This window comes from Wenxinia saemankumensis (genome assembly GCF_900141735.1).
Lineage (GTDB): Bacteria > Pseudomonadota > Alphaproteobacteria > Rhodobacterales > Rhodobacteraceae > Wenxinia > Wenxinia saemankumensis.
Genome location: NZ_FQYO01000008.1, coordinates 1 through 56,279, shown reverse-complemented (window position 1 = coordinate 56,279; position 56,279 = coordinate 1). Strand labels below are relative to the sequence as shown.

Sequence of the window (56,279 nt, the reverse complement as noted above, 5' to 3'; positions counted from 1 at the left end):
TGGCCGCGACGGGTTTCCTCCTGATCCCCTTCGTCACGCCGCAGGTCGCCCTCCTTCAGCGCGAGATGCGGTTCCGCCGGCTGGCGGTCCTGAATGTCGGCGCCGCCGCCTGCAACTTCGCGGTCACGATCGCCCTCGGCGCCCAGGGGTACGGGCCGGCGAGCTACGTCTGGGGGTCCCTGGCCTCCAGCGCCATGCTGACGATCCTCGTCCTGGCGATGCGGCCGCAGCCCGGGCTCTTCCGACCGTGCTTCCGGCAGGCGCGGCCGATCCTGTCCTTCGGCACGGTCACGACCGGCGTGACCCTCGTGAATCTGGTCTACGAGCTGCTGCCCCGGCTGGCCTTCGCCCGCCTCCTCTCGTTCGAGGCGGTCGGGCTCTACGCCCGGGCCGTCACCCTCTGCCAGCTGCCCGAGCGGACCGTGACCTCGGCCCTCCAGCCCGTCGTGCTGCCCGCGCTCGCCGCCCGTGCCCGGGCCGGCGGCGACCTGAAGGAAGGCTACCTGCGGGGCCACGCCCTGATGTCGGGGGTCCAGTGGCCGATGCTCGCGATGCTCGCCCTTCTCGCCGAGCCGGCCGTCCGCATCCTTCTGGGGCCGCAATGGGTCGAGGCGGCGCCGCTGGTGCGCCTGATGGCACTGGGGCTGATGACGCTCGCGCCGGCCTTCATGACCTTTCCCGTCCTCATCGCCGCGGGCCGGGTGCGGGACGGACTCTGGGCCAGCCTGATCAGCCTGCCCCCGTCGATGCTGTTGATGATCGGGGCGGGAACCATCGGCCTGGAGGCGGTCGCGGCGAGCACTCTCGTCGTGGCGCCGCTGCAGATGGGCGTGGCCCTCGTCTTCGTCCGCCGCGCGATCGGCCTGACCTGGCGGGACATGGCGAGGGCCTCGCGCGACAGCCTAGCGCTTGCCCTCGGGACCGCGCTCATCCCGGGCCTGATCCTCGCGGCATCGCCGGAGGGATCCTCGCTCGGCTGGGTCCGGACGGCCGCGGCGGTGGCCGGCGGCGCTGCCGGGTGGGCCGTGATGCTGGCGATCCTGCGCCACCCGATCGGGACGGAGGGGGCCGCAATCCTGCGGATGATGCTTCCGGCGCGCGGCGTCCGCCGCGCCTGAGCTCGGGCTGCGGCCGGCGATTGCCGGAACTTCACGTCAGGATCACCAGAGCAGCGCGCCACGCGCCGGTGCCCGCGTCTGCCCTCGCCCTGCCGCTCGACGAGATCACGGGGCGGCGCCGGATCGCAGGCCCGCGGGACTGGCCCGCTGCGACAGGGGTCACATCCGCCGCGCCCTCGCCGGGGGCCCCGGGGGAAAGGGTCGGCCCCGGGCGCTGCGCCATTCGGACGGGGAGACTGGCCGAAAGGGGTAGGCGCCGGCCCCCTGCCCCATCGGCGTACCGCCGATTGCGACCGACGGACGAACGGAGGCGGGACCCCGGCAGCTGTATTGGTGACATCCGCGCGGGCCGAAGACCGCTTACGCAGGAGAGACGAGACCAAGACATCGCCGGTGCCCGCGCCGCAGGAGGTTTGCCGATGCCGATCAAGGACTGCACCCTGGGGAGCGGGGTGATCTTCTTCTACCCGGACCTCGTCAACGCCTATGGCTGCACCATCGGCGACGGCACCCGGATCGGGCCGTTCGTCGAGATCCAGCGCGGCGCCCGGATCGGCGCGCGGTGCAAGATCTCCTCCCACGCCTTCATCTGCGACGCTGTGGAGATCGGGGCGGGCGTCTTCGTGGGCCACGGGGTGATGTTCACCAACGGCCTGATGCCCCGCGCGACGCGCGCGGACGGAGCGCTGCAGACCGAGGACGACTGGGACTGCACGCCCACGATCGTGGCGGACGGCGCGTCGCTCGGGTCCAACGCGACGATCGTCTGCGGCGTCACGATCGGCCGCGAGGCGATGGTGGGGGCCGGGGCGGTGGTGACGCGCGACGTTCCGGACTACGCCATCGTCGCCGGCAACCCCGCCCGGGTGATCGGCGACGTGCGGCGGCGGACCGAGGGGGCCCGTCCCGACGACCTGCGCCGGCGGACGGCCCCCGGCGCGCGGGGGGCGGCATGATCGGCATCGGCATCATCGGCTACGGTTACTGGGGACCGAACCTCGCCCGCGCGGTATCCGAGACGGAGGGTCTGGCGCTGCGCATGGTCGCGGACCTGTCGCCCGCGGCCCGCGCGCGGGTGGAGCAACGGCATCCGGCGACGCGCACCACCGGCGACTGGCGCAGCCTCGTCACCGATCCGCGGGTCGACGCGGTGATCGTGGCGACGCCGGTCTCCACCCATTTCGAGTTCGCCCGCGCCGCGCTCGAAGCGGGCAAGCACGTGCTGGTCGAGAAGCCGATGACGGACTCGCCCGCCTCTTCGGCCATCCTGATCGACGAGGCGGCGCGGCGGTCGTTGACGCTGATGGTCGACCACACCTTCGTCTATACCCCGGCCGTCCGGACCATCGCGGATCTGGTCGGCTCGGGCGAATTGGGGGACGTCTACTACTACGACGCGACCCGCGTGAACCTCGGCCTGTTCCAGCGCGACGTCAGCGTGCTGTGGGATCTCGCGGTCCACGACTTCGCCATCATGGATCACATCCTGCCGTCTCGCCCGGTGGCGATCTCGGCCAGCGGGGCGAGCTTCGTCCCGAACAGCCCGGTCAACATGGCCCACCTGTCGGTGTTCTTCGACGACGGCGCGATGGCGCATCTCAACGTGAACTGGCTCGCGCCGGTGAAGCTGCGCCAGACGCTGATCGGGGGCAGCCGGCGGATGATCATCTACGACGACCTGCAGCCGAGCGAGAAGGTGAAGATCTACGACCGCGGCGTATCGCTGAGGGCCGGCCAGATCGCCAGCCACGAGCACCGGGTCTCGTACCGGATCGGCGACATGTCGGCCCCCGCGCTGCCCACGCGCGAGGCGCTGCTGACGGAGCTGGAGGAATTCGCCCGCTGCATCGAGAGCGGCGCCCGCCCGGTCACCGACGGCGCCTGCGGATTGCGGGTGGTGGACATGCTGGCGACGGCGACGCGATCGATGACGCTGCGCGGCCAGCCGGTGGAACTCGGACCGGAGAGGCTTGCATCATGATCCCCTTTCTCGACCTGCGTGCCCAGTACCGGGAAATCGGCCCCGAGATCGAGGCCGCGGCCCTGGCGACGCTGCGCAGCGGGTCCTACGTTCTCGGCGAGACCGTCGAACGGTTCGAGGCGCGGTTCGCCGATTACTGCGGCACGAGGCATGCGGTCGCGGTGAATACCGGGACCTCGGCGCTGCATCTGGCGCTGCTGGCCGCCGGCATCGGGCCGGGTGACGAGGTGATCACCGTGCCGGCGACCTTCGTCGCGACGGTCGCGGCGATCGTCTATACCGGGGCGCGGCCGGTCTTCGTCGACATCGATCCCGCCACCTGGACGATGGACCCCGCCGCGGTGGCTGCCGCCGTGACGCCGCGGACGCGGGCCATCCTGCCGGTCCACCTGCACGGCCGGCTCGCCGACATGGAGCGGCTCGCCGCGCTGGCGAACCGCCACGGCCTCGCCCTGATCGAGGACGCCGCGCAGGCCCACGGCGCCGAACGGGCGGGGCGCCGTGCCGGCGCCTGGGGCGACATGGGATGCTTCAGCTTCTACCCGGGTAAGAACCTCGGCGCCTGCGGCGAGGGCGGGGCGGTGACCACCGACGATCCCGCCCTGGCTGAAACGATCCGCTCGCTGCGCGACTGGGGCCAGGCCGGCAAGTACCACCACGTCCGGCACGGCTTCAACTTCCGGATGGAGGCCGTGCAGGCCGCGGTCCTGAACGTCAAGCTGCGCTATCTCGAGGACTGGAACGCCGCCCGGCGCCGGATCGCCCGCACCTACCAGGAGGGCCTGACCGGACCGCTGACCCGGCCGGCCGCGATCGGCGGCGACCATGCCTGCCACGTCTACGCGGTCCTCGCGGAAGAGCGCGACAGGCTGCGCGAGGAACTGGGCCGCGCGGGGATCGCCACCAACATGCACTATCCGCGGCCCGTCCACCTGCAACCGGCCTATGCCGGACTCGGCTATGTTAGGGGCCGGTTCCCGGTCTCGGAGGCGTTCTCGGCGACGACCCTTTCGCTGCCCCTCTACCCCGAGATGCCGGCGGCTCATGTCGCGTCCGTCATCGCCTCGGTCAACCACGTCACCCTCGGCGTCGCCGACGCCCCCGCCTGAAGGAGCGGTCATGCACGATCTGAACGGACAACGATGCCTGGTGACGGGCGGTGCGGGCTTCGTCGGCTCGCACATCGTCGACGCGCTGCTCGAGGCGGGCTGCGAGCGGGTCGTGGTCGTCGACAACATGGTGCGCGGGAGCGTCGCCAACCTCGCCGGCGCGCTGCAGAGCGGGCGCGTCGATCTCGTCCACGGGGACATCCGCGACACGGAGCTGATGCGCCGGCTCGTGCCCGGCAGCGACACCGTCTTTCATCAGGCGGCACTGCGGATCACCCATTGCGCCGCCGAGCCGGTCGAGGCGATGCAGGTGATGGTCGACGCGACCTTCGACCTGTTCCGGCTCTGCGTCGAGCACCGCACCGGCAAGATCGTGTTCGCCTCGTCGGCCTCGGTCTACGGCATGGCCGACGCCTTCCCGACCACCGAGGCGGTCGCCCCCTATGCCAACCGCACCCTCTACGGAGCGGCCAAGTCGTTCGGCGAGGGGCTGCTGCGATCGTTCAACGACATGCACGGCCTCGACTACGTCGCGCTGCGCTACTTCAATGTCTACGGGCCACGGATGGACGTCCACGGACGCTACACCGAGGTGATGGTCCGCTGGATGGAGCGGCTGGAGGCGGGGGAGCCGCCGATCGTCTTCGGCGACGGGCTGCAGACCATGGACATGATCCACGTCACCGACGTCGCCCGCGCCAACGTGCTGGCCGCCGTCTCGGAGGCGAGCGACGTGGTGCTGAACGTCGCCAGCGAAACCGAGACCTCCTTGCTGGATCTCGCCGCGACGCTGGCCCGGGCGATGGGCCGGGACGGGCTGTCGCCGGTGCATCACCCCGCGCGGGCCGTGAACCCCGTGCCGCGGCGGCTGGGATCGGCCGAGCTGGCGCGCGATCTCCTCGGATACGAGGCGCGCGTTCCTCTGGACGAGGGCATCCGCGACCTCGTGGGGTGGTGGCGCGGCCAGCGGGCCGGAGCCGACCTGAAGGAGAGCGCACTTTGATCCCGATCACCCTTCCCTTCGTGGCGCGGGAAGAAGCCGACGCCGCGCACGCCGTCGTCCTGTCCGGCTGGCTCTCGCAGGGGCCGCAGGTCGCCGCCTTCGAGACGGAGTTCGCGGCCGAGGTCGGCGCCCCCCATGCCTGCGCCGTCTCCAATTGCACGACCGCGCTCCACCTCGCGTTGCTCGCCGTCGGGGTGAAACCGGGAGGCGAGGTGATTACCGTCAGCCATTCCTTCATCGCCGGGCCGAACGTCGTCCGGCAGGTCGGCGCCGAGCCGGTCTTCGTCGACATCGAACCGGGCGGCTACAACATCGACCCGTCGCGCATCGCCGCCGCCCTGACCGACCGGACGCAGGCGATCCTGTGCGTGCACCAGATGGGCATGCCGTGCGACCTGAGCGCGATCATCGATGTCGCCATGGCCGCCGGCGTGCCGGTGGTCGAGGACGCGGCCTGCGCGATCGGCTCGACGATCCTGCTCGACGGCCAATGGTCCCGGATCGGTCGTCCCCAAGGCGCGGTCGTGTGCTTCTCGTTCCATCCCCGCAAGGTGCTGACCACCGGCGAGGGCGGCATGCTGACGACGGCGAACCCCGACTTCGACGCCTTCTTCCGGCTCGCCCGCCAGCACGGCATGTCGGTGCCCGACGCCGTCAGGCACAAGAGCGCGACGGTCGTGTTCGAGGAATATCCGATCTCCGGCTACAATTACCGGATGACCGACATCCAGGCCGCCATCGGCCGGGAACAGCTGAGGCGGCTGCCCGAGATCGTCGCCCGGCGGCGAAGCCTCTCCCTGCGCTACGAAGTGCTCCTGAATTCGATACCCGATCTGGAGGCCCCGACCGAGCCCGGCTGGGCGCGCAGCAACTGGCAGAGCTATCCCGTGCGCCTGCCCCCGTATGTCGACCAGAGGGCCGTGATGCAGACCATGCTCGACGACGGCATCGCGACGCGGCGCGGCATCATGTGCGCGCATCTCGAGCCGTGCTACGCGGCCTCGGCCTTGCGCCATCCGCTCCCCCTGTCGGAAGAGGCCCAGCGGAGATCGATCCTGCTGCCGCTCTATCCGCAGATGACGGCGGAGGATCAGCAATTCGTCGTCAGCCGGCTGCAGGCGGCGATCACCTCCGCGGCGACGCGCGGGACGGATTCGGTCGGCACATGACACGCCCAGCCATCCGCCCTACCCCGGACCCCAGGGACATGATCGAGAGCATGGGGCGCCGCATCGACGCGCTGCGCCTAGATCTGCGCGGCCTGAACGTCGTGACCGAGGCCGCCACCGGGTCCTACGCCTGCACCGCGGTCCTGGCGGCCCTGGCGGGGGCGCGGGTCGACGCGACGGCGCGCGCGACCCGGCATGGCACGTTCGAGGACGCCGCTCGGGCGACGCTGGACCTGGCGCGGGCCGCGGGGGTGGCCGACCGCATCACGATCGGCCGCCGGATCGCGCCGGAGACCCTGGCCGCCTGCGACATTCTGACGAATTCGGGCCATCTGCGCCCGATCACCGCCGCGACGATCTCGCTCCTGCCGGCGCGCGCGGTGATCGCCCTCATGTTCGAGGCCTGGGAGTTCCGGGCCACCGATCTCGATCTCGAAGCATGCCGCGCCCGGGCGATTCCGGTCGCCGCGGTGAACGAGCGGCACCCCGATGTCGGGGTCTTCCCGTTCCTCGGCCCCCTCCTGGCGGCGATGCTGAGGGATGCCGGCCTCGCGCTGTCCGGCGCGCGGGTCGCGCTCGTCTGCGACAATCCGTTCCGGCCGTTCCTCGAGCGCGGCCTGATCGAGGCCGGGGCGCGCCCCCGCACGGTCGATCGCATCGACCGGGTCGCCGGTCCCCCGGATGCCGAGGCGCCCGACGCCGTGGTGGTCGCGCTCGACCCGGCGCGAAGCCCCCCGCTGGACGAGACGGCGCTGCGGCGGCTGGCCGCCCCCGCCCCCGGGGCGCTGCTCGCGCAGTTCTGGGGCGATATCGACAGGGAGGCGGCCCGCCGCGCCTGGCCCGGGCCGGTCTGGCCGCCGGCGGCGCCGGCACCGGGGCACATGGCCGTGCTGCTGAGCGATCTCGGTCACGAGCCGATGGTGCGGCTCCAGGCCGGTGGACTCCGCGCCGCCGAGCTCGTACGCTGCGGCGCCGCCCTGCCCGCGGACGGAATCGCCGAGCTCCTCTGCGCACCTCCCAGATCGCCCGCAATCGCCTGACCGGCGCCCTTGCCGGTGGAATCGAGCTTGCGCGTCAATTCAACTTGAGGTTGTCAATTGGAGCAACCGAAAGAAGAATAGTCCATTTTCATATACGTAGTCTGCCTTATATCGGACGGCGCATCGAAGGAGTATCATTAACAATTGTGTGGAGAGGGTGTGCGTGACGGACCTTCGTGGTCCGGCTACGCAGGAAGCCCAACCGGGCCGGGGTGGTTACGATGGGACGACATGAGGACGTCGACGGACTCGATATTCCCGCCGATGCTGAATTCTGCAATTGGGGAAATCCGCCTACAGGGGACAGGGACTACGTGGCGCTTATCGACCCCCGGCGCCTGGAACGGGAATGTTTCGTCAGAAGCATAGAATTGCTCCATCCCCGTTTCGTGACCCTCGGGTATTCTTCTGTCGCGGAATACGGAAAGGCCAGCGAGGACAATCCTCCGTGGGCCGTCCTATTCCATGTCGGTAGTCGAAGGCTTTCCGACCCGGACGTAAACAGCGAATTCCAGGCGCTGATCCAGCTGCGTGGAAGGTCGCCTGTCGTGGTGCTGGCCCCGTACGACGACGTGCATCAGATGATCGCCGCCATGGATGCCGGCGCCGCGGGCTACATTCCGACCAGTCTCGGCATCGACGGCATTGTCGAGGCGGCCAAGCTCGCCGCTTCGGGCGGGGTGTTCCTGCGCCACGAGAGCCTGGCCCGGCTGCGCAGCTCGATCGCCGCCGAAGCGGCGCCGCAATCGGACGCGGAATGCCTGACAAGCCGTCAGGCCGCCGTGGCCGATGCCCTGCGCCGGGGCAAGGCCAACAAGACGATCGCCTACGAGCTCAACATGTGCGAGAGCACGGTTAAGGTCCACATCCGCAACATCATGCGCAAGGTGAAGGCGACGAACCGGACCGAGGCGGCCTTCAAGCTGAACGCGATCCTTCCGAACGCCGACCTCTAGACGCGGCGCCCATGGTAGCGGCGCAGCGACCGGGCGAGCATCCCCGCGTCCCGGTAGCCGTAGAGCGCGTGCCGGCGCAGATCGACCCGGGCGATCACGACGTCCACCTCCTGCCCGCCCCGCGGCGACAGCCGCTCCGCCGCTGCCTCGACCGCCGCCCGCTGGGTGCGGCCCCACCGCACGACGAGCAGCGTCCGCGAGACGAGCCCGGCCAGCATCAGCGACTCGTTGGCGACGAGGACGGGCGTGGCATCGAAGATGACGACCTGCCCGCGCGCGGCGGCCGAAGCGACGAGCGACCGGGCAAGCTCCCGGTCGAAGAGCCGTCGCCCGGTGATCGTCCCGCGCGGGATGAAGGACACGCCGGATGCCCTGTCGTGACGGATGACCTGATCGAGTTTCGCGGTGCCGGCGAGGTAGTCCGCCAGTCCCAGGGAGGCGGGCGCCGCGAACCGCTCGTGCAGCCGGCCGCCGGACAGGTCCGCGTCCACCAGGAGAACCGCGCGTCCCGAGGCCGCCAGCTCGTCGGCGAGGGAACCGGCGAGCGTCGACTTGCCTTCGCGCGGCAATGCCGACGTGACCATCAGGCTTTGCGGCACGGTCTGGTTGACCCGCTGTTCCAGCGCGAGGAGGACCGCCTCGATCCTGTCGCGGTAGAGCCGGGCCAGGCGGTTCCTGCGACGGCGCCGGAGGATGCCGCGCGGCAGCTCCGGAACCAGCCCCGCGGGGAGTGCGCCCGGGATGCGGGAGAGCTGCTGCTGGCTGCGGATCGTCGTGTCGACCATCTCGACCCCGAACGCCACCGTCAGCGCCAGCAGCGCCGCCGCGATTGCGGCGACCGCCATGTAGTAGCTCCGGCCGCGTCCCTCGGCGTTCATCGGAACCGAGGCCGGCGACAGCACCTCGATCTCGGCCGGGGGCAGCTCGGCCTCGGCACGGACCGCGCGCAGCTGTTCGCCCAGACGGTCGAGCGCGCCCTTCTCGCCATCGACGGCTTCCTGCAGTTGCACGAGCCCCATGTCGATCTGCCGGGCGCGGGCCATCGCGTCGCGGGCGGCCTCGAAATCGCCCAGGATGACGGCCTCCTGCCGGTCGAGCGCCGCAAGGTCCGATTCCATGCGCAGACGCTGCCGCTCGGTCTCGGCCTCCGCCGAGGATTCGAGCGTGGCGATCCGTGCCTCCGCGGCGACGATCTCGGCATGGGCCGCGCCGTAGCGCTGCTGCAGGCGCGCCAGACCGGCCCGCTCCGCGGCTAGGTCGCGGCCGAGCTGCGGATCGACATCGGCGGCGATCATGCGCGCCGTCAGTCCGCTGGCCTGCGCCAGCTCGGCGAGGCGCGTCGTCAGCTCCGTCAGACGGCGCTCGATCTCGGCGCGCCGCGCGGCGAGGTCGGCGCGGAGGGCGGCTGCGTCCTCGGCATCGACCAGCAGGTCGCCGGTCTCGATGCGCGCCTGGTCGAGCTCCGCCTCGGCCGCCTCGAGCCGGTCCTCCTGATCGTCGATCCGGCCCTGCAGCCAGGCTTCGGCCTGCATCATCCGGGCCGCCATCTGACGCTCGCGCTCGTCGAGGTAGACGCGGATCAGCGTGTTGGGCACGTCGGCTGCGAGCTCGGGGTCGCGGGAAACGAAACCGATGCTCACGACATCCGATCCCGGGGCGCGGGCGATCCTCAGATGACCGAGGTAGGATTGCAGAACCAGATCGATCGGATCGCCCTGCGGCGGTGCGACCGTCCCCGCCGACAACAGACCGCGCAACGAGTCCCGCACCCTTTCGACGAGGGAAGGCTCGGTCAGGGCCGGGTTGAATTCCGGCCGCGATGCGAGATCCAGCTCCGAGACCACGCCGAGGGAGATCGTCCGCGACAGCAGACGCTCTCCCTCGGTCGTCAGGTTGAGGACCTCGTCCGCCGTGAGCGCCGACGACGCGAAGGCGGCCGGCAGCGGCTCGTGGATCAGGATCCGCGCGACGGCGGCATAGTCCTTCTTCATGCCGAGGATGGGCGGCACCGCCGCCAGCATCACCGCGGAGGCGACGACGAAGATCAGCCAGAAGCGACGGCGCACGACCCGGAACAGCGCCTGCAGGTCGAGCCAGTCGTCGTCTCCGCCGCCGGCCGGCGGCGGCGGAGCGATGGCGAGGGGACGGGGGATGCGGTCGACCTGTGTCATTCTGGAGTTCCGGGGCGAGGAGCGGGTTGGCTGGCTGCGGCATGGATCCCGGCGAGCCGGGACATGTATCGCGTCATCTCGAAGCGGGCGAGGAACAGCGCGCGGGCATTGCGCCCCAGGGCCCGGCGGGCCGCGCCGTCGCGGACCAGATCGGCGAGCGCGGCGCCGAGGGCCGGCGCGTCGCCGACCGGAACGACGCGGCCGGTGACGCCGTCCTCGATCACCTCCCCGTGGGCTCCGACACGGGTCGCGACGACGGCGAGACCGTGCGCCAGCCCCTCGACCAGGGCCATCGACAGGCCCTCGGCATGGGACGGGAGGACGAGGATGTCGCTCGTCCGGCAGAGGGCGGCGGTGTCGTCGGCGTCGAGCCAGCCGGGCATCCGCACCCGTTCGCCCAGGCCCAGCGCACGGGCGCGCCTGCGATAATCCTCGACCGGCCCGTCCCCGGCGAGGACGGCGGTCCAGTCCAGCCCTGCCATGTCCGGCCCGGCCAGCGCCTCGAGCAGCTCGGGCACGCCCTTGCGCTCGCCCAGCCGGCCGAGGAAGAGGAGGCGGGGCCGGCGATCCGGCACGTCCTCCATCCGCCCGGGATCCGGCACAGAATCCGGCCTGGGATCCGGCACAGGATCCGGCACAGGATCCGGCACGGCGTTCGGCAGGACCGCGACCCGTCCGGGTGCGACGCCCAGCGTTGTCACGGCAAGCCGTCGGTCCCCTTCCCCCAGGACGATCACCGCGTCGGCACCGCCGAACATCGCCCTCACCCGTGCCTGATCGCGCGGCGAGCGCGCGGCGAAATCGGCGGCGTAGTCGTAGTCGTGCAGGTGCACGATATGGCGGACACCCAGCGCCCGCGCCAGCGATGCCAGCATCAGCTTGCGCCGGGTGCTGCCGCGGCCGGCGAGGTGAAGGTGGTGGATCCGGCGCGGCGCGAGAATGCGGTCGCGCGCCATCGCCGCCATCGCGAGCCCGAGCCGCGGCGGGCTGGCGAGCGGCGACCAGCGCGGGCCCCGCGTGTCGGTCACGAGGTGACGGACCCCCGCCTCCGCCGCGGCGGCCGTGACGTAGCCGACGCAGCGTCCGATACCGCCGCCATGCTCGGTCCCGCCGGCGGCGTAGTGCCGGACCGGGGGGATGCCGCCCCCAGCCCTCGCGGCGATGCTGCGATACAGCTCCAGCGCCTCCGCCCCCACCCGGGCCGGTTCCGTCTCGCCCTCGGCCCATGCCAGCGCCCGGCCGCCGCAAACGCGCCGCAGGTCCGGGTCGGAAGCGAAGCGCGCGATGGCCCGGGCAAAGGCCGGCGCGTCGCCCGGCGCCACGACCGAACCGAGCCCGGCGGCCCGGACCGTCTGTCCCAACTCGCCCACATCGGTCGCGATCACCGGGATGCCGAAGGTCGCGGCAACGTGCAGCACCCCGCTCTGCGACGCCTCGGCATAGGGCAGCGCCACGACATCGGCGTCGAGGAAGAGCCGTGCCACCTCGGCGTCGGGGATGTAGCGCCGGCGGATGTCGTAGCGACCGGGATCGCCCATCAGGTCGCGGAACTGCCAGGGATCGTCGCCGCGGCCGGCGATCACGACCCGCAGGTCCGGAACGCCGCGCGCCAGCGCCTCGGCCCGCATCAGCAGGTCGAGGCCCTTGTAGGCGTAGATCCGTCCGAAGAAGAGGACGGTGAAACCGGCGGGCCGGCGCCGGAGCCCCGCCCGGCGCGCGAGCTCGGCATAGCGCGGCAAGGCCGGGTGAGGCAGGACGTGCACCCGCCCCTCTCGCTTGCCGAAGCGCGCGGCGGCATGATGGCGCAGGGCCGCGCCGTGCACGACGAGGTCGCACGCCTGCCGGGCCATCAGGCGCGTCGACCAGTCCGGCAGGCGCGCGGTCTCGACATCGCCCGGATGTACGGTGACGTCGTGCACCGTGGTCACGATCGGCGTGCCCCGCAGGACCGGCGCCAGCAGGTTCAGCCACAGCGTGTTGTTGCTGAGCAGGTGGATCACCGTTGGCCGCTCGGCCCGGATCAGTCGGCGCAGCGCCATCAGGAAGCGGAGGTTCGCGGCGCTGCGGTGGCGGGGCCAGTCCAGCAGGCGGAGATCGACACCCTCGCCGAACCAGTCGGCCAGCCCCTCGAACTGGCGCCGCGGAACGCACAGGATCACCGGCACGTGCCGGGCGAGGCCGTTGGCGAAGGCAATGGTGTAGTCCTCGAGATCGGTGCCGAGCAGCAGCGGCCGGATCGCGCCGGGGGGCCTCGCCCCCGGCCCGGTCCACGGGACCGCGACATCCTCGGCGGTCGTGATGCCGGCGCCGTCCATCATCCCTGCGGCGGCACCGCTATCGCCACGTCGAGGATGTCGCCGGGCAGGATCTCGGTGCTCATCGTGGCCTCCAGCGTCACCTCCTGCCCACCGACGCGGCGATGGATCCGCACCGAGGGATCGAGGGGGGACAGCCGGGCATCGTCGGTCAGCCGGATGCCCGCCGCCACGAGCCTTGCGGCCATCGTCTCGAGCTCGGCGGCGAGCCGCGCCCGTTCCAGCGTCGCGTCGCGCAGCGCGGCACGGACACCGATCTGCATCGTGCGATCGGCGCTCTCCAGCTCGTAACCGATCGTCTCGACGTTCTGCCGTGCCCGCGCCGTATAGGCCTGCACGTCGAGCTGGCCGCGCGTCAGCTGGAGCTGCTCTCGTTCGAGTTCGCGGACCCGTGGCTGCGAGGTGAGACCGCTCGTCAGAAGCTGGCGGGCATTCTCGAGATCCTCGCGTTGCAGCGCGGCCGCCTCGTCGAGATTCGCGCTCTGGCGGGCCAGAACGTCGAGCTCGAACTCCACGGCGGCCATCAGGTCGCGCAAATGCTCCTGATCGGCCGACCGGATCGCCAGCCGGTCCGACAGCAGCTCTGCGTCGAGCAAGGCGATGGCGCGGGCCTCGTCGCGTCCGCCCTCCGCTGCATCTGGTGCGGCCATGTCTGAGCGCAACTCGAGTTCGGCCTGCAGGCGGGCGACCCGGCTGTCGACCTCGAATAGCGCAAAGGTGGTGGCCCGCCATTCCGCGTTCATCTCGATGAATTCGGTCGGGGACAGGGCGCCCCCCCCCTCGCCGCGATCCAGCCCCCCGGCGAGCAGGAGGGCGTGACGGACGGTGAGGCCGACCTCGTAGGGCACCGCGCCCTGCTCAGCGACCGCACCGCCGACATAGAACGGACGATAGGCGGCGACTTCCACGATCACGGTCGGCGAGCGGATGATGTCGGCCGCGCGCAGCGCCGCCTCGATCGATCGCCTGGCGTCGTCGATGGTTCCCCCCGCGACGGCGACGCGGCCGATTTCCGGCAGGACGATGCGACCCTCGGCATCCACCCGCGTCTCGCGGGCGAGTTCCGGCGCCTCGAGCACCGAGACCGACAGGACGTCGCCCCGCTCCACGGCGAGCGGCGCGGCATCCTGCGCCCGGCCCGGCCCCGGCATCGCGGCCAGCAGGAGCGAAAGCGCCAGTTGCCCGCTCGGTCCGCGGCGCCGGGGAATGGGGGGGCGGTGCATGGCGGCGCCTCGCTGATCCGTTGCCCGCCGAGGCTAGCCCCGGTGCGCCGCGTCCCCGCCCTCCCGAAACCGGGCAGGTCGGGCAGCCATTCGGCCGCGTCCGTCCGAACGGCGTAAGCCGGCACCGCCATTCGGCGGAGGACCGCACGCCGAAGAGGCGAAGGCCGCGCAGGGGCCCGGACCGGCGAGACTTGCGGCACGAGAATGCGAGGAGCCATCCGTGCCAGACAGGTTTAGCGCCATCCCCGGGTCGCCGCCCCCCCTGCGGAACGGCCGCGGCCGATGACGACGCGGGCGGGGCTGCGATTCGACGGCCTGTCGATCCGCTGGCGCACGTTCGAGGTCGCGGCGGTCCTCGTCGCGCTCGCGATCCAGTCGGGCGCCGTCACCGTCCTCGCCTTCACCGGTCCGGACGGAGAGCTCACATCCGCCGGCCGGGGGATGCTGCAGCTCATCCTGCTGCCCGTCTACCTGCTGACCCTCGTCCTGCTGGTGCGGCGGCCGGGCCATCTGCTCGCGGCCCTGCGCGGCAATCTCCCCTTCGCCCTGCTGCTGGCGCTTCCCTTCCTGTCGGCCCTCTGGTCGATCACGCCGTCGGTGACGGTGCGGCGGGCCGTCGGTTTTCTGCTGTCGGTTCTGCTGGCCTACGTGCTGGCGCTGCGCTTCACGCCGCGGCAGGTCCTGATCCTGCTGGTGATGCTGCTCGGTCCGCTGATGGTCCTGAGCCTGGCCTTCGCGATCGCGTTGCCCGGCTGGGCCTACATGCCGGACGAGCCCATCCTGCGCGGCGTCTTCAACCACAAGAACGTGCTCGGCTGGAACGCCGCGCTGGCCGCGATCTGCTCGGCCACGCTGGCGCTCGACCGCGCTTCGGGCCTCGTGCTGCCGGCCCTGCTGGTCCTGGCCGCGAGCGTGGCGTGCCTGCTGCTCTCGGCCTCGGCGACAGGCCTCGTCACCGCGGGCACCGCCATCCCCATCGCGCTATTCTTCGCCGCGCTGGCGCGGCAGCGGGGGGCCGGCCGGGTGGTCCTGATCCTCGCCGGGCTACAGATCGCGGCGCTTGTCCTCGTCGCCGGCGACGCCGCTCTCGGCGTCCTGCTGGACGGGACCGACAAGGATGTCTCGCTGACCGGGCGCGTCCCGCTCTGGGAGCTGGTCGACCAGTCGATCGGGCGCCGCCCGCTGCTGGGCTACGGGTACCAGGCCTTCTGGACCGAAGGAAACGGCGAGGCCTGGGCGATCTGGGCACGGGTCAACTGGATGGCGCCGCATGCCCATAGCGGATACCGCGACACGCTGCTCAGCTTCGGCGCGGTGGGGGCGCTGCTCTGCGCCGCCGTCATCCTGCAGGCAATCAGGGCGGGTGCGATCCTGCACCGCCGCCATCCGGAGGAGCTTTGGTCATGGTTGAACGTTTGGATCTGCGTCTTTCTCGTCATGAACCTCACCGAGAGCACGTTCCTGTCGCAGAACAGCATGCTCTTCATCACCTTCGCCGCGGCGGTCCTGATGGTCACGCTCCGCGCGCGGGACGAGGCGAAGGCGCCTCCGCGCTGAGGGCGCTGGTGCCGGCGCCGATACGAGTCGCGCACCGGGCCCGGCGCGCCTGGCGGACGGGCGAGCCCGAGCTGCGCCTCGTTCCGAAGCTCTGCTCTCCTGACCTGTGGAGCGTCGACATCGGCGCCAATACCGGCGTCTACACATGGCACATGGCCCGGTGGTCGGCCGGCGTGGCGGCGTTCGAGCCGCAGCCGGCGCATGCCGCCGTCCTGCGCCGCGCGTTCGGACGGCGGGTGAGGGTCGAGGAGGTCGCGCTCTCCGACCGCCCCGGGACGGCGCTCCTGCGGGTTCCGGTCGCGCGCCACGAGGACGGGCGGGCGACGATCGAGGCGGGCAACACCCTCGCCGGCGCGGCGGCGACCGACCATGTCGTGCCCTGCCGCTGTCTGGACAGCTACGACCTGCCGCCCACGGGACTCGTCAAGATCGACGTCGAGGGGCACGAGCTGGCGGTCCTGCGCGGGGCGCGGGCGCTGCTCGAGCGCGACCGCCCGCACCTGATCGTCGAGGCCGAGGAGCGCCACCGCCCCGAAGCGCTGGCCAGCCTCTGCGACCTTCTCCGGCCCATCGGCTACCGGCCGCACACCTGCCGCGACGGAGACCTCGTGCCGCTGGAGGCCGACCCGCGGTCCGGGGCGGCCGGGAACAACTTCGTCTTCCTCGCGGGCGCATCGCCCGCCTGATCCCGGGCTCTGGCCGCAGGCTGCGTACTCCTTTCGGGCAGGTCGCCGCCGGTCTGCGCGCCGGGCCCGACCGGGAGGGTACCGGTCCCCCGGCCGAATGGCCGAGTTTCCGCGCCGCCGCCTGCCCTGCACTCTCGATCTCGGGCGCGCCACCGACGCCGCCGGGGAAAGTCAGATGAGCGAAGCGAGCGATCCGGTAACCAGACCGTCCCTTCACCCCGATCTCGTCCGACCCGTCCCGGCGCGCCGGATGGCGCGTCCACGACACGCCCTGCCCCCCCGGCGATCGGTGATCGGCGTGCCGGTCTCGATCACGGATTACGACGGGACCGTGGCGGCGGTGATCGACGCCGCCTGCCGGCGCGCGCCGTTGCTGGTCACGGCCCTCGCCGTGCACGGCGTGGTCGAGGCGCGCACCCGGCCGGATGTGGGGCGGGCCGTCGGCGCCTTCGACGTGGTCACGCCCGACGGTCAACCGGTGCGGATGGCGCTGAACCTGCTGCACCGGGCCGGCCTGACCGACCGCGTCTACGGCCCGACCCTGACCCTGCGGATCTGCGCGGCCGCGGCGGCCGCGTGCCTGCCGGTTTACTTCTACGGCTCGACCCCGGCGGTGGTCGCCGCGCTGGCGCAGAGGCTGTCGGCGGCCTTTCCCGGCCTGATCGTCGCGGGGGCGGAGCCGTCGCTGTTCCGCGAGCTGACGGACGCCGAAGGCGAGGCGCTCGGGCGCCGCATCCGCGCCAGCGGCGCCGGCCTCGTCTTCGTGGGCCTCGGTTGCCCGCGGCAGGAGCTGTTCGCCCATCGCCACCGCGATGTCATCGGCCTGCCGCAGATCTGCGTCGGCGCCGCCTTCGACTTCCACGCCGGCACCAAGCGGCAGGCGCCGCGATGGATGCAGGACCACGCGCTCGAATGGCTGTTCCGCCTCTGGCAGGAGCCGCGCCGCCTCGTCCGGCGCTACGCGGTCACCAACACGCGCTTCCTACTCTCCCTGGCCCGCCAGTGGGCCGCGCCGGAAACCTTCTCGCGGAGCGACAGATGAAACGGGTGATCGTCACCGGCAGTGCCGGCCTCATCGGATCGGAAGCGGCGCGGCACTACGACGGCCTCGGCTGGCAGGTGGTCGGCGTCGACAACAACATGCGCCGGACGTTCTTCGGCGGGGACGGCGACACGACCTGGCAGCGCGAGCTGCTGGAGCGGGATTGCCGCGCCTACCGGCATGCCGCCATCGACATCCGCGACCGGGCCGCGGTGGACGCGCTGGTGGCGGAAATCCGGCCCGAGGCGGTGATCCACTGCGCCGCACAGCCCAGCCACGATCTCGCGGCGCGGATCCCGTTCGACGATTTCGAAGTCAACGCCCTCGGCACGCTGAACCTGCTCGAGGCGACGCGCCGGAACGCGCCGGAGGCGTCGTTCGTCTTCATGAGCACCAACAAGGTCTACGGCGACGGTCCGAACCGTGTGGCCCTCACCGAGAACGACAGCCGCTACGACTTCGACGATCCGGCCTACGCGAACGGCATCGACGAGAGCTTCGGCATCGACCAGTCCAAGCACAGCCTGTTCGGCGCGAGCAAGGTCGCAGCCGACGTCATGGTGCAGGAATACGGCCGCTACTTCGGAATGCGCACCGTCTGCTTCCGTGGCGGCTGCCTCACGGGCGCGGGCCATTCGGGGGCACAGCTGCACGGCTACCTGTCCTACATCTTCAAGGCGGCGGCCGAGGACCGGCCGTACACGGTGTTCGGATACAAGGGGAAGCAGGTCCGCGACCAGATCCACAGCCGGGACGTTATCGGCGCCTTCGATGCCTTTCTCGCCGCGCCGCGGGCGGGCGCGGTCTATAACCTGGGCGGCGGCAAGGCGAACAGCGTGTCGATCCTCGAGACGATCGCCCGCATCCGCGACCTGACCGGCCACGAGCTGGCATGGACGCTGGACGAGACCAACCGCGTCGGCGACCACATCGTGTATTACACCGACCTGGCACGGTTCCGCCGCGACTACCCCGAATGGCGGCTGACGATGTCCCTCGACGCCATCTTCGAGGAATTCGCGCGGGTCGCCTTCTCGTCGCGGTCGGCGGCATGACGGCGCTGGCGGACCGGGCCCGCCCGGCACCCCGCGCCCGGTTCGCCGCGCCGCGCCCGGTCCGCATCCGCACGGGGCACAGCTACCACGTCTATTTCACGATCGCCCTCGGGCAGCGAAACGCCCGCTTCGTGGAGCGGGCGATGACGCCCCTGAACTGCTTGTTCGGCTGGGCCGATTCCGTCTCGTTCCTGCCGGAGCCGGGCTTCGATGCGATCCACGCCTGGAACGCGATCCCGCGCCTCACGCGGCGGCCCTTCGTCGTGACGTTCGAGGACTACCTGCCGCGGACCCCGCCCGACCGGCGCATCGCCTGGCTCGAGGAGCGGTTGCGCGAGGACCTTCTCTCGCCGCGCTGCCGCGGCATCGTCGCGATCTCGGACTACGCCCTGCGGCAGTTCCGCCAGCAGCATGCCGGCTTCTCCCGGCTGCCAGAGCTTCTGGCCAAGACCGAGATCGTCTACCCGGCGATCCGGCCGCGCGTCGCGGCTCCCAAGCGCCCCTCGGACAGGCTCAGGCTGCTGTTCGTCGGCCGCGACTTCATGCGCAAGGGCGGGCCCATACTGCTGCGCGCCCACGCACGGCTGCGCGCGGAGGGCGTGCCGGTCGAGACGACGGTCGTCTCCTCCCTGGCCTGGAGCGCGAAGGACTATGTCGGGCCGCCCGACGCGGCCTATGTCGCGGACTCGCTGCGAGGGATGGCGCAGGACGGGATCGTGCATCACCGCAGCCTGCCCCCGGCCGAGGTCTACCGGCTGATGGACGCGGCCGATTACCTCGTCTTCCCGACCTTCCACGACACGTTCGGCTTCGTCTCGATCGAGGCCTTCGCCTCGGCCACGCCGGTGATCGCCACCGATACCTGCGTGCTGCCGGAGATCGTCGAGCCGGGCCGGAACGGCTATCTCCTGCCGTTCGAGAACGACGGGGTCGTGGGCAAGTGGCGCTGGCTCTACCGGAATGGCGAGCCGGGCTACCTCGACGCCTACGAGCGCGCGACAGCCGCGCTCGCCACGGCCCTGACCGAGAGGCTGAGGACCCTCTGGGAGAACCGCAGCGAATACGGCGCGCTCAGCGAGGGCGCGATCGCCTCGGCGCATGGCCGCTTCCACCCCGACGCCGCCCGGCGCCGGCTGGAAGAGATCTACGAGCGGTTGCGGTGATCGCCCGCCCCCTGCCCGGCGGGCCCGACGACAGCGCCCCCGAACGGTTCGACGCGCTGCAGGCCGGGCGCGCCGTCGCGGCGATCCTGGTGGTCCTCTACCATGCCGACGGCTTCGTGCTGCCCCTCCGGCTGTATGACGGCGCGACCGCCTGGGCCGGCTTCGGCTGGGGATATGCGGGCGTCGAGTTCTTCTTCGTCCTGTCGGGGTTCATCATCGCCCATGTCCACCGCCGCGATATCGGCCGGCCGGCCCGGATCGGGCGATTCCTGCGCCGCCGGATCGTGCGGATCTACCCGATCTACTGGGCGATCCTCGCGGTCCTGCTGATCGGCTATGCACTGATGCCCGCCGGCACCCCGGAGGCGGCGCGGGCCCCGGCCTCGGTCCTGGCCTCGCTGCTGCTGGTCCCGACCGAGGCCCGCCCGATCCTGCCCATCGCCTGGACGCTCGAGCACGAGATGGCGTTCTACCTCGCCTTCGTCGCGCTGCTGGTCGGGGCGCGGATCGGAGCGGCCCTCTTCGGCCTGTGGATGGGGGCATGCGCGCTGGCGCTGTTCCATCCGGCCACATCCTTCCCGGCCTCGTTCCTGCTGTCGCCCTACAACCTGCTCTTCGCCTTCGGGGTCGCCGTGGCGATTGCCCATCCCCGCCTGCCCCGCCGGGCCGCCGCACCGCTGCTGGCGGCCGGCATCGCCGGCTTCCTCGCCGTGGGGTTCTCGGAGCAGTATCTCGCTTCCTGGCCGCTGGGACTCCGCACGCTGGCCTACGGGATCTCGGCCGCCGCGGTGATCGCCGCGCTGGCGCGGGCGCGCTACGGGGCGCCGCGGTTCGCCGTGTTCCTCGGAGATGCGTCCTACGCGATCTACCTCGTGCACCTGCCGGCGATGAATCTGGCGGCAATCGCGCTCGCACCCCTGGGGATCGCGGACCTACTGCCCCCGCTGGCGGCGATGGCGGCACTGTCGGTCTTCGCGATGCTTGCGGGCGTCGCCACGCACCTCGCGGTCGAGCGCCCGCTCCTTTCGCATTTCGGCCGCCCCCGGCGCGCGGCGCTGGCCTGATGCCGATGATCCGGCGCGTCGCCGTCGTCCTGGCCCTCGTCATCGTGGCCGCCGGGCAAGCGGAGGCGCGTATCCTCTATGTCTCGCCGCTGGGCGACGACGGGTGGAGCGGCCGGCAGCCCGAACCATCGGCCGGCCTCAACGACGGTCCGCTCGCCACCCTGGACGCCGCCCGCGACGCAGCGCGCCGGAGCCCCGGGCCGGACCGGATCGTGCTGCGCGGCGGCGGCTACCACCTGTCGGCGCCGGTGACCTTCGATTCCCGCGATGCCGGCCTGACCCTCGAGGCGGAAGCGGGCGAGCACCCGGTCCTGCATGGCGGCCCCGCCGTTACAGGTTGGACCGAAATCGCCCCCGGCCACTGGATCGCGCCGGTCCAGCTGCCGCCCGGATCCGTGGTCCGCGGCGTGTTCCTGGGCGGCGACCGGCAGGAGGAGGCGCGGTTCCCCGACGCCCCCGCCGACCACGACCCCCGCGGCGGCTGGCTGTTCGTCGTCCCGCCGTCCCCCGAGGATGCGCCGCTCGGCAACGTCCGGTTCCGCGCCCGGCCCGGCGATCTGCCGCCCGTCGGCGACCCCATCGGCGTGGTGGTGCACGTCACCGGCGGGTTTCTGCCCGGCAGCCAGTGGGGCAGCGACACCCTGCCCGTCGAGCGGATCGACGGCGACGTCGTGCAGGTGCAGGGCACCGGCTACTTCTTCACCGGCGCGGGCAGCCGGTATTTTCTCACCGGCGCGGAATCGTTCCTCGACGCGCCCGGCGAGTGGTGGTTCGACGACGACGCGAGGCTGCTGCACTACCTTTCCGCCCCCGGCACCGCCCCCGAGGGCGTGACGGTCGCCGTCGTTCCGATCTTCCTGCATCTCGTCGACACCTCCGACATCACCATCGCGGGCCTGACGCTTCGCGACGGCGCGCCCCAGGGCAGCGGCAAGTTCGGCACCGACATGCGCGGGTTCGGCGCGATCCGGGTCGAGCGGTCAGCCAGGATCCGCATCGCGGCCAATGTCCTGCGGAACGTCGGCGTCGCGATCCACGTCTCCGAGAGCGGGTCGGTCGCGATCGAGGAGAACGACATCGCCCGCGTCGCCGGCAACGCGATCTACTTCGGCACCGAGTACGGCAGCTTCGGCCGCTCCGACGACGGCGCGATCGTCGGCAACCTCATCCGCGACGTGGGCGAAGTCTATCTCGAGAGCGCGGGCATCTGGTTCCAGGCTGCGGCCCGCCTGAGAATCGAGGACAACCTGATCGAGCGCGCCGCGCAGTTCGGCATCGCCGGAGGCTCGCTCTGGGGCGACCAGGACGCCAGCCACGACGTCCTGATCGCAGGCAATGTCGTGCGCGAGGCGAACCGGCTCACCGCGGATGGCGGGGCGATCAAGATGATGGGCGCCCAGTCGACGCCGCTCGACAGCGCGATCCGCGACAACGTCGTCATGGGCACCGACCAGCTGATGGTGCGGCCGGACGGCACGTTCTGGCCGCCGCGATACGAGAACCTCGCGGAATGGCCCGGCCCGGTGAGCTGGGCCATCTATCTCGACGGGCGGGCCAGCGGCGTCGCGATCACCGGCAACAGGCTCGACGGCAACGTCGCCGGCATCGGCATCAACGGCGGGTGGAGCAACGAGGTCAGGGACAACCTGATCGTGGGCGGGGCCGGCTGCCCGGTCCGCGTCGACGACGCCACCGGGCGCGGCTGGCGCCCGGACTGGGCCCGGCCGAACACGATCCTGGACAACGTCGCCGAGGTCGGCCCCGCAGGCTGCACGATCCACGTGAACGCCCCGGACCACGGCACCGGTTACGTGACGATCGGCCCCAACCGATTCCTCGCGGCGGGAGACGATGCGTCGATCGACGGGCCGGTGCGGCGCGGCGAGGACGGATCGACCCATTAGAAAGGCTCGCGCCGACGGGCCGACGGGGCCCGTCGGCCTCTCCCGATGACCTGTCCTGCCCGTCCGGTTATCGCCCTTCCGGCAGCAGCGCGGACCGCTGCGGGAGATGCCCCGGAAGGGGGACCGCCGCCCGCGGCCGGGCCGGGCCGGGGCGGCGGTGGAAGCGCGCGGGCGCGCCGCTCAGATGTCGGCCAGGACGGCGCTCGGCCTGTCGGCCATCTGTGCCAGCTTCACCTGCATCAGGATCGACAGCTCGTCGTAATTCGTCCACTCGTCGACGATGCGGCCGTTCTTGTAATGGAAATGGGTCATGCCCATTACCTGAACCCGCTTGCCCGTCGGCGCGCCGAGCGAATCGAGGATGCCCCAGCCGAGGTGATGCCCTTCGATCAGCCAACGCACGGCGACCTTGGTGCCGCCCTCGTCCGAGGGGACCGAGCAGATGTGCTGCGGCATGAAGGCGCCGTCGGGGATCGAGCCGTAGAGGCCGACCGTCTGGTGCATGACCGAGGCGATGCCGTAGAGCTCCTTCATCAGCGGCCCGTGCCACTGGACGGTCGGGGCGTAGACGTCCTTGATCCGGCCGAACATGCGCTGGTTGTGGACGGCGTGCATCCATTCCAGCGTCTCGCGTTCCAGGTCGGTCGTCGCGATGGAGGTGTCGGCCTCCGCCTCGGGCGGGTACTGCCCGATCAGGCGCCGCGTCTCGCCGATGTCGAGGGTAAGCAGGCCCTTGTCGAAATAGGTCTGCGCCATGTTCTCGGCGAAGGCCTGGACGTCGACGCCCACCTGCTGGAGCTGCGCCATGGCATCGACGACGAGCCATTCGCGGTAGATCATGTTCTCGAAGACCATGCAGTCGGCGATGGTGCGCGCGACGAAGGTCCGGCCCGTCGGCTTGCCCCAGGGCCCGGGCTGGGTGTGACGGCCCGACCCGGTGACCAGATGCGAGGTGTAGAACCCCTCCCGGTCGTTGCCGCCCCAGATCACGTGGGTCGCCATGCCGCGCCGCTCGGGCAGCATGCACAGGCGCTGGATCGTGTTCTGGACCACGTCCTCGCGGTTGTAGACCGTCCCGGTCGAGGAATAGACGACGCAGTTATGCGTGTAGTGGGTGTAGATCAGCCCCACGTCCCGCTCGTCCCAGATGCGGTGGGTGCAGCGGATGATGTAATCGACGATGTCCGTGTAGATCGGGTCGAAGCCCTGCATGGACTGCGCCCGGGGCCGGTCTGTCGGCACCATCCGGGTGAAGTCGAGCCGCTCGGGCTGCAGCACCGCCTCGCCAGTCGGGGCCTCGGTGGCAGCGGCGCGGCCCTTGCCCGATCCGTTCGATCTGGAGCCTTCGGATTTGGGGGCGTCGCCCCCGGCGGAGCCGGATTCTGCGGCTGTCATGGCGTCTCCTGTCGGTTGCCCGGACCGCCCCCGCGCGGGAGGGGGCGCGCGGCGGCCCGGATGGGTCGATCCTGACAGGTTTGCATACGATTGCAAGCGTGGCGACGATCACCCGGCCCGGCGGATCGCGGCGCGCATCCGCCCCATCGCGTCGATCCCGAGCTGGCGCAGCAGGTCGAGGATGTCGAGCGGCACCCAGTTCTCGCGGATGAGCCCCTCGTCGTGCAGGTAGAAATCCATCACCCGCATCCCCACGGTCCGCCCGGTGGACGGCAGGCCGAGGAAATCCGGACCGGCATGCAGGTCCACCCGGCTCGGCCAGCCGCCCGTCACGGAATAGGGCCCGTCCCCGATGCGGATGTAATGCCCGCCGCCCATCCGGGCGCGGGCCTCGGCCACGGCCTGCGATTCGGCCTCGGTCCGGGGGCGGGGAAAGGCGGTGCGGAAGGGCAGCTGGTGGTGATCGACGAACCCCTCGATCCCCCGCGCAGTGCCGATGCCGGAGGGGCCGTACCACATCATCTTGGGGTGCCAGTGATCCTTCTGAGGCATGTCGATCAGGCCCTGCCGGCCGCCCGCGATGTCGGGATAGGCATGCAGCGTGGCATGCATCGCCAAGGTCTGGGCGATGCTGGCCGCGCCCTGTTCAGGGTCCGATGGCACGAGCCGCACGCCGTCGACGGAGATCGGGCCCGCCCAGCGCCCCTCGGCGCCGAGGCTGGGGCCCAGCGGCCAGACCTCCGCCTGCCGCATCAGGTCGAGCACGTCCCACAGGCAGTTGGACTGCACGATCCGGCCGCCCCGGACCTGGTGGACCTCGCCGTAGCGCAGGAAGGCGGCGCGGCCGGTCGCCGGGATGCCCAGCCAGTCCTTGCGGAAGGTGCCGCAGTAATGCCCCACGGCGGCGACGTAATCCCGTCCCTCGTAGCTGCCGAAGACGAGGATGTCGTCGCGCCGCTCGAGATCGGGCATCGCCTCGATGAGCGGCCCCCAGACCCGCGCCGCGATCGCCTCGATCCCGGTCATGCCGTCGATCGGACAGGAGCCGCGCCAGTCCGCCCCTGGGGCATAGAGCGCCTCCAGCCGGGCCGTCAGTCCGGCCGAGCCGGCCCCGGCGAGCGCGTCCAGCGCCCCCTTGTAGTGCCGCCGCGCGGCGGCATCGAAGCTGCTCATCGACCTGTCTCCCCTGCCCCCGGACCGGGCATCCAGAAAATTCTTGCAAACGTATTCAACACCTCCTAGCGTCATCGTCAACGCGTGATCCAGCAGGGGCGGAGAACCCCGCGGAGCGCGGACCGGACCCGGCCCGGCCGGGCCCGTCCCACGCGTCCGGCCGGCCGGAAGGGTCCGCGCCGGGGCGTCCAACAGCAAAGGGAACTCCATGACCAAGACGCTTCTCGCCACGACCTCCCTGGCGGCCCTGTTCGGCCTCGCCGGCGCGGCCTCGGCGCAATGCACGATCGAGGGCGAAGGCTCGGTCCGCATCCTCGCCAACGACTTCCAGGCCCTGCATGCCGTCGTCAGCCGCGCCACCGAATGCGCGTCCGACAGTGTCGAGGTGACCACGAACGAGACGACGGAGCACAAGGACATCCAGGTCGCCGCCCTGTCGACCGACCCGGCCGCCTACACCGTCGCGGTCGTCGCGAACGGCTCGCTCGTCCCGCTCCTGAACGAGGGGCTGACCCGGCCGCTCGACGACCTCGTCGCGCAATACGGGCAGAACCTGCAGGAGAGCCAGCTGATCCGCATCAACGGCGAGATCATGGCCATCGCCTTCATGGCGAACAGCCAGATGCTGCATTACCGCGCTGACCTGCTCGAGGAGAACGGCATCGCCGTGCCGACCACCTACGAGGAGCTGCTCGAGGCCTCGGCCGCGCTGCGCGAGGCCGGCGTGATGGAGACGCCGCTCTATGCCAGCTTCCTGCCCGGCTGGGATCTCGGCGAGGAATTCATCAACATGTACATGGGCTCGGGCCAGCCCTTCTTCGAGGACGGCTCGGCGCAGGTCGCCATCAACAACGAGGCCGGCATCGCCGCGCTCGAGATGATGAAGGCCATGACCGAGTACATGGGCCCCGACATGATGACCTACAATTCCAACGAGGCGCAGCCCTACTGGGAGAACGAGGAAGTCGCGTTCATGACCGGCTGGGGCAGCCGCACCGCCGCCTTCATCGACGAGAACGGCGCCGTGCCGGAGATCGCCGCGGCGACCGAGGTGGTCGCGATGCCCAGCTGGGGCGGCAACGGCATCCCGGCCACGACGCTGTGGTGGGACGGTTTCGCGATGGCGAAGAACATCTCGGAAGAGGATGCCGCGGCGTCCTTCCAGGCGATGATGTACGCGCTCTCGCCCGAGCTCGTCGCCGATCCCGAGGTCGCCGGCCTCGCCGCCTGGCTGGTGAACGGCTACGAGCCGCAGCCCGCCGCCGAGGGCGTGATCGCCAACATGCAGGCCGGCGCCGCGCCCTATCCGATGACACCCTACATGGGACTGCTGCACACCGCGCTGGGCGACAACCTCGCCGAGTTCCTGCAGGGCCAGGAAAGCGCGGAAGAGGCGCTGGAGGACGTGGAGGCCGCCTACACGACCGCCGCGACCGAAGCCGGCTTCATCCAGTAAGACGGGCGGGCGGCCCCTCGCGGCCGCCCCACCCCCCCCCCTCTCCCGACACACCGAGATCGGCCGCGCCCCGCCCGGCGCGGTTCGGCCCGACCTTGCCCGCTGCGGTCCCCCGGGCCCGCAACGTCCGAAGCCCGCCCCACCGAAGGATGCGCGCCCCATGCCGCACAGGACCTTCTCGCTCTTCATCCTGCCCTCGCTGCTGGCGATGCTGCTCTTCGTGGCGCTGCCGATCGGGTCGGTGATCTACCAGTCGCTCTTCATCGAGCACGAGCAGATCATGGTCGAAGTCGAGAATTGCGGCCCCTTCGGCTGCACCACCGAGCGCCGCGTCGATGCCGAGGCGATGGCCCAGCTGCGCGCCGAGGAGCCCGCCGGCCGGTGGAACGGCCTCGGCACCTATTTCAACGCCGGCCATCTCGCCTTCGAGCGCATCGGGCAGATCTGGGACCGGACCGAGACCTGGGGCCAGTTCCTTGACCAGGCGATGAACCTGCCCTTCTACAAGGCGCTCGGCTTCACGCTGGCCTACACGTTCATCGTCACGCCCTTCGTCATCATCCTGGGCTTCTGCATCGCGCTGGGGGTCAACGCGCTGCCGAACCTCGCCAAGGGGCCGGTGATCTTCTTCTCGCTGCTGCCGATGATCGTGACGCCGCTGATCGGCTCGCTCGTCCTGTTCTGGATGATCGACAGCCGGGGGATCATCGGCGCGACGCTGCAGACGATCTTCGGCGACCCGACCCTGTCGCTCAAGGCCTCGCCCACGCTGACCTGGGTCACGCTGTTCGTCTACGGGGTCTGGCATTCCGCACCCTTCGCCTTCGTCGTGTTCTATGCCGGCCTGCAGGGCGTGCCCAAGGACACGATGGAAAGCGCTATGGTCGACGGCGCCAGCCGGCGGGAGCAGGTGCGCTTCGTCGTCATTCCCTACCTGATGCCGCTCGTCGTCTTCATCGCGCTGATGCAGCTGATGGACAATTTCCGGGTGTTCGAGCCGATCGTCGGCTTCTCGGCCGAGGCGAACGCCACCTCGCTCAGCTACCTGATCTATTCCGACCTGCGCGGCCAGGACACGCCGCTCTTCGCCTCGGCCGCCGCGACCTCGGTCCTGACGACGCTGGGCGTGATCGTGCTGCTGACGCCGGTGCTGATCCGCACCTGGCGCGACTTCAACCGCAAGGCCTGAGGGAGGGACCGGGATGACCGACACCACCGCCGCCGACGCCAAGCTGATCGCCCCGCGGAGGCGCCGCCGCTCGGCCACCGCCAAGCCGCTGCCGCTGATCGCGCTGTCGGTCGGGTTCGTGGCGCTGTGGGTGATCGCGGCCGCCTTCCCCTTCCTCTGGACGGCCTGGGGGTCGTTCAAGGTCGAGGCGGACTTCTTCTCGCGCCAGAACTGGATGAACGCCGTCACAGGGGTTCAGACGCTCCGGCAGACGGGCGAGGCGTTCACGATGGACGGCTACGAGGGCGCCTGGATCGAGCAGGAATTCTGGCGCGCCGTCATCAACACGGCGATCGTCACCTTCTTCGTCACGACGATCTCGCTGACCTTCGGCACGCTGGGCGGCTACGCGCTGGCGCGGTCGGGCTTCCGCTACACGTTCTGGATCCTGATCATGGCGCTGATCTTCCGCGCCATGCCGCATGTCACCCTCGTCTCGGGATATCTGCTGCCGTTCTTCGAACTGGGGATCTGGGGCTACCTGCCGACGACGATCATCGTGCTGGTCGCGATCAACCAGCCCTTCACGCTCTGGATGCTGCACAGCTTCTTCCTGTCGATCCCCAAGGATCTGGACGAGAGCGCGATGGTCGACGGCTGCACCCGCTTCCAGGCGTTCCGGCTGGCCGTGATCCCGGTCATGTGGCCGGGCGTGATCACCACCGGGCTCTTCAGCTTCCTTCTGGCCTACAACGACTTCACCGTCACCTCGATGCTGCTGACGGCCGAGAACCAGACCATGGTGCCGAAGATCAACTCCTTCCTCGGCTCCACCCAGGCGGAGGGCAAGGTGATGTATGCCGTGGCCGCCGTGGTCTCGGCCATCGCGCCGCTCTTCGTGCTCATCATGTTCTTCCAACGCCAGATCGTCAGCGGCCTGACCGCCGGCGCCGTGAAAGGCTGACCCTCATGGCTCGACTTCAGCTGAAAAACGTCAACAAGCGCTGGGGAAGCTACGTCGCGGTCAAGGATTTCGACCTCGACATCGCCGACCAGGAATTCCTCGTCCTGCTGGGGCCCTCGGGCTGCGGCAAGTCCACCACGATGCGGATGATCGCGGGGCTCGAGGACGTGACGAGCGGCGAGATCGTCCTTGGCGGGCGGAATGTGAACAACCTCGAGCCCAAGGACCGCGACATCTCGATGGTGTTCCAGTCCTACGGGCTCTACCCCAATCTCAGCGTCTACGAGAACATCCGCTTCCCGCTCAGGGTGCGGAAGGTGCCGAAGGAGCAGCACCATGAGATGGTGATGACCGCCATCCGCATGGTGGAGCTCGAGCCCTTCATGGATCGCCGGCCCGCCGACCTCTCGGGCGGGCAGCGCCAGCGGGTCGCGCTGGGCCGGGCCATCGTGCGCAAGCCGACCGTCTTCCTGATGGACGAGCCCTTGTCGAATCTCGACGCCAAACTGCGCGTCTCGACTCGGGCGCAGATCAAGAACCTGCAGAGCAAGCTCAAGACCACGACCGTCTACGTCACCCACGACCAGATCGAGGCGATGACGCTGGCCGACCGCGTGGTGGTGATGAACAAGGGCGAGATCCAGCAGGTCGGCACCCCGACGGAGATCTACGACAACCCGGCCAACACCTTCGTCGCCTCGTTCATCGGCTCGCCGGCGATGAACCTGGTCGAGGGGCGCATCGAGGGCGGCACCTTCACCGGCGACGGCATCACCGTCGAGGGGCTGAAGGCCCCGTCCGGCCCCGTGACGCTGGGCTTCCGCGCCGAGGACGCGTCGATCGTCCCCTCCGGCGGTCAGATCGCGGCCCCCGTCTACGCCGTCGAGCTGCTGGGCGAGGCGTCGATGATCACCTGGCGGCTGGGCGAGCAGCTGGTCTCGGTCAAGACGGCCAAGGATTACCGCGCCGAGACCGGGCAGATGGTCGAGGCCTCCGTACCCGCCGCGATCTGCCATCTCTTCGACGCCGAGACCGGAAAGGCCCTGCCCCGATGACACCCGAGGAACAGGCGGAAGCCACGCGGCAGGTCATCCTGCGGATGGAGAAGGCGCTGGGCGAGAACAGCGACGACATGGGCGCCCATTTCCACGAGGATTTCCACTGGTACGGCAACCGGGGCTGCGGCACGAAGGACGGCCTCGCCGCCTTCCGGGCGAACTGGCAGCTGCCGCTGCGCGCCGCCTTCACCGAGCGGAGCTACCACACGGCCCGCTTCATCTGCGAAGGGAACTGGGCGTCCTGCTTCGGCCATATAGAGGCGACCCATTCGGGGCCCTTCATGGGCATCGCGCCGACCGGCAAGAGGGTCACCATCCCCTACATGGACTTCTGGGAGGTCGTGGAGGGGCGCATCAAGGACAACTGGGTCTCCGTCGACTTCGCCTCCGTCCTCGCCCAGCTGGGCCGGGACGTGTTCGCGGGCGAGGGATGGGAGGCCTACGACGAGGGTCGGCGCACGCCGCCGCGCCCGGGAGGAACGCAATGAGCATCACGCACCTGAAATCCGGCAAACCCGAGGGCGAGCGCGCCGAGGACGACGCGAAGGTCCGCGGCATCGTCGAGGCCACGCTGAAGGACATCGAGACCCGCGGCGACGCCGCCGTGCGCGAGCTGTCGGCGAAGTTCGACAGGTACGAGCCCGAGACCTTCCGCCTGACGCCGTCCGAGATCGAGGCGGCGATGCAGAAGGTTTCGTCCCGCGAGATGGCCGACATCCGCTTCGCGCAGGACCAGATCCGCGGCTTCGCCGAGGCGCAGCGCGCCTCGATGACCGATATCGAAGTCGAGACCCTGCCGGGCGTGATCCTCGGCCATCGCAACATCCCGGTGCAGTCGGTCGGCTGCTACGTGCCGGGCGGCAAGTTCCCGATGGTCGCCTCGGCACACATGTCCGTGCTGACGGCGAGCGTCGCCGGAGTGCCGCGCATCGTCGCCTCGGCCCCGCCGGTGAACGGCGCGCCGCATCCGGCCATCGTCGCCGCGATGCACATGGGCGGCGCGCACGAGATCTATGTCCTCGGCGGCATGCAGGCCGTCGGCGCGATGGCGCTGGGGACCGAGACGATCGAGCCGGTGCACATGCTCGTCGGACCCGGCAACGCCTTCGTCGCCGAGGCGAAGCGCCAGCTCTACGGGCGGGTGGGGATCGACCTCTTCGCCGGCCCGACGGAGACGATGGTGATCGCCGACGACACCGTGGACGCCGAACTCTGCGCGACCGACCTCCTGGGCCAGGCGGAGCACGGCTACAACTCGCCCGCCTGCCTCATCACCAATTCGCGGAAGCTGGCCGAGGAGACGCTGGCCGAGATCGACCGCCTGCTCGAGATCCTGCCGACGCGCGAGACCGCCGCCGTGTCCTGGCGCGATTACGGCGACGTGATCCTGTGCGACACGCACGAGGAGATGTGCCGGGTCGCCAACGACATGGCCTACGAGCACGTGCAGGTCATGACCGACCGCGACGACTGGTATCTGGACAACATGCAATCCTACGGCGCGCTGTTCCTCGGCCCCCGCACCAACGTGGCGAACGGCGACAAGGTGATCGGGACGAACCACACGCTGCCGACCAAGAAGGCGGGGCGCTATACGGGCGGTCTCTGGGTCGGCAAGTTCCTCAAGACCCATTCCTACCAGCGCATCACGACCGACGCGGCGGCGGCGCAGATCGGCGCCTACGGCTCGCGGCTCTGCATGCTCGAGGGCTTCGTCGGCCATGCCGAGCAGTGCAACATCCGCGTCCGGCGCTACGGCGGCGCGAATGTCCCCTACGGCGCGGCGGCCCCGGTCGTCGAGGCGGCGGAGTAGGCGCGGTGGACCTCCCCCGCCCCCCCTCCTCGCGGCTCGACGGCAAGCGGGCGCTGGTGACCGGCGCCTCCTCCGGCATCGGGCTCGGCGCGGCCGTGGCGCTGGCCGATGCGGGTGCCCATGTCGTCTGCGCCGCGCGGGGGGCGGAACGGCTGGACGAGGCCGTCGCCGCGATGGCGGCCGAGGGCCATAGCGTCGAGGCGATGGTCCTCGACGTGGCGGACCTGCCGGCGATGGAGGCGGGCCTGGCCGGCCGCCCCCCCTTCGACGTGGTCGTCAATTCCGCCGGCATGGGGCGCCATTCCCCCGCGCTCGAGACCACGGCCGAGGATTTCGACGCCGTGATGGCGGTGAACCTGCGGGCCGCCTACTTCCTCTCCGCCCGCGCGGCGGAGGGCATGATCGCGGCCGGGATCCGCGGCTCGATCGTCCACGTCTCCAGCCAAATGGGCCATGTCGGCGGGATCGACCGGGCCGTGTACTGCGCGTCGAAGCACGCGCTGGAGGGGATGGTGAAGTCGATGGCCATCGAATGGGGCCCGCACGGCATCCGCATCAACACGCTCTGCCCCACCTTCATCCGCACGCCGCTGGCGGAGGTGACGCTGCAGAATCCCGAGCGGCGCGCCTGGATCGAGGACATGATCAAGCTGGGCCGCGTGGGCGAGATCGAGGACGTGATGGGGGGCGTGCTCTACCTCGCCTCGGACGCCTCGTCCCTCGTCACCGGGACGGCGCTGATGATCGACGGCGGCTGGACGGCGCATTGATGACCGAGGATCTGCCCGCCGCCCCGGTCCGCGTGACCTCGCTGGACGTGGCGCGCCGCGCCGGCGTCAGCCAGTCCGCTGTCAGCCGCGTCTTCACGCCGGGCGCCTCGGCCTCCAAGCGCACGGTCGAGAAGGTGCGCAAGGCGGCGGAGGAGCTGGGCTACCGCCCCAACGTGCTGGCCCGCGCGATGATCACCGGCAAGAGCCGGATCATCGGCCTCGTCGTCTACTACCTCGACAACTACTTCTACCCGCTCGCGGTGGAGCGGCTGTCGGTCGAGCTGCAGAAGCAGGGCTACCACGTCCTCGTCTTCATGGCCTCCAACACCGTGGGCGACGTGGAAAGCGTCATGCAGGAGATCCTCGACTACCAGGTCGACGGGATCGTCCTCGCCTCGGTCTCGATGTCCTCGGTGCTGGCCAGCCGCTGCGACGAGCTCGGCATTCCCGTCGTCCTGTTCAACCGGACGCAGAAGGACGACCGCCTCGCCAGCGTGGTCAGCAACAATTTCGAGGGGGGGCGCCAGATCGCCCGTCACCTCGTGGAGGGCGGGGCCACCCGGATCGGCTACATCGCGGGATTCGAGGGCGCCTCGACCCAGATCGAGCGCGAGGCCGGCTTCCGCGCCGGGCTGGGGGAGGCGGGCGCGGATCTGCGCTACCGCGGCACCGGCAATTTCCGCCACGACGAGGCGCGGGCCGCCGCGCTCGAGATGTTCGCCGGGCGCGACCGGCCCGACGCCGTGTTCGTCTGCAACGACCACATGGCCTTTGCCGTGATGGACGTGCTGCGCGCCAAGCTCGGCCTAGACGTGCCGGGCGAGGTGGCGGTGGCGGGTTTCGACGACGTGCCGATCGCCGCCTGGGCCGCCTACGACCTCACCTCCTTCCGCCAGCCGCTGGGCGCCATGGTCGACCGGACCGTCGCCGTGCTGATGGACCGGATCGGCGGCGACGGCGAGGCGCCCGCCCGCCACGTGCTGGAGGGCGAGCTCATCGTCCGCAGCTCCACCCGCAAGGACATCACGCCATGAAGGGCTTCGACCCGCATTTCCGCGACCTTCCGGACTACATCGTGAAGATCACGAAGGAGATCTGGGAGGATCGCGGCCTCGCCACGCTGCACCGCTATTACGGGCCGGACATCCCGATGCGCTTTCCCTCGGGACTGGTGCGCGGCAATGCCGGGGTGATCGACGGCACGCTCGCCACGCTCGCCGAGTTCCCGGACCGGAAGCTGCTGGCCGAGGACGTGATCTGGTCGGGGACCGACGAAGAGGGCTTCCTGTCCTCGCACCGGATCGTCACCTCCGGCACCCATACCGGGCACGGCGCCTTCGGCCCGCCCACCGGGCGCCGGTTCGAGGTGCGGACCATCGCGGATTGCGCCGCCCGGAACAACGTGATCGACGACGAATGGCTGATCCGCGACGTGGGGGGCATCGCCACGCAGCTCGGCATCGCGCCGTCGGACTTCGCGCTGGCGCAGATCGCCGCCGAGGGCGGGCCGGAGAGCGCGGTGCGCCCCTTCCACCCCCGCGACGACGTGCAGGGCCCCTACAGGGGGCGCGGCAACGACAGCGAATGGGGGGCGCGGCTGGCCGCCATCCTGACCCGGATCATGGACAAGGACATCGCCGTGATCGGCGAGGCCTACGACCGGGCCGTCCGGACCGAGCATCCCTCCGCCACCGGCGGTTGGGGCACCGGCTTCGCCGAGACGAGCTGGATGCGGCTGCGCTCCTCCTTTCCCGGGGCCGAGTTCGCGATCCACCACGCGATCGGCCGCGACGATCCGATGATGCCGCCCCGGGCCGCGATCCGCTGGTCCCTGACCGGCGCCCATTCGGGCTACGGCCGCTTCGGCGCGCCGACCGGGACCGAGGTCCACGTGATGGGCATCACCCATGCCGAGTTCGGCCCCTTCGGCCCGGACGGCGTGAGCGTGCGCCGCGAGTTCACGCTCTGGGACGACGTCGCCATCTGGAAACAGATCCACCTCGGGGCCGCCTGACCGGCCCCGCCCGCAATCCGATCGAAGAGCACGAGGAGGCTCCCATGCCCGACACCGCAGAGATGACGCGCGAGACCACGATCACCCCGGCCGAGATGGAGGCGCGGATCGTCCGTTACGGCGACCTGCAGCCCTGCAAGACCGCCTTCATCGACGCCCACACGCCGGGGTCGAACCAGAAGGAGAACTTCACCATCATCGGCGGCGGCGTCAGCGAGAGCGCCGACCAGCACGTCCACATCACCATCCCCCACGGCTTCAACATCGGCGCGGCCGGCCAGCCGCCGCGGGTGCGCAACTCGCTTCACGACCACCACACGGCCGAGGTCTTCTTCGTCCTGTCGGGCAAGTGGCGGTTCTTCTGGGGCCGCTGGGGCGATGCGGGCGAGGTGACGCTGGAGCAGGGCGACATCTTCAACATCCCGACCGGCATCTTCCGGGGGTTCGAGAACATCGGCACCGATTACGGGATGATCATGGCCATCCTCGGCGGCGACGATGCCGGTGGCGGCGTGATGTGGGCGCCGCAGGTGATCGAGGACGCCGCCGATCACGGGCTGGTCCTCGGCAACAACGGCAAGCTCTACGACACCAAGAAGGGGCAGTCCCTGCCGGACGGCGTCGGACCGATGCCGGTGATGACCGACGAGGAGCTGGCCAAACGGCCCGAGCCGACCACCGGGGACGTCCTGCCCAACCATGTCGCCCGCTACTGGGACATGGTCGCCCTGTCGGACCGCAAGCCGCTGAAGGTCATCGGCGAGACGGGGCTTCTGAAGGACAGGCCGGGCTTCGAGGTCGACTTCATCACCCGCCGCAGCGCCAGCGAGGACAAGCACTCCCATGATCGCCCGTCGGTCCTGATGCCCGTGCGCGGGCACTGGCGCGTGGACTGGGAGGGCGGCTCCGCCACGCTCGCCCCGGGCGACACGATGAGCGTGCCCGAGAACGTGGCCCATAGCGCCGTTCCCTCGATGACGGGCGAGGCGGCGCTCTACCACATCGTCGGCACCGACGATCCGGCGGGGCGTACCTGGACCGGGGCCTGACGGTTTGGGCCTGAAGGGTCGGCCATGACGGGCTGGGAGGATCTGATCGACCGTCTCGAGGAACGCGATACCGGGTCGTGGCGGCTGAATGTCCACCACCCCCTCGCGGGCCGGAGGATAGACATCCACCTGATGGCCGACCTGGACAGCGACGTCCTGGACGACCATGTCCGCGCCGGCCTCGATCGCCTGATGGCATTGGGGCCGGACCGGCTGCCCGGGATCCGGTCGATCCTCTATTCCCATGCCCGCGTCACGATCGAGGTCACCGATTACGGCCTGCCCGACATGCCGCGCGGGGCCGGCCGCACCGAGGCACATCTGAGGGCGTTCGGGGTCGGGAGCGAGGCGGAATGCTTCGATCCCGCCTGGGTGACGGGCGGCTCCGTCCTCGGCGAAGCCGACCATGCCCTGGCCACGCTGTGGATCAGACCGCCCTGGGAGGTCGAGCATGGCGCCAACCTGCGGATCGCTCCGGATGGCCGGCTTTCGCTGGACGACTGACACGAGAGATTTCCGGAAAGGACCCCCATGCCCCGCATCGCAACCACCCATGTCGGCTCCCTGCCCCGCACGCAGGAGGTCGTCGACTTCATCTTTGCCCGCGAGCGCGGACAGGACTACGACCCCGCCGCCTTCGACGCGGCGATGACGCAGGCCGTCTCGGACACGGTCAAGCGGCAGGTCGAGGCCGGGGTCGGCATCGTCTCGGACGGGGAGACGTCGAAGATCAGCTACGCCACCTACGTCAAGGACCGCTATACCGGGTTCGAGGGCGACGGGCCGCGCAACGCGCCCGCCGATCTCAAGCTCTTCCCGTCCTTTCTCAAGCGGATCGCGGACGAGGGCGGCACCCCGCAATATGCCCGCCCCGAATGCACCGGCGAGGTGAGGTCGAAGGGTCAGGGCGAGCTGGAGACCGACATCTCCAACCTCAAGGCCGCGATGGCGGAGCACGGCGCGGCGCGCGGCTTCATGAACGCCGCCTCGCCGGGCGTGATCTCGCTGTTCCTGCAGAACCGCTTCTACAAGACGCGCGAGGCCTATCTCGCGGCCCTCGCCGACGCGATGAAGGCGGAATACGAGACGATCGTGGCGAGCGGCCTCGACCTGCAGCTCGACTGCCCCGACCTCGCCCTGTCGCGGCACATGCTGTTCACCGACCTCTCCGACGCGGAGTTCGTCAAGGTGGCGGCCAGCCATGTGGAGGCGCTGAACCACGCCCTGCAGGACGTGCCGGAGGAAAAGGTCCGCATCCACATCTGCTGGGGCAATTACGAGGGCCCCCATGTCTGCGACATCCCGATGGCGAAGATGTTCGACACGCTGATGAACGCGAAGGCGCGCTACGTGCTGTTCGAGACGTCGAATCCCCGGCACGGCCACGAATGGACCGTGTTCCGCGACCGCAAGGCGGACATCCCGCAGGACAAGGTGCTGGTGCCCGGCGTCGTCGACACGACCACCAACTTCGTCGAGCATCCCGAACTCATCGCCCAGCGGATCCAGCGGTTCACCGACATCGTGGGCGCGGACCGAGTGATCGCGGGCAGCGATTGCGGCTTCGGCACCTTCGCGGGCTTCGGCGCGGTCGACCCGGACATCGCCTATGCCAAGCTCGCGGCCATGGCCGAGGGTGCGCGGCTCGCATGACACCCCTTGTCCTGCTTCCGGGAATGATGTGTGATGCCCGCCTCTTCGGCCCGCAGATCGCGGCGCTGGACGGGCGGGACGTGCTGGTGCCGGCCCTCGACGGGGCGGACGACATGGGCACGCTCGCGGCGCAGGTGCTGGCGGCATCGCCTGAGCGTTTCGCCCTCGCCGGGCTGTCGATGGGCGGCATCGTGGCGATGGAGGTGATCCGCCAGGCCCCGCAGCGGGTGGAGCGGCTCGCCCTCCTCGACACCAATCCCCGCGCCGAAACTCCGGCAGTGCAGGCCCGCCGCGCCCCCCAGATCGCGGCGGCCAAGGCAGGCCGCCTGCACGAGGTGATGCGCGACGAGATGAAGCCGAACTACCTCGCCGACGGACCGGGCAGGCAGGACGTGCTCGACCTCTGCATGGCGATGGCGATGGATCTCGGCCCCGACGTCTTCGTCCGGCAATCCGTCGCCCTGCGCGACCGCCCCGACCAGCAGGAGACGCTGCGCGGGGTGACCGTTCCCACGCTGATCCTCTGCGGCGCCGAGGACGCGCTCTGCCCGGTGGAGCGGCACGAGCTGATGCACGGCCTGATACCGGGATCGACCCTCACCATCATCGACGGCGCGGGCCACCTGCCCACGCTGGAGACACCAGACGAGACCAACGCGGCGCTGCGCCGCTGGCTGGAGGCCGCATGACCCACGACACCGCGACGATCGGGCCCGACCTGCTCGCCCTGCTGCGACGGGTCGACACGCCGACGGTCTGCAACGCCATCGAGGTGGCGCAGGGAAGGCGCGGCTTCGACGCCTTCACCCGTGGCACGATGATCGCCTCGGACACGTCCCGCGCCATCGTCGGCTACGCCGTGACGGCCAGGATCGCCGCTCTGGCGCCGCCGACCGAGGCGCCCGACATCGTCCGCGCCCGCCGGATGGACTATTACCGCGCGATGGCCGAGGCGCCGAAGCCCTCCGTCGCGGTCGTGGAGGATCTCGACGGGGAACAGGCGATCGGCGCCTTCTGGGGCGAGGTCAACACGACGATCCACAAGGGCTTCGGCCTGTCCGGCACGCTGACCAACGGCGTGATGCGCGACCTCGGCGACATGGCGCCGGACTATCCGGTGATCGCCGGATCCATCGGCCCCAGCCACGGATTCGTCCATGTGCGCGAGATCGGCACGCCCGTCACGGTGTTCGGCCTGACCGTCGCCCCGGGCGATCTCGTCCATGCCGATCGGCACGGCGCGCTGGTGATCCCGCCCGAGGTGGTGGACCGGCTGGAGGGCGCCATCGCGAGGATGCAGGAGACCGAGCGGCTGGTGCTGGATCCCGCCCGCCGCGAGGGCTTCGACTTCGCTGCCTTCGAGGCCGCCTGGACGGCGTTCGAGAAGGCCCGCACGTGACGGAGGACGCATTCCGGGCCGCGCTGGCGGCGCGCGGTCTCTCCCCGACCGACAGGGACCGCGCGGCGGCGCTGGAGATTGCCCGCTACCTCGCCCGCTGCGCGCGGCTGCTGCGGGAAGCCGAGGCCGGCGATGCGTGAGCCGACCGAGCTGACGATCGCGGAGGCGGGCGCCGCGCTCCGGGGCGGGACGCTGACCGCCGAGGCGCTGACCCGCGCCCATCTGGACCTGATCGGGCGGCGGAACGAGGCGCTGAACGCCTTCACCGAGGTGACGGCGGACCGGGCGCTCGCCGCCGCGCGGCAGGCGGATGCGGACCTCTCGGCGGGGCGGGACCGCGGGCCGATGCAGGGCATCCCCTTCGCGATCAAGGACCTCATCGACCTCGACGGCGCGACCGTCGCCTGCGGCTCCCGCGGACGGGCGGGCCGCAAGGCCACCTCCACCGCCCCCGCCGTGCAGAGGCTGCTGGATGCGGGCGCGGTGCCGCTGGGCATGGTCGCGACCTACGAATACGCGCTCGTCGGCCCCTCGAGCGACGGCCCCTATCCCGCCGCTCGCAACCCGTGGAGCGCGGAGCACATCACCGGCGGCTCCTCCTCCGGCTCGGCCTCCGCCGTGGCGGGGGGGCTGGTGCGGGTGGCGCTGGGGACAGATACGGGCGGGTCGGTGCGCAGCCCCGCCGCCTATTGCGGCATCGTCGGGCTGAAGCCCACGAAGGGCACGGTGCCGACGGAGGGCGTCTTCCCGCTCTCGCCGACGCTGGACCATGTCGGCCCGCTCGCCCGGTCGGTGCCCGACGCGGCCGCGATCTTCGCGGCGCTGACGGGCGCCGCGACTCCGCGGCTGGACCGCGGCCTCGGCGGCCTGCGCATCGCCTATGCGCGCGGTTGGGCCATGTCGGAGGAGGCCGCCCCGGGGCTGCTGGAGCTGACGGACGATTCCGTCGCGGTCCTGTCGATGGAAGGGGCGCGGACCCGGATCGCCGACCTGCCGGACATCGCCCTAGCCGAGGCGGCGGGCGCGATCCTCATCCACGCCGAGGCGCTGGAAAGCCATCCCGAGCTCGCCGGGCGGGGCGACGGCTATGGCCGCATGGCCTTTCAGAGCCTGATCGCCGGTGCCGCGCTGACGGGCGAGGACGTGGCCCGCGCCCACCGGGTCGCCGTGCGGCTGCGGGCGGGCCTCGACGCGGTGCTCGAAGCGCATGACGCGATCGTCACGCCGACCACGCTCACCCCGGCGCCGCCGCTCTCGGCCTTCGCGGGCGGGCGGGCCGCCTGGACGCCGATGCGGACCCTGCCCTTCAACGTCAGCGGTCACCCTGCCCTGACGGTGCCGATGGGGTTCATCGGCGGTCTGCCGGTCGGCCTGCAGATCGTCGGCCGGCACGGCGACGAGGCCACGATCCTGCGGATCGGCGCGGCCTTCGAGGCGGCGACGGATCACGGGGCGCTGCGGCCACCCTGCCCGGCCGGCGCGGCCACGCCCCACCGCGGCGCATCCCGGCCCGATGCCGGCGGGCGGATGCAAGACGGCGAGACAGGGTCGCAGCCCGGGCGATAGGCCGGGCGGGACCGGCCGCCTAGACGCTGCACCTTCCCCGCAAACACGGATATCGGGGTCCCGGATCACCGCCCCGGATCAGCGCCCCGCTCCTCCCTTGACCCGCGACCCGCCCCGCGCGAAGACGGTCTCCGCGTCGGGCCCGTAGCACAACGGTCAGTGCAGACCGCTCATAACGGTTTGGTTGCAGGTTCGAATCCTGCCGGGCCTACGCCCCCGCTCCCGGACCGCCCCGGCAGCCTGCAACCCGGACCGCAGCCCCCTCCCTAGCGCGGCAGCACGAGATCGGCCTGCAATCCCCCGAGCGCACTCTCGCCCAGCCGCAGAATGCCGCCATGGCCGCGCGCGACGTCTGCCACGATGGCGAGGCCCAGTCCCACGCCCGAGCCGCGGTCCTGGTTCCGCGCGGGGTCGAGCCGGACGAAGGGCCGGACCGCTTGCTCACGCTGGTCCGCGGGGATGCCGGGGCCGTCATCCTCGACCCGGATGCGGACCGACCGGTCGCCGAACTGGACGGATACCTCGGCCCGGTCGCCATGGCGCAGCGCGTTGGCGACGAGGTTCGACACGGCGCGGCGGACCGCCTCGGGCCGGCAGGCGACGGCCGCCCGGTCCCCCTCGACCCCGGCGAAGCGGACCGCCCCCCCGGTCCGCGCCGCCTCCGCCACCACCGCCTCGGCCAGTTCGGCCGGGTCGGCCCGCCCGTCCGCATCCCCCGCATCGCCCCGCGCGAAGTCGAGGAAGGCGTCGATCAGCCGCTGCATCTCGTCCACGTCGCGGCGCATCGGGGCCGCCACCTCGTCCTCGAGCAGCGACAGCTCCAGCTTCAGCCGGGTGAGCGGCGTCCGCAGGTCGTGGCTGACTCCCGAGAGCATCATCGTGCGGGCCTGGGTCTGCCGCTCGATCCGCGCCCGCATGTCGAGGAAGGCCGCGCCCGCGGCGCGCACCTCGGCCGCGCCGGAGGGACGATAGGGCACGATCCGCCCGCGCCCGTACTCGCCCGCCGCCTGCGCCATCCGCGCGATCGGGCGCAGCTGGTTGCGCAGGAACAGATAGGCGATCCCCGCCATGACGGCGCCCAGCACCACGATCAGCACCAGCAGCTGGTGCGGATTGGAGGCCGAGACCCGTTCCCGCACGAATCCGACCCGCATCGTGCCCTGGGGCGTCTCGACCCACAGCGTCACGTCGCGGCTGTCGGGCATGCGGATCGCCGCGATCCCCGGCACCCGCTCGCGCAGTTCGGAGGCGACGCGGCCCGCGGTGAGGTCGTACCATCTCCAGCTGTCGCCGTCGGGCGCCGGCTCGGGCGCCGGCAGCGCCACCTCGAAGGCGAGCGCCGGGGCGAGGGTCGCGATCTCCTCCCGCGCGGCCTCCGGGCCCTCCGCCGCGGCCACGGCGCCGGCGAGATAGGCGATCTCCGCCCCGACGGCCCGGGTCATCTGCCGGGTCACGTCCTCGAAATGACGCTGCACGAAGCCGATGGAGATCGCGAGCTGGAGCGTTACGATGGGGACGAAGACGATCAGCGCCGCCCGCCCGTAGAGCGAGCGGGGCCCGCGCGCGCCGCCCAACCGGGCCCTGATCCAGCCATCCGCCATGGCGCGACGCTAGCGGCGGCACGAGGGGAGCGAAAGCCGCATGCCGGGCGATCCCGCCGCTCCGGGCCGGGCCGAGGAGGTCGCACCCGGGATCCTGCGCCTGCTGGCGCCCAATCCCTCGCCCCTCACCGGGCCGGGGACGAACACCTGGCTCGTCGGGGACGGCGATCTCGCCGTGATCGATCCCGGCCCCGCCGATCCCCGGCATCTCGAGGCGATCCTCGCGGCCGCGCGGGGCCGCCGGGTCCGAGCGGTGCTCGTCACCCACGCCCACCGCGACCATTCCGCCCTCGCCCGCCCGCTGGCCGAGCGCACGGGGGCCCCGGTCCTCGCCTTCGGCGATGCGCGCGCGGGCCGGTCGCACGCGATGGCGGCGCTGGCCGCGACCGGCGGACTCGGCGGCGGCGAAGGCGTGGACAGGGATTTCGCGCCGGACGAATGCCTCGCGGACGGCACGACGGTGAGCGGGGCCGACTGGGCGCTGCGGGCGCTGCACACGCCCGGGCACATGGGCAATCACCTGTGCTTCCTCTCCGGCCGGGCTGCCTTCACCGGGGATCTGGTGATGGGCTGGGCCTCGACGCTGATCTCGCCGCCGGACGGCGATCTCGGCGCCTTCCTGGCCTCCTGCGCAAGGCTCGCGGCCACGGGCGCCCGGCTCTTCCTCCCCGGTCACGGGGCGCCGGTCGAGGACGGCCCCGCCCGCATCGCGGACCTGATCGCCCATCGCCGGGCGCGGGAGGCGCAGATCCGCGCCGCCCTCGCCGAGGCGCCGGGAACGGCCGCCGCCCTCGCGGCCCGGATCTACGCGGACACGCCCCCCGCCCTCCTGCCCGCCGCGACGCGCAACGTCCTCGCCCACCTCCTCGCCCTGCACGAGGCCGGAGCGGCCCGCCCGGCCGGCCCGCTCGCCATCGACGTCCTCTGGCGGGCGACCTGAAGGACGAGACCAGCGGCCCCGCCGCGCCGCGCGCCGGCGCGCGCCCGCGCCCCGCGACGGCCCCCCGACATCCCTCCGTTCCGCCCCTGACCCGACGCCCCGCGCCGAAGAGGCTTTTTTGCCCCCGCACCCTCTGGACGCCCCGCCCGACCATTGCTATAGCCGCCCCGTGTTCCGGCGTAGCTCAGCGGTAGAGCAGTTGACTGTTAATCAATTGGTCGTAGGTTCGATCCCTACCGCCGGAGCCAATTCCCTCGAGTAGCCAGGAAGAGACCGGGCCTGAGCGAAGGGGCGGTGAGCCGCTTCGTCGCGGATCCACTGCTTTCGCCTGAGGCGGGCAATGCGAGGGCATCGACCTTCAAGGCCACCGGGCCTGAGAAAGCTATCCCCTTGCGTCGGCAGATCCCTGGCTCTCCCCGCGCCCAGCGGCGCCGGCGGGGGACCGGGCTTTTCGATGGACATCGCTCTCGCCCGCAGGACGGGGCGGTCGCACGGGTGCGCTGCCCGGTCCGGCTCGGTCCGCGACGGCAAGTCCTCGCGCGGGGGTCCATCTGACCCGTTCTGGTCGACCCGGGCGCCCCGCCCGCTTCACATGCTCGGGCGCCTCGTTCCGGACAGTGTCGACGACAGGCAGAACAGCAGCGCCGCCACGCAGACGATCGTCGGGCCGGTCGGCGTGTCGAGCCGGTAGGAGGCGAGCAATCCCGCCAGGGCCGACGCCATGGCCACAAGCGCGGCCAGCACCCCCATGCGCTCGGGCGTCGCCGAGAGCGGACGGACGGTGGCGGCCGGGATGATGAGAAGGGCTGTGATGAGCAGGACGCCGACGACCTTGATCGCGACCGCCACGACCAGCGCGAGAGCCAGCGTCAGGACCAGTCGCTCGCGCCAGGGGTCGATCCCGGCGGCCCGGGCCAGCCCCTCGTTCAGGGTCGCGGTGAGCAGCGCGTTCCATCGCCAGACGATCAGGGCGATCACGAGGGCGGCGCCGCACCAGATCACCGCCAGATCGGCCCGCGACACCGACAGGATGTCGCCGAAGAGGTAGGCCATCAGGTCGATCCGCACGCCCGAGAGGAAGGTGACCCCCACGAGTCCGAACGCGAGCGCGGAATGGGCCATCACGCCGAGCAGCGTGTCCATGGCGTAGCCGCGGCCCGAGATCGTCGAGACGATCGTCGCCATGACGAGGGCGACTGCCATCGCGCCGGCGAAGACCGGCAGCGAGAAGGCGAGGGACAGCGCGACGCCGAGGATCGCGGCATGGGCCGTCGCATCTCCGAAATAGGCCATCCGGCGCCATACGACGAAGCAGCCGAGCGGGGCCGCCGCGAGGGCGGTCCCGATGCCGGCCAGCGCGGCGCGCGTCATGAAATCGTCGAGCATCATTCTGCCGCGTCCCGTGGCGCCGGGGACCCATGGTCGTGACCGTGGTGGTGGCCGTGTCCGTGGCCGGGTCCATGATCATGGGTATGGCTGTGGTCGTGGTGGTGCCGGTAGAGCGCCAGCGCCCCGCGCGTGCCGTCCCCGAAGAGTCGCCGGTAATCGGGCGCGTTGGCGACGACCTCGGGCGTGCCCTCGCAACAGACATGGCCGTTCAGGCAGATAACCCGGTCGGAGGTGCTCATCACGACATGCAGGTCGTGACTGATCATCAGGACGCCGCAGCCCGTCTCGGACCGCACCTCGTCGATCCGCCGGTAGAAGGCGGCCGAGCCGGGCTGGTCGAGTCCCGCGGTCGCCTCGTCCAGGATCAGCAGGTCCGGCTCCTCGAGGATGGCCCGGGCCAGCAATGCGCGCTGGAACTGTCCGCCCGACAGCGCGGACATCTGCCGCTTTCCGATCCCGGGCACGCCGGCACGCTCCAGCGCGTCGCGCGCCCGCGCCGCCGTGACCCGCCGGGGCAGCGAGAGGAACCGCTCGACATTCATCGGCAGGGTGGGATCGAGGACCAGCCGCTGGGGGACATAGCCGATGCGCAGGCCGGGCGCGCGCTCGATCCGGCCGCCCGACAGCGGCACGCCGCCGAGGATCGCCCCGACCAGCGTCGATTTTCCCGACCCGTTCGGGCCCACGATCGTGACGATCTCCCCGGCCGACACGTGCAGATCGACGGCCTCCAGCGCGGTCGTCGCCCCGTACCGGACCGTCAGGTCAATGGCGGAGACGAGTGTGCCCGTCCGGCGCATCACGCCGCCCGGGCGCAATTGGGGCAGACGCCCTCGGCCTCGCGTACGACGCGCTCGACCGCGAATCCCGCGCTCCTCGCGACGCGATCGACCTCGCTCCGCGCCGGATCGGGCTGCGCTTCGGCGACGGAGTTGCAGACCCGGCAGATCAGGAAGACCGGGGCATGCGCACCGTCGAGATGCGAGCAGGCGATGAAGGCGTTGAGGCGTTCGATCCGGTGCGCAAAACCGTTCTTCGTCAGGAACTCGAGCGCGCGGTAGGCCACGGGCGGCTGCGAGGCGAGGCCATCGGCCCGCAGCACGTCGAGGATCTCGTAGGCGCCCATCGCCCGATGCTCGGACAGCAGGATCTCGAGAACCCGCGCCCTCGCCTTCGTCAGTTGAAGCCCGCGCTCGACGCAGATCCGTTCCACGGCGGCCACGCCGTCCGAGATGCATGCGCCGTGATCGTGCGGCTCGAATGCCTGGTCCGTCATCGCTGCCTCCTGCGCGGATGGGGTTGCTATAGTATATCGTTACGGTTACTCGAACGATATGTTATCTAATCACAGGAGCACGGGATGTCCACGAGCTTGGGAAGGGGCCTCGCCTGCAGCGCCCTTGCGATCGCCGCGGCGAGTACCGCGCCGGCGGAGGTGCCGCGCGTCGCGACCGACATCGCGCCGGTCCACGGGCTTGCCGCCCGCGTCATGGACGGCCTCGGGACTCCCGACCTCGTCGTGACCCCGGGCGCATCGCCGCACGAATACGCGATGCGTCCGTCCGAGGCGCGCGCGCTGCAGGAGGCGGATGCCGTCTTCTGGATCGGCGCCGAGCTCGAGCCGTGGCTGGAGGAGTCGATCGGGGCGCTGGCGACGGATGCGCGGGTCGTCGAGCTGCTCGATGTCGAGGGCATCACCACCCTGGAATTCCGCGAGGGCGCGACCTTCGAGGGTCACGACCATGAGCACGGCGACGACGCCGGCCACGACCACGACCACGACGCTGGGGATCACCCGGGACACGAGGACGAGGCGGAGGGCGACCACGCCCATGCCGAGGACGACCACGCCGACGGGGATCATGGCAGCGATCACGCGGAGGGGGCCGCGCACGTGGAATCGCAGGGGGACGGGGCGCATGCGGACCATGCCGTGGACGAGGATCACGACCATGCCGGTCACAGCCACGAGGGCATCGATCCCCATGCCTGGCTCGATCCCGGGAATGCCGGGATCTGGCTGGACGTGATCGCCGAGGAGCTGTCGGCGCTCGATCCCGAGAACGCGCAGACCTACCGCGACAATGCCGCGGCGGGACGTGAGGAGATCGCCGCGGCGGTCGCCGATGTCGAAGAGACGCTGTCCGCGGCCGGCGGGGTCGGCTTCGTCGTCTTCCACGACGCCTACCACTACTTCGAGAACCGGTTCGGCATCTCGGCGGCGGGGGCGATCTCGCTGAGCGACGCCTCGGACCCGAGCCCCGCCCGGATCGAGGAGGTGCAGGAGACGATCCGCGACCTCGGGGTCGCCTGCATCTACTCCGAGCCGCAATTCAGCCAGAGCCTCGTGGCCACGGTCTCGGACGGAACCGAAGCCCGGGCCGCGGTGATCGACCCTCTCGGCTTCGAGCTGGAGACGGGACCGGGTTTCTACCCGGCGCTGATCCGGTCCATCGGCGAGAGCATCGCCGGTTGCGCGTCGTCCTGACGCCCCGCCTGCCCTCCTCCCCCGCCGTTCGGGCGGGGGGCATCGGCCAGCCGACACCGGCCCGGCCCGGCACCCCGGCGGGATCGACCGGCCCGCGTCGGAGCGGGTTCCCCCGCCGGTCCCGGCCCACCATGTTCACCAGGACGATGAAGGAGCCGGTCGATTCTCCGGGCGCCGGTCCGTTTTGCCATCACGGTAACCGACGGGGCGCCAGGCGCCTCCATTGCCGCCCCGGCTGCCCCGGCTCCGTTGGCGCGCCTCCGATGCCGGAGGCGGCGCGGCAGCCGTTACCATCGGGGCGGCGACCGGCGGGGGTGGTCGGATGCCGGGGCGTCGCCCCCCCTTCCCGCGCGGCGGACCGTCCTACCAGTCGGCCACGCGGTCGCCTCCGGCGAACTGTGCGCTCGCGTCCGTATACTGGAAGAGTTCGATCTTCACGCCGTTCGGATCGTCGATCCAGGCCTGCCAGGTCTCGTCGACCGCCTTCTTGGGCTCGGTCGGCTCGATCCCCTGCGCGCGGATATGGGCGACCGCTTCGGCAAGGTCCTCGACCTCGAGGCACATGTGATTGATCTGGTTCTTCCCGCTGTATTCGGCCGAGCCGTTCTCGAACACCTCGACGAAGGTGCGGTTTCCGGCATCGAGGTAGAAGCCGAACAGACGGCCCTCGCGGGTGAAGTTGAAGACGGTCTTCATGCCGAGCACGTCCTCGTAGAAGCGGCGAGTCTCCTCGACGTCGCGCGCGAAGATGCAGACATGGGCGAGTTGCTTGAGCTTCAGGGCCATCGCGGCCTCCTGTCGTTGTCAAAAAGTTCGACCGCACGACCGGTCGCGCGGACCGGGCCGGCAGGCCATTGCAGATGGGCCGGCTTGGGGCGGCGTCACCCCAGGCCGTCGCGGAACGCGTTCAGGCCGACATCGACGCTCGACGGCGCGTCGATCCAGTCCTGCATCGCCTCTCCCGTGACCGGGTCGCGGGCAGGGATCGGCAGCATCATGATCCGCTTCGCCGCCTCTCGCGCCGCGAGGTCGTCGAGGCGGTCGCCGCGCATGTTGTCCCAGTCGCGGCCGTCGGGATAGCCGCCGACGAAGAGCACGTCGTCCCCGCCGTCGACCATCGCGTGGGACACGCCGGCCGGCATCACGACGACGTCGCCGACCTCCAGCCGGACGCGGATGCCGCCGGAGACCGACAGGTCGAGCTCGATCCAACCCCGCGCGACGCCCAGGCATTCATGGGTTGTCGAGTGGAAATGGGCGTAGTCGTAGATGCCGGGATACTCCCAGTTGTTCGTCCAGCCATTGCGGCGGAAGACGTCGCGGACCCTCCCGGCGCCACCGCCCGGGATCGCGCCGCGGTGGATCAGCAACGGAAAGCGGCTGTTGGGCACGTGCCCCTGCGGGCGCGACGTATGGCGTTCGGTCTCCATCGGATCGTCTCCTTGTCAGGCAGCCCCGGCCACGAGGCCGAGCCGCCGCATGTGGTCGGCCGAGCGTGCGGCGAAGGCCCGCCAGTCGGCGGGGTTGTCATGCTCGGCCACGACATGGGTTGCGGCGCTCGCGCGCATCGCCGGCACCAGCGCGTCCCAGTCGATGATCCCGTCGCCAGTGGCCCGCCAGCCATCCTCGGCTCCCATCCCGTCCGGGCCGGCCGTGTCCTTCAGCTGGATCGCGACGATGCGGCCCGCGTAGCGGCGCAGCTCCTCGGCCGGGTCGGCGCCGCCCCGGACGATCCAGCCGATGTCGATCTCGAACTTCACCGCATCGCCGGCGCCGAGGATGTGGTCGATGGGCCGCGTGCCGTCGGGCAGCGCCGCATATTCGAAATCGTGGTTGTGCCAGGCGACCGTCAGGCCCCGCTCCGCCGCCACGTCGGCGCCGCGGGCCAGCGTCTCGCCCACGCCGCGCCAGAAATCGGCGGTGTCCCGCCGCTCCTCCGCCGGGACGAAGGGCGGGATCAGGACACGCGCCCCCATCTCCTCGGCGATGTCGCACCAGCGCCCGGGATCGGCGGCGAGGCCGTCGAGGGGCATGTGGAAGCCGATGATCCGCATTCCCGCCGCACGGACCGCGCGGCCGAACGCGGCCGGGTCGGCCTCGTAGGCCGGCAGCCAGGGCTCGATCGCGTCGTAGCCCATCGCCGCCAGTTCGGGCAGCTGGTCCTCGAGGGGCGGGAAGTTGCGCGAGGAATAGAGCTGGTAGGCCAGGGGATAGCTCATGCGCCCTGCGGCTCCTTGTCCTTGTCGAATTCCAGCAGCTCGACCATCACGCCGAGATCCTTGACCGTGTCGTAATAGGCGTAGCGGCCGTGGCTGCCGTCGAACTCGCCACGCTGCAGCAGGCGGTGCCCCTTCTCCTCGAGATAGGCGTTGCGCTTCGTCAGGTTCCGCGTGCGGAACGCGATGTGGTGGCAGCCGGGGCCCTTCTCCTCCAGCAGGTCGCGCCAGGCGCTCTTCTCGGGGCCGGGCTGCAGGAATTCCACGTCGATGTTGCCGAAGGCGAACATGCGGATGGTGCAGCCGACCCGCGCCGGCTGGCCGTCGTAGATCGCCTGCGCCTCGTCCGGATCGGCGGCCCTGCCCTCGGGGGGCATCTCCTTGCCGGTGAGGTCGGCGAACCAGCGGGCGGATTTCTCGGCATCGTGGGTGACGAAGCAGATCTGCATCACCTCGTCCTCGTCGAGCAGTCGTTTGTCGATCATGGAAGGTCCAATCGTGGCGGCCGCAGGGGGCGGCAGGGAGTGAAGGCCGGGCGGCGATGGGAGGACGCCGCCCGGCGCAGGATCCGGGACGTCAGCCCAGGATCAGATCGTAGTTCGTCTGCATCTGCTCGATCGCCTCGTCGGCGGTCATGTCCGGGTTGCTCCAGTAGTTGAAGAGCACGTCCCAGAGCGAGGATTGCCAGTCGGCGTCGACCATCGTGTGCGGGTTCGCCACCTGGTGCTCGGGATCCTCGAGATAGCCGAGGACCGCCTGGCTGCAGGCGTCGATCTCGCCGGCCGCGTCGAGCCGGACGGGGGTGGAGCCCTTCTCGGCCGCGAACCGCGCCTGCACCTCGGGGTCGAGAACCACGGACGCGAAGTCGAGCTCGGCCGCGTCCATCTCCTCGGACTGGTCGCCGAGGATGCCCCAGGCATCGACGGTCACCGGCACGGCCATGGCGCCGGGGATCTGCATGCAGCCGAAATCCTCGCCGGCGGTCAGGCCTGCGGCGCTCCATTCGCCCTTCATCCAGTCGCCGTGGATCTGCATCAGCGCGTCGCCGGTGATGACCATGTTCGTGGTCACGTTCCAGTCGCGGTTGACCGAGCCCTCGTCGGCGGCCTGCTGGAACCGCCGCAGCCAGTCGAGCGTGAGACGCATCTCCTCGCTGTCGATCATCTCGGGGTTCACCTCGCCGCCGTAGATGGCGTTGTAGAACTCCGGTCCCGCCACGGAGGCGGCGATGGCATGGGCGAGATAGCCGATCTGCCATTGCTGCGCGCCCAGCGCGATGGGGACCACGCCCGCCTCGCGGATCGTGTCGAAGTCGGCGAACATGTCCTCGAGGCTGCCCCAGCTCTCGGGGTCGACGCCGACCTGCTCGGCCACGTCCATGTTGTAGTAGACCATGCCGTCGATATGGATCGCGGTCGGGATCTTCATGATCTCGCCGTCGACGGTGATGCTCTCGATCACCGACGAGGGCAGATGCTCGAGATAGCCGTTCTCCTCGTACCAGTCGGTCAGGGGCCGGGCGAGCCCCATGTCGGCCAGATCCCGGTAGAAGCCGGGGCTGGATTCGAGGAAGACGTTCGGCGGGTTGCCTCCCGTCACGAGGTTCAGCAGGCTCACGTTCGATCCGGTATCGTGCGGGATCGCGATGTCGGTCCAGGTGTGGCCCATCGCCTCGAAATCGTCCTTGAGGACGTTCAGCGCCGCCACTTCCGGCCCCGAGGACCAGTTGTGGAAGACGATCACGTCCTCGGCCATGGCAGCCGGGGCGAGGGCCGTGCCGCAGAGCAACGCCGCGGCGAGGCCGGTCAGTCGGGTCTTGGTCGTCATCTTGGGTCTCCTCCCTTTCGATGAAGTCACCGCCGCCCCGCCCGGGGCGGCACCGATCGTCAGAGCCGCTCTCCCGAAGCGGCGTCGAACAGGTTCGCCTTTCCCCTCGGGAAGGCCACGCTGATGGTGTCGCCGGGGCGCAGGCGGGCGGCGTCGCCCGGTTCCACCCGGTGCGAGAGAAGGCCGTCGCCCCAGTGCAGGTAGCCGGTCGCGTCCGATCCCGTCCGCTCGGTATGCTGCAGCGGCAGCTCGAAGCGCCCCGCCGCCCCGTCCAGCGGCGCGTTCGGGGCGCCGAAATGCTCTGGCCGCAGGCCGATCACGATCGGCGCGCCCTCTTGCGGCGCGCGGGCGAAGGCGTAATCGTCGAGGGCGATGCGCTCGCCGGTGTCGAACACGCCGGCCACCCCCCCGTCCGCCTTGGCGATGCGGCCCTGCCGCAGGTTCATCGCCGGCGCGCCGATGAAGCCCGCGACGAAGAGGTTGGCGGGCCTCTCGTAGACCTCGTCCGGAGTGCCGAACTGCTGGATGACCCCGCCGTTCATCACCGCGATGCGCGTCGCCATCGTCATCGCCTCGATCTGGTCGTGGGTGACGTAGACGACCGTTGGGTTCAGCTCGTCGTGGAGGCGCATGATCTCGAGCCGCATCTCGGTCCGCAGCTTGGCGTCGAGATTCGAGAGCGGCTCGTCGAAGAGCAGCACGTCCGCGTGCTTGACCAGCGCCCGGCCGATGGCGACGCGCTGGCGCTGCCCGCCCGAGAGCTGGCTCGGCCGGCGGTCCATCAGCGGCTCGATCTGCAGCAGCTTGGCCGCCCAGTCGACCCGGCGGGCCACCTCCTCGCGCGGCAGCTTCGCCGCCGACAGCCCGAACTTGAGGTTCCCGCGCACCGACTTCGTCGGGTAGAGCGCGTAGGACTGGAACACCATCGCCAGCCCCCGGTCCTTGGGGTCGAGGTCGGTGACGTCGCGGTCCCCGATCATGATCCGGCCGTCGGTCACGTCGGTCAGCCCGGCGAGAAGGTTGAGCAGCGTGGTCTTGCCGCAGCCCGACGGGCCGAGCAGGACCAGGAACTCGCCATGCTCGACGCTGAGATTGAGGTCGTCCAGGACGTTCAGCCCGCCATAGGACTTGACGATATGCTCGAAGGAAACGCGGGGCATCGGTCTATCCCTTGATGGCGCCGGCCGTGATGCCGGCGACGAAGAACTTGCCCACCATGAAGTAGATGACGAGCGGGGGGATCGCGGTCAGCAGCGCGGCCGCCATGTCGACGTTGTAGGTGGCGGTGCCGGTGGAGACGGTGACCATGTTGGCCAGGTTCACGGTCATCGGCTGGGTGTTGAACCCGCCGAAGGTCACGCCGACGAGATAGTCGTTCCAGACGTTGGTGATCTGCAGGATCAGCACGACGATCAGGATGTTGCCCGACATCGGCAGGATGATCTCGACGAAGATCTTCCAGAACGATCCCGAATCCATGATCGCGGCGTTCATGATCTCGCGCGGGATGTCCTTGTAGAAGTTGCGGAAGATCAGCGTCAGCACCGGCATCGCCATGACCGAATGGACGACCGCCACCCCCATGATCGTCCCGTACACCCCCATCGTCCGGGTGATCGCGATCAGCGGGAACATGATGATCTGCAGCGGCACGAAGGCGCAGAGGAACAGCAGGAACAGGAAGGTCCCCGCCCATCGCACCTCCCACAGGGCCAGGGCGTAGCCCGTCACCATGGCGAGGCTGATGGACAGGATCAGCGACGGCACCAGGATGCGGACGGAATTCCAGAAGCCGACCTTCAGCCCCTCGCAGGTGATGCCCGAGCAGGCCTCGTTCCAGGCGAAGTTCCAGGCCTCGAAGGTCCAGGTCTCCGGCAGGGCGAAGATCTGGCCCTGGCGGATCTCCTCCATCGTCTTCAGCGAGGTCGTCAGGACCACGTAGAGCGGCACGCAGAAGAAGAGCGCGCACATGGTCAGGAAGACGAGGACGGCGATCGACCGGCCGGTCAGGCCCCGGCGGCGGCGGGCGCGGGCCCGGCCGCGGATGACGGTGGCGCCGGCGGCGGCCTCGGTGACGTCGAGCTGGGTCATTGCGCCTCTCTCCGGCGGTTCTGCCAGGCGGTGAGCAGCACCAGCGGCAGGAAGACGAGCAGCGTGATCCCCAGCATCATCACCGCCGCGGCGCTGGCATAGCCGAGATTCTGCTTCTGGCTCAGCGCGTTGATCACGAAGTAGGCCGGCACCCAGGTGGATTGCCCCGGCCCCCCGTTCGTCATGGCCAGGACGATGTCGTAGGCCTTGATCACGCCGAGCGAGAGCAGGATCGCGCAGGTCAGGAAGGTGAACTTCATCATCGGGATGATGATCTCGATGTAGAGGCGCGGCAGGCTCACGCCGTCGAGACGGGCGGCCGACCAGATCTCGGAATTGATCGACTTCAGCCCCGCGATCATCAGCGCCATGTAGAATCCCGAGGATTGCCAGATCGACGCGAGGATGATCGCGTACATCGCCGTGTCGCCCTGGGCGAGCCAGTTGAAGTCGACGCCCGTCCAGCCCCAGCGGTGCAGCGTCGCCTCGAGCCCCATCGTGGGGTTGAGGATCCAGCGCCAGGCCACGCCGGTCACGATCAGCGACACCGCGAGCGGATAGAGGAAGACGGTGCGGAACAGCGCCTCGCCGCGCTTCTCGCGGTCGATCATCGCGGCCAGGACGAAGCCGAACACGATGGCAAGCGCCGAGCCGAGCCCCAGCGTGATGAGGTTCCACAGCGCGGTGGACCAGCCCGCGTCCTGGAACAGCCGGTCGTATTGCCGGGTCCATTCGGTCCAGTCGATGGCGTAGTCCGGCACCCGGCGGGACCGGGTGAAGGACAGGTAGATCGTCCACAGGATCGACCCGACGAACGCGACTGCCGTCACCGCCAGGGCGGGCGTCAGCGCGATCTGCGGGGCGATCCGCGTCCAGCGGATCGTCATGGCTCCTCCCTCGTGCCGGGCCCTCCTCGGCCCCGCACCGCAACGCTCGTGCCGCGTTGTATTAACGTTAATACTGAGGTAGGATTCGCGATGCGTCAACAGCAAATGCGGGCCGCGGCGCGGCCCCGCGCGGGGAGGACGACGGATGCAGGGAACGGACATGCCGCGGCTGGGCTTCGGCACCTACGACCGCAAGGGCGACGAGGGGATCGACGCCATCGGCTGCGCGCTCGAGACGGGCTATCGCCATCTCGATACCGCGCAGGATTACGGGACCGAGGCCGAGGTCGGCGCGGCGATCCGCCGGTCCGGACTGCCGCGCGACGAGGTGTTCGTCACCACCAAGGTGACGCCCGCCAACTTCGGACCCGGCGCGCTCGTCCCCTCCCTCGAGCGCAGCTGCGAGACGCTGGGCCTCGACCATGTCGACCTCGCCCTGATCCACTGGCCGGCCCCGAACGGCGAGCGGCCGCTCTCCGACTACATCCCGCAACTGGCAGAAGCGCGCGCGCGCGGTCTCGCCCGCCATATCGGCGTGTCGAACTTTACCACCGCGCTCCTGGACGAGGCGCTGGACATCCTCGGCGGGGTGCCGATCCTCACCAATCAGGTCGAGCTCAATCCCCTCTTCCGCAATCGGACGCTGGCCGATCACTGCACCGCCCGCGGCGTCATCGTCACCTGCTACCAGCCGATCGCCCATGGCCGGATCGGCGAGGATCCGGTGATGCGGCAGATCGCCGAAACGCATGGGGCCACCCCCGAACAGATCGCGCTCGCCTTCGAGCTGTCGCGCGGCTACGCGGCCATTCCGACATCCGGCAAGGCCGAGCGGATCAGGTCGAACTTCCGGGCGCTAGACATTCAGCTGTCCGAAGGTGAGATAGACCGGATCGAGGGGCTCGACCGGGGCCAGCGCAGCATCGACCCGGATTGGGGGCCCGACTGGGACTGACCCCCGCGGCAGGGGGATCCAGGTGGCGACACTCAAGGACATCGCGGAGCGGACCGGGGTCTCGGTCAACACGGTCTCGCTGGCGCTGCGCGGGTCCCCCCGCGTCGGGCAGAGCACCCGCGAGCGCATCCTCGAATCCGCGCGCGCCCTCGACTACACGCCGAACCATGCCGCCCAGGCGCTTGTCACGCGGCGCAACATGACCGTGGGCCTGCTGCTGACCGACATGACGAGTCCCGTCCTGACCCAGGTCGCCCAGAAACTCGAGATCGAGCTGAAGGCCAGGGGCTACGTCACCCTCCTCGCCGCCTCCAACGGCGACGGCGCCGAGGAGGAGCGGGCGCTCGCGACCTTCCGGTCGCGGCAGGTGGACGGGGTGCTCGTCTATCCCAATCACCGCCGTCACCTCGACGGGATCCGCCGGCTCGCCGCCTCCGGCATGCCGGTCGTCCTGCTGGCCGGCAAGGAGGTCGAGGGGCTCGACGTCGTGACCATCGACGAGCAGCACGGCAGCGCCCTGGCGGCGCGGCACCTGATCGCCCTCGGACACGAGCGCATCGGCCTGATCGACAGCGACCGCGCCACGGGCAATTCCGAGAAGATCGACGGCTACCGGCAGGCCCTGGGAGAGGCCGGCATCGCCATCGACCCCGCGCTGATCGTCGGCCCCGGCGGCCACGGGATCTCGCAGGGATACGCGGCGATGGGGCAGCTGATGACGCTGCCCGATCCGCCCACCGCGGTCCTCGCCTCCACCGACCGGATCGCGATGGGCGGCCTGCGCTGGTGCCAGGAGAACGGCATCGACGTCCCCTCCGAGGTCTCGGTCTTCGGCTACGACAACGTCGAATACGCCGAGGCGGCGGCGCCCCCGCTCTCGAGCGTGAACTACCCGGCGGAGGACATCGCGCAGGCGGCCGCCGGCCTCATCATCGAGCGGATCGACTCGGGCACGGATGCAGGGCGGCGGATCGTTCTCAAGCCCGAGCTGGTGATCCGGAGCAGCATCGCCGCTCGGCGGGGCCACACCGGCAACCGTCCCGCCTGAGGCGCGCCGAGGCCGGACGGGCCCCTTCCCGGGCCGGGGGATCGGGCCCGGGCCGAGACCCGAACGGATCGAAATACCCCCCCCCCCGGTGAGCCGTCACCGGCACGCCCGGCCCGGCGGTGCCCCGGGCTCCTGCCGTCCCCAGATGGATCGTGTCGGCCCCGCGGGTGCGCATGCCTCGCGCCCTCCCGCGCCCGACCGCCGGGAAGTCGCCAGCCGCCCGCAGGGCTGTCATATGCCCCACTTGCCGGCGCTCGCTTGTCCGTAAGCCCACTGCCGCCCGCTCAGGCCCGTCCGCCCTGCCGCGCCGCCGCCCTCGTTCCGCCCCGGCGGATGATGATAAGCCCCGACAGGACGATCAGCGCCGAGCCGACCAGCATCGGCCAGCCCGGGCTCTCGCCGAAGAGCGCGATGCCGAGGCCCGCGCCGAAGGGCAGGCGCAGGTAGCGGAACGGGGTGACGGCCGAGACGTCGCCGGTCCGCATCGCGCGCATCAGTGCCGAATAGGCGAAGGCGCCGATCAGCGCCGCCCCCATGAGGCAGGCGGCGGCGGCCCCGCCGGGGTGCACCGGCGGCGTCCCCTCCCAGGCCCAGACAAGGGCCCCCGCGGCCAGCACCGCGACGAAGCCCCAGAAGCCCAGAACCGGCACGGCGAGCGAGCGCGGCGCCGCCCGGCTGGCCAGGTCGCGGCCGGCGAAACCGATCATCCCCAGCACCGCCAGGATCGACAGCGCCGAGAAGTCGCCCGTCCCCGGCCGCACGATCACCAGCACGCCCGCCAGCCCCAGCGCGACCGCGCCCCA

Annotated in this window: 53 protein-coding genes and 2 tRNA genes (1 of these 55 running past the window's edge); 37 read left to right on the top strand and 18 right to left on the bottom strand. The window is 70.8% G+C overall.

Annotated elements, in window-relative coordinates; all coding sequences use genetic code 11:
* The 8 genes from BUE30_RS16830 to BUE30_RS18115 all read left to right on the top strand — a co-directional run.
* Positions 1–1,118: the 3' portion of a lipopolysaccharide biosynthesis protein gene (locus BUE30_RS16830; protein WP_073334222.1), read on the top strand. 340 nt of this gene lie to the left of the window's left edge; only the last 1,118 of its 1,458 coding nucleotides appear in the window; its start codon lies off the left edge, out of view; the stop codon is at positions 1,116–1,118.
* A gap of 419 nt (positions 1,119–1,537) precedes the next feature.
* A complete protein-coding gene (locus BUE30_RS16825) occupies positions 1,538–2,074 on the top strand; it encodes an acyltransferase (protein WP_073334220.1) in 537 nt (178 codons plus the stop codon).
* Entirely contained in the window at positions 2,071–3,099 is a 1,029-nt protein-coding gene (locus tag BUE30_RS16820; protein WP_073334218.1) for a Gfo/Idh/MocA family protein, read from the top strand. Before BUE30_RS16825 ends, BUE30_RS16820 begins: the two co-directional genes overlap by 4 nt.
* Positions 3,096–4,208: a DegT/DnrJ/EryC1/StrS family aminotransferase gene (locus tag BUE30_RS16815; RefSeq protein ID WP_073334216.1), complete on the top strand. Its 1,113-nt coding sequence runs from the start codon at positions 3,096–3,098 to the stop codon at positions 4,206–4,208. Before BUE30_RS16820 ends, BUE30_RS16815 begins: the two co-directional genes overlap by 4 nt.
* 10 nt (positions 4,209–4,218) lie before the next feature.
* Positions 4,219–5,211 (top strand): SDR family NAD(P)-dependent oxidoreductase, encoded by a 993-nt coding sequence (locus BUE30_RS16810; RefSeq protein ID WP_073334214.1) that lies wholly within the window; start codon positions 4,219–4,221, stop codon positions 5,209–5,211.
* On the top strand, positions 5,208–6,380 hold the full coding sequence (locus tag BUE30_RS16805; protein ID WP_073334213.1) for a DegT/DnrJ/EryC1/StrS family aminotransferase: 1,173 nt from the start codon (positions 5,208–5,210) through the stop codon (positions 6,378–6,380). The genes BUE30_RS16810 and BUE30_RS16805 overlap by 4 nt, the downstream gene beginning before the upstream one ends.
* Before the next feature lie 38 nt (positions 6,381–6,418).
* Positions 6,419–7,420, top strand: a complete 1,002-nt coding sequence (locus tag BUE30_RS16800; RefSeq protein ID WP_212590728.1) for a hypothetical protein — start codon at positions 6,419–6,421, stop codon at positions 7,418–7,420.
* Between the two features lie 548 nt (positions 7,421–7,968).
* The gene (locus BUE30_RS18115; protein ID WP_244526401.1) at positions 7,969–8,376 is read left to right on the top strand and encodes a response regulator transcription factor; all 408 of its coding nucleotides are present in this window, start codon (positions 7,969–7,971) and stop codon (positions 8,374–8,376) included.
* Here the strand turns inward: BUE30_RS18115 and BUE30_RS16790 are convergent.
* From BUE30_RS16790 to BUE30_RS16770, 3 genes are read right to left on the bottom strand one after another with little or no spacing between them, the layout of a single operon-like run.
* Entirely contained in the window at positions 8,373–10,547 is a 2,175-nt protein-coding gene (locus BUE30_RS16790; protein ID WP_073334206.1) for a GumC family protein, read from the bottom strand. The two genes, BUE30_RS18115 and BUE30_RS16790, sit on opposite strands and share 4 nt — an antisense overlap.
* Positions 10,544–12,862 carry a glycosyltransferase family 4 protein gene (locus BUE30_RS18110; protein ID WP_244526400.1) on the bottom strand — a complete coding sequence of 773 codons (2,319 nt, stop codon included), beginning with the start codon at positions 12,860–12,862 and terminating at the stop codon, positions 10,544–10,546. Before BUE30_RS18110 ends, BUE30_RS16790 begins: the two co-directional genes overlap by 4 nt.
* Entirely contained in the window at positions 12,862–14,085 is a 1,224-nt protein-coding gene (locus BUE30_RS16770) for a polysaccharide biosynthesis/export family protein (RefSeq protein ID WP_083601456.1), read from the bottom strand. Before BUE30_RS16770 ends, BUE30_RS18110 begins: the two co-directional genes overlap by 1 nt.
* Before the next feature lie 696 nt (positions 14,086–14,781).
* Between BUE30_RS16770 and BUE30_RS16765 the strand changes: the two genes are divergently transcribed.
* The 7 genes from BUE30_RS16765 (at position 14,782) to BUE30_RS16735 (ending at position 22,556) form a co-directional block, all read left to right on the top strand.
* Positions 14,782–15,642 carry an O-antigen ligase family protein gene (locus tag BUE30_RS16765; RefSeq protein WP_425303938.1) on the top strand — a complete coding sequence of 287 codons (861 nt, stop codon included), beginning with the start codon at positions 14,782–14,784 and terminating at the stop codon, positions 15,640–15,642.
* An 8-nt stretch (positions 15,643–15,650) separates the two neighbouring features.
* A complete protein-coding gene (locus BUE30_RS16760; protein WP_170865666.1) occupies positions 15,651–16,328 on the top strand; it encodes an FkbM family methyltransferase in 678 nt (225 codons plus the stop codon).
* Positions 16,329–16,503: 175 nt separating this feature from the next.
* The gene (locus BUE30_RS16755; RefSeq protein WP_244526399.1) at positions 16,504–17,370 is read left to right on the top strand and encodes a WecB/TagA/CpsF family glycosyltransferase; all 867 of its coding nucleotides are present in this window, start codon (positions 16,504–16,506) and stop codon (positions 17,368–17,370) included.
* Positions 17,367–18,425: an NAD-dependent epimerase/dehydratase family protein gene (locus BUE30_RS16750; RefSeq protein ID WP_073334200.1), complete on the top strand. Its 1,059-nt coding sequence runs from the start codon at positions 17,367–17,369 to the stop codon at positions 18,423–18,425. The genes BUE30_RS16755 and BUE30_RS16750 overlap by 4 nt, the downstream gene beginning before the upstream one ends.
* A complete protein-coding gene (locus BUE30_RS16745; protein ID WP_073334199.1) occupies positions 18,422–19,588 on the top strand; it encodes a glycosyltransferase family 4 protein in 1,167 nt (388 codons plus the stop codon). The genes BUE30_RS16750 and BUE30_RS16745 overlap by 4 nt, the downstream gene beginning before the upstream one ends.
* On the top strand, positions 19,585–20,652 hold the full coding sequence (locus tag BUE30_RS16740) for an acyltransferase family protein (protein ID WP_244526398.1): 1,068 nt from the start codon (positions 19,585–19,587) through the stop codon (positions 20,650–20,652). Before BUE30_RS16745 ends, BUE30_RS16740 begins: the two co-directional genes overlap by 4 nt.
* Before the next feature lie 5 nt (positions 20,653–20,657).
* Positions 20,658–22,556 (top strand): right-handed parallel beta-helix repeat-containing protein, encoded by a 1,899-nt coding sequence (locus tag BUE30_RS16735; protein ID WP_083601461.1) that lies wholly within the window; start codon positions 20,658–20,660, stop codon positions 22,554–22,556.
* Between the two features lie 180 nt (positions 22,557–22,736).
* On the opposite strand, the gene BUE30_RS16730 is transcribed toward BUE30_RS16735, so the two are convergent.
* Positions 22,737–23,951, bottom strand: coding sequence for a nuclear transport factor 2 family protein (locus tag BUE30_RS16730; RefSeq protein WP_073334198.1), 1,215 nt, complete (start codon positions 23,949–23,951; stop codon positions 22,737–22,739).
* 108 nt (positions 23,952–24,059) lie between these two features.
* A complete protein-coding gene (locus BUE30_RS16725) occupies positions 24,060–25,124 on the bottom strand; it encodes a nuclear transport factor 2 family protein (RefSeq protein WP_083601455.1) in 1,065 nt (354 codons plus the stop codon).
* Between the two features lie 208 nt (positions 25,125–25,332).
* On the opposite strand from BUE30_RS16725, the gene BUE30_RS16720 reads away from it, so the two are divergent.
* From BUE30_RS16720 to BUE30_RS16645, 17 genes are all read left to right on the top strand, one after another.
* Complete coding sequence (locus BUE30_RS16720) at positions 25,333–26,580, top strand: ABC transporter substrate-binding protein (protein ID WP_073334196.1); 1,248 nt, start codon at positions 25,333–25,335, stop codon at positions 26,578–26,580.
* Positions 26,581–26,740: 160 nt separating this feature from the next.
* On the top strand, positions 26,741–27,769 hold the full coding sequence (locus tag BUE30_RS16715) for a carbohydrate ABC transporter permease (protein WP_073334194.1): 1,029 nt from the start codon (positions 26,741–26,743) through the stop codon (positions 27,767–27,769).
* A gap of 13 nt (positions 27,770–27,782) precedes the next feature.
* Positions 27,783–28,712, top strand: coding sequence for a carbohydrate ABC transporter permease (locus BUE30_RS16710; protein ID WP_244526397.1), 930 nt, complete (start codon positions 27,783–27,785; stop codon positions 28,710–28,712).
* A 5-nt stretch (positions 28,713–28,717) separates the two neighbouring features.
* Positions 28,718–29,767 carry an ABC transporter ATP-binding protein gene (locus BUE30_RS16705; RefSeq protein ID WP_073334192.1) on the top strand — a complete coding sequence of 350 codons (1,050 nt, stop codon included), beginning with the start codon at positions 28,718–28,720 and terminating at the stop codon, positions 29,765–29,767.
* A complete protein-coding gene (locus tag BUE30_RS16700; protein WP_073334189.1) occupies positions 29,764–30,258 on the top strand; it encodes an ester cyclase in 495 nt (164 codons plus the stop codon). Before BUE30_RS16705 ends, BUE30_RS16700 begins: the two co-directional genes overlap by 4 nt.
* A complete protein-coding gene (gene hisD / locus BUE30_RS16695; protein WP_073334187.1) occupies positions 30,255–31,583 on the top strand; it encodes a histidinol dehydrogenase in 1,329 nt (442 codons plus the stop codon). The genes BUE30_RS16700 and hisD overlap by 4 nt, the downstream gene beginning before the upstream one ends.
* A gap of 5 nt (positions 31,584–31,588) precedes the next feature.
* On the top strand, positions 31,589–32,353 hold the full coding sequence (locus BUE30_RS16690; RefSeq protein ID WP_073334184.1) for an SDR family NAD(P)-dependent oxidoreductase: 765 nt from the start codon (positions 31,589–31,591) through the stop codon (positions 32,351–32,353).
* Positions 32,353–33,387 (top strand): LacI family DNA-binding transcriptional regulator, encoded by a 1,035-nt coding sequence (locus tag BUE30_RS16685; protein ID WP_073334181.1) that lies wholly within the window; start codon positions 32,353–32,355, stop codon positions 33,385–33,387. The genes BUE30_RS16690 and BUE30_RS16685 overlap by 1 nt, the downstream gene beginning before the upstream one ends.
* Complete coding sequence (locus tag BUE30_RS16680) at positions 33,384–34,367, top strand: nuclear transport factor 2 family protein (RefSeq protein ID WP_073334178.1); 984 nt, start codon at positions 33,384–33,386, stop codon at positions 34,365–34,367. Before BUE30_RS16685 ends, BUE30_RS16680 begins: the two co-directional genes overlap by 4 nt.
* Positions 34,368–34,447: 80 nt before the next feature.
* Positions 34,448–35,416, top strand: coding sequence for a cupin domain-containing protein (locus BUE30_RS16675; RefSeq protein ID WP_073334253.1), 969 nt, complete (start codon positions 34,448–34,450; stop codon positions 35,414–35,416).
* Between the two features lie 24 nt (positions 35,417–35,440).
* The gene (locus BUE30_RS16670; RefSeq protein ID WP_073334175.1) at positions 35,441–35,920 is read left to right on the top strand and encodes a hypothetical protein; all 480 of its coding nucleotides are present in this window, start codon (positions 35,441–35,443) and stop codon (positions 35,918–35,920) included.
* Positions 35,921–35,947: 27 nt separating this feature from the next.
* Entirely contained in the window at positions 35,948–37,069 is a 1,122-nt protein-coding gene (locus BUE30_RS16665) for a cobalamin-independent methionine synthase II family protein (protein ID WP_073334173.1), read from the top strand.
* A complete protein-coding gene (locus BUE30_RS16660; RefSeq protein ID WP_073334171.1) occupies positions 37,066–37,758 on the top strand; it encodes an alpha/beta fold hydrolase in 693 nt (230 codons plus the stop codon). The genes BUE30_RS16665 and BUE30_RS16660 overlap by 4 nt, the downstream gene beginning before the upstream one ends.
* On the top strand, positions 37,755–38,468 hold the full coding sequence (locus tag BUE30_RS16655) for an RraA family protein (RefSeq protein WP_073334170.1): 714 nt from the start codon (positions 37,755–37,757) through the stop codon (positions 38,466–38,468). The genes BUE30_RS16660 and BUE30_RS16655 overlap by 4 nt, the downstream gene beginning before the upstream one ends.
* Positions 38,465–38,608: a hypothetical protein gene (locus BUE30_RS17900; protein WP_170865667.1), complete on the top strand. Its 144-nt coding sequence runs from the start codon at positions 38,465–38,467 to the stop codon at positions 38,606–38,608. The genes BUE30_RS16655 and BUE30_RS17900 overlap by 4 nt, the downstream gene beginning before the upstream one ends.
* The gene (locus tag BUE30_RS16650; RefSeq protein WP_083601454.1) at positions 38,601–40,034 is read left to right on the top strand and encodes an amidase; all 1,434 of its coding nucleotides are present in this window, start codon (positions 38,601–38,603) and stop codon (positions 40,032–40,034) included. The genes BUE30_RS17900 and BUE30_RS16650 overlap by 8 nt, the downstream gene beginning before the upstream one ends.
* A gap of 138 nt (positions 40,035–40,172) precedes the next feature.
* Positions 40,173–40,245: transfer RNA gene (locus BUE30_RS16645), tRNA-Ile, on the top strand.
* 55 nt (positions 40,246–40,300) lie between these two features.
* Here the strand turns inward: BUE30_RS16645 and BUE30_RS16640 are convergent.
* Positions 40,301–41,635: an ATP-binding protein gene (locus tag BUE30_RS16640; protein ID WP_073334169.1), complete on the bottom strand. Its 1,335-nt coding sequence runs from the start codon at positions 41,633–41,635 to the stop codon at positions 40,301–40,303.
* 40 nt (positions 41,636–41,675) lie between these two features.
* Between BUE30_RS16640 and BUE30_RS16635 the strand changes: the two genes are divergently transcribed.
* Positions 41,676–42,575 carry an MBL fold metallo-hydrolase gene (locus BUE30_RS16635; RefSeq protein WP_073334168.1) on the top strand — a complete coding sequence of 300 codons (900 nt, stop codon included), beginning with the start codon at positions 41,676–41,678 and terminating at the stop codon, positions 42,573–42,575.
* A gap of 173 nt (positions 42,576–42,748) precedes the next feature.
* Positions 42,749–42,823: transfer RNA gene (locus BUE30_RS16630), tRNA-Asn, on the top strand.
* 340 nt (positions 42,824–43,163) lie between these two features.
* Here the strand turns inward: BUE30_RS16630 and BUE30_RS16625 are convergent.
* The 3 genes from BUE30_RS16625 to BUE30_RS16615 are packed head-to-tail and all read right to left on the bottom strand — an operon-like array spanning position 43,164 to position 45,240.
* Positions 43,164–43,961 (bottom strand): metal ABC transporter permease, encoded by a 798-nt coding sequence (locus BUE30_RS16625; protein ID WP_073334248.1) that lies wholly within the window; start codon positions 43,959–43,961, stop codon positions 43,164–43,166.
* On the bottom strand, positions 43,961–44,764 hold the full coding sequence (locus tag BUE30_RS16620; protein WP_073334251.1) for a metal ABC transporter ATP-binding protein: 804 nt from the start codon (positions 44,762–44,764) through the stop codon (positions 43,961–43,963). Before BUE30_RS16620 ends, BUE30_RS16625 begins: the two co-directional genes overlap by 1 nt.
* On the bottom strand, positions 44,764–45,240 hold the full coding sequence (locus BUE30_RS16615) for a transcriptional repressor (RefSeq protein WP_073334167.1): 477 nt from the start codon (positions 45,238–45,240) through the stop codon (positions 44,764–44,766). Before BUE30_RS16615 ends, BUE30_RS16620 begins: the two co-directional genes overlap by 1 nt.
* An 84-nt stretch (positions 45,241–45,324) precedes the next feature.
* Here BUE30_RS16615 and BUE30_RS16610 point away from each other — a divergent pair, with 84 nt between their 5' ends.
* On the top strand, positions 45,325–46,452 hold the full coding sequence (locus BUE30_RS16610; RefSeq protein WP_073334166.1) for a zinc ABC transporter substrate-binding protein: 1,128 nt from the start codon (positions 45,325–45,327) through the stop codon (positions 46,450–46,452).
* 363 nt (positions 46,453–46,815) lie between these two features.
* Here BUE30_RS16610 and BUE30_RS16605 read toward each other — a convergent pair whose 3' ends face one another.
* The 8 genes from BUE30_RS16605 to BUE30_RS16570 form a co-directional block, all read right to left on the bottom strand.
* Complete coding sequence (locus tag BUE30_RS16605) at positions 46,816–47,238, bottom strand: VOC family protein (RefSeq protein ID WP_073334163.1); 423 nt, start codon at positions 47,236–47,238, stop codon at positions 46,816–46,818.
* A gap of 95 nt (positions 47,239–47,333) precedes the next feature.
* Positions 47,334–47,882 (bottom strand): hypothetical protein, encoded by a 549-nt coding sequence (locus BUE30_RS16600; protein ID WP_073334160.1) that lies wholly within the window; start codon positions 47,880–47,882, stop codon positions 47,334–47,336.
* A gap of 15 nt (positions 47,883–47,897) precedes the next feature.
* Positions 47,898–48,671: a sugar phosphate isomerase/epimerase family protein gene (locus BUE30_RS16595; protein ID WP_073334157.1), complete on the bottom strand. Its 774-nt coding sequence runs from the start codon at positions 48,669–48,671 to the stop codon at positions 47,898–47,900.
* Positions 48,668–49,153, bottom strand: a complete 486-nt coding sequence (locus tag BUE30_RS16590; RefSeq protein WP_244526396.1) for a VOC family protein — start codon at positions 49,151–49,153, stop codon at positions 48,668–48,670. Before BUE30_RS16590 ends, BUE30_RS16595 begins: the two co-directional genes overlap by 4 nt.
* A 91-nt stretch (positions 49,154–49,244) precedes the next feature.
* Positions 49,245–50,495, bottom strand: a complete 1,251-nt coding sequence (locus BUE30_RS16585) for an ABC transporter substrate-binding protein (RefSeq protein WP_073334155.1) — start codon at positions 50,493–50,495, stop codon at positions 49,245–49,247.
* 59 nt (positions 50,496–50,554) lie between these two features.
* A complete protein-coding gene (locus BUE30_RS16580; protein ID WP_073334152.1) occupies positions 50,555–51,655 on the bottom strand; it encodes an ABC transporter ATP-binding protein in 1,101 nt (366 codons plus the stop codon).
* Positions 51,656–51,659: 4 nt separating this feature from the next.
* Positions 51,660–52,586: a carbohydrate ABC transporter permease gene (locus BUE30_RS16575; RefSeq protein ID WP_073334149.1), complete on the bottom strand. Its 927-nt coding sequence runs from the start codon at positions 52,584–52,586 to the stop codon at positions 51,660–51,662.
* Positions 52,583–53,473 (bottom strand): carbohydrate ABC transporter permease, encoded by an 891-nt coding sequence (locus BUE30_RS16570; protein WP_073334146.1) that lies wholly within the window; start codon positions 53,471–53,473, stop codon positions 52,583–52,585. Before BUE30_RS16570 ends, BUE30_RS16575 begins: the two co-directional genes overlap by 4 nt.
* A gap of 145 nt (positions 53,474–53,618) precedes the next feature.
* Between BUE30_RS16570 and BUE30_RS16565 the strand changes: the two genes are divergently transcribed.
* The gene (locus tag BUE30_RS16565; protein WP_073334143.1) at positions 53,619–54,428 is read left to right on the top strand and encodes an aldo/keto reductase; all 810 of its coding nucleotides are present in this window, start codon (positions 53,619–53,621) and stop codon (positions 54,426–54,428) included.
* Between the two features lie 22 nt (positions 54,429–54,450).
* Positions 54,451–55,476, top strand: coding sequence for a LacI family DNA-binding transcriptional regulator (locus tag BUE30_RS16560; protein WP_073334140.1), 1,026 nt, complete (start codon positions 54,451–54,453; stop codon positions 55,474–55,476).
* Positions 55,477–55,760: 284 nt separating this feature from the next.
* Here the strand turns inward: BUE30_RS16560 and BUE30_RS16555 are convergent.
* A partial coding sequence (locus tag BUE30_RS16555; protein WP_139300603.1) for a DMT family transporter occupies positions 55,761–56,279 on the bottom strand: 519 nt, incomplete at its 5' end.

Excerpts from the sequence above, each read along its gene's own strand:
- BUE30_RS16825 (WP_073334220.1), top strand. The coding sequence starts at position 1,538 with ATGCCGATCAAGGACTGCACCCTGGGGAGCGGGGTGATCTTCTTCTAC.
- BUE30_RS16820 (WP_073334218.1), top strand. The coding sequence starts at position 2,071 with ATGATCGGCATCGGCATCATCGGCTACGGTTACTGGGGACCGAACCTC.
- BUE30_RS16815 (WP_073334216.1), top strand. The coding sequence starts at position 3,096 with ATGATCCCCTTTCTCGACCTGCGTGCCCAGTACCGGGAAATCGGCCCC.
- BUE30_RS16810 (WP_073334214.1), top strand. The coding sequence starts at position 4,219 with ATGCACGATCTGAACGGACAACGATGCCTGGTGACGGGCGGTGCGGGC.
- BUE30_RS16800 (WP_212590728.1), top strand. The coding sequence starts at position 6,419 with ATGATCGAGAGCATGGGGCGCCGCATCGACGCGCTGCGCCTAGATCTG.
- BUE30_RS16790 (WP_073334206.1), bottom strand. The coding sequence starts at position 10,547 with ATGACACAGGTCGACCGCATCCCCCGTCCCCTCGCCATCGCTCCGCCG.
- BUE30_RS18110 (WP_244526400.1), bottom strand. The coding sequence starts at position 12,862 with ATGGACGGCGCCGGCATCACGACCGCCGAGGATGTCGCGGTCCCGTGG.
- BUE30_RS16770 (WP_083601456.1), bottom strand. The coding sequence starts at position 14,085 with ATGCACCGCCCCCCCATTCCCCGGCGCCGCGGACCGAGCGGGCAACTG.
- BUE30_RS16765 (WP_425303938.1), top strand. The coding sequence starts at position 14,782 with ATGCTGCTCGGTCCGCTGATGGTCCTGAGCCTGGCCTTCGCGATCGCG.
- BUE30_RS16755 (WP_244526399.1), top strand. The coding sequence starts at position 16,504 with ATGAGCGAAGCGAGCGATCCGGTAACCAGACCGTCCCTTCACCCCGAT.
- BUE30_RS16750 (WP_073334200.1), top strand. The coding sequence starts at position 17,367 with ATGAAACGGGTGATCGTCACCGGCAGTGCCGGCCTCATCGGATCGGAA.
- BUE30_RS16745 (WP_073334199.1), top strand. The coding sequence starts at position 18,422 with ATGACGGCGCTGGCGGACCGGGCCCGCCCGGCACCCCGCGCCCGGTTC.
- BUE30_RS16735 (WP_083601461.1), top strand. The coding sequence starts at position 20,658 with ATGATCCGGCGCGTCGCCGTCGTCCTGGCCCTCGTCATCGTGGCCGCC.
- BUE30_RS16730 (WP_073334198.1), bottom strand. The coding sequence starts at position 23,951 with ATGACAGCCGCAGAATCCGGCTCCGCCGGGGGCGACGCCCCCAAATCC.
- BUE30_RS16725 (WP_083601455.1), bottom strand. The coding sequence starts at position 25,124 with ATGAGCAGCTTCGATGCCGCCGCGCGGCGGCACTACAAGGGGGCGCTG.
- BUE30_RS16720 (WP_073334196.1), top strand. The coding sequence starts at position 25,333 with ATGACCAAGACGCTTCTCGCCACGACCTCCCTGGCGGCCCTGTTCGGC.
- BUE30_RS16715 (WP_073334194.1), top strand. The coding sequence starts at position 26,741 with ATGCCGCACAGGACCTTCTCGCTCTTCATCCTGCCCTCGCTGCTGGCG.
- BUE30_RS16710 (WP_244526397.1), top strand. The coding sequence starts at position 27,783 with ATGACCGACACCACCGCCGCCGACGCCAAGCTGATCGCCCCGCGGAGG.
- BUE30_RS16705 (WP_073334192.1), top strand. The coding sequence starts at position 28,718 with ATGGCTCGACTTCAGCTGAAAAACGTCAACAAGCGCTGGGGAAGCTAC.
- BUE30_RS16700 (WP_073334189.1), top strand. The coding sequence starts at position 29,764 with ATGACACCCGAGGAACAGGCGGAAGCCACGCGGCAGGTCATCCTGCGG.
- hisD (WP_073334187.1), top strand. The coding sequence starts at position 30,255 with ATGAGCATCACGCACCTGAAATCCGGCAAACCCGAGGGCGAGCGCGCC.
- BUE30_RS16685 (WP_073334181.1), top strand. The coding sequence starts at position 32,353 with ATGACCGAGGATCTGCCCGCCGCCCCGGTCCGCGTGACCTCGCTGGAC.
- BUE30_RS16680 (WP_073334178.1), top strand. The coding sequence starts at position 33,384 with ATGAAGGGCTTCGACCCGCATTTCCGCGACCTTCCGGACTACATCGTG.
- BUE30_RS16670 (WP_073334175.1), top strand. The coding sequence starts at position 35,441 with ATGACGGGCTGGGAGGATCTGATCGACCGTCTCGAGGAACGCGATACC.
- BUE30_RS16665 (WP_073334173.1), top strand. The coding sequence starts at position 35,948 with ATGCCCCGCATCGCAACCACCCATGTCGGCTCCCTGCCCCGCACGCAG.
- BUE30_RS16660 (WP_073334171.1), top strand. The coding sequence starts at position 37,066 with ATGACACCCCTTGTCCTGCTTCCGGGAATGATGTGTGATGCCCGCCTC.
- BUE30_RS16655 (WP_073334170.1), top strand. The coding sequence starts at position 37,755 with ATGACCCACGACACCGCGACGATCGGGCCCGACCTGCTCGCCCTGCTG.
- BUE30_RS16650 (WP_083601454.1), top strand. The coding sequence starts at position 38,601 with ATGCGTGAGCCGACCGAGCTGACGATCGCGGAGGCGGGCGCCGCGCTC.
- BUE30_RS16640 (WP_073334169.1), bottom strand. The coding sequence starts at position 41,635 with ATGGCGGATGGCTGGATCAGGGCCCGGTTGGGCGGCGCGCGCGGGCCC.
- BUE30_RS16635 (WP_073334168.1), top strand. The coding sequence starts at position 41,676 with ATGCCGGGCGATCCCGCCGCTCCGGGCCGGGCCGAGGAGGTCGCACCC.
- BUE30_RS16625 (WP_073334248.1), bottom strand. The coding sequence starts at position 43,961 with ATGCTCGACGATTTCATGACGCGCGCCGCGCTGGCCGGCATCGGGACC.
- BUE30_RS16620 (WP_073334251.1), bottom strand. The coding sequence starts at position 44,764 with ATGCGCCGGACGGGCACACTCGTCTCCGCCATTGACCTGACGGTCCGG.
- BUE30_RS16615 (WP_073334167.1), bottom strand. The coding sequence starts at position 45,240 with ATGACGGACCAGGCATTCGAGCCGCACGATCACGGCGCATGCATCTCG.
- BUE30_RS16610 (WP_073334166.1), top strand. The coding sequence starts at position 45,325 with ATGTCCACGAGCTTGGGAAGGGGCCTCGCCTGCAGCGCCCTTGCGATC.
- BUE30_RS16605 (WP_073334163.1), bottom strand. The coding sequence starts at position 47,238 with ATGGCCCTGAAGCTCAAGCAACTCGCCCATGTCTGCATCTTCGCGCGC.
- BUE30_RS16600 (WP_073334160.1), bottom strand. The coding sequence starts at position 47,882 with ATGGAGACCGAACGCCATACGTCGCGCCCGCAGGGGCACGTGCCCAAC.
- BUE30_RS16595 (WP_073334157.1), bottom strand. The coding sequence starts at position 48,671 with ATGAGCTATCCCCTGGCCTACCAGCTCTATTCCTCGCGCAACTTCCCG.
- BUE30_RS16590 (WP_244526396.1), bottom strand. The coding sequence starts at position 49,153 with ATGATCGACAAACGACTGCTCGACGAGGACGAGGTGATGCAGATCTGC.
- BUE30_RS16585 (WP_073334155.1), bottom strand. The coding sequence starts at position 50,495 with ATGACGACCAAGACCCGACTGACCGGCCTCGCCGCGGCGTTGCTCTGC.
- BUE30_RS16580 (WP_073334152.1), bottom strand. The coding sequence starts at position 51,655 with ATGCCCCGCGTTTCCTTCGAGCATATCGTCAAGTCCTATGGCGGGCTG.
- BUE30_RS16575 (WP_073334149.1), bottom strand. The coding sequence starts at position 52,586 with ATGACCCAGCTCGACGTCACCGAGGCCGCCGCCGGCGCCACCGTCATC.
- BUE30_RS16570 (WP_073334146.1), bottom strand. The coding sequence starts at position 53,473 with ATGACGATCCGCTGGACGCGGATCGCCCCGCAGATCGCGCTGACGCCC.
- BUE30_RS16565 (WP_073334143.1), top strand. The coding sequence starts at position 53,619 with ATGCAGGGAACGGACATGCCGCGGCTGGGCTTCGGCACCTACGACCGC.